Consider the following 57,671-nt stretch of genomic DNA (forward strand, 5'->3'; position numbering starts at 1 on the left):
AAACGATAGAAGCCGTAGGCGAATCCGCCAAGAAAATGATAGGTCGCACACCGGGGAATATTCGGGCTATTCGTCCGATGAAAGACGGGGTTATTGCCGATTTTGATACAACGGCTACTATGATTAAATATTTTATCCGTCAAGCACAGAAGCAGCGTTCAATGTTCCAACGCCATCCGAACGTAATGGTCTGTGTTCCTTCCGGCATTACTGCTGTTGAGCAGCGGGCCGTTGAGGATGCAACCAAGCAAGCCGGAGCACGTGAAGCTTACATTATCGAGGAACCTTTTGCCGCAGCTATTGGTGCTGACCTGCCAGTATGGGAGCCAACCGGAAGTATGGTTGTTGACATCGGCGGAGGTACGACTGAAGTAGCCGTAATTTCACTCGGAGGTATTGTGACTAGCCGTTCTGTACGTGTGGCGGGTGACGAGGCAGATGAAGCCATCATCCAGTACATCAAGCGCCAATATAACCTGATGATCGGTGAACGGACCTCAGAGCAGTTGAAGATGGACGTGGGTTCTGCCCTACCACTTGAGAAGGCTGAAACGATGGAAATTCGTGGTCGCGATCTCGTGACAGGTCTCCCAAAGACACTAACCATTACTTCTGATGAGATTTGTGAAGCGTTGGGGGATACGGTGAATGCTATTGTTGAAGCCGTCAAAGTAACGCTGGAGAAATGCCCGCCGGAACTGGCCGCTGATATTATGGACCGTGGTATTGTATTGACCGGTGGAGGTGCGCTGTTGCGCAACCTGGATAAACTGCTTGCACGAGAAACCGGTATGCCGGTAATTGTCGCCGAGAATCCGCTTGACTGCGTAGCTATTGGCACAGGCAAGGCACTTGAGAACATTCACTTGTTCAAGAGCCGCAGTAGCTCAAGTCTTCGCTCCAAGCGATATTAAGCCTGAACCACTTGTGAATGTCAACCCCTGTTATGGGAGAAATACGTTGTTAGAGGGTGTTGAAACTGTTTAAACTCTTAAGCAATAAACGTTTGTTTATATTATTGTTTACATTGGTACTGTTTATTGTGGTGATGGGCTTTAGCTTGGGAACAAGAAAAGCTTTGTCCTGGCCGGAGAATTTTCTCAGAGATACGACTGGTTTCGTGCAAAGTGTATTCTACAAGCCCGCTGGATATGTAGCGGGCTTGTTTGAAGATATCGGAAATCTTCACGATCTCGCCAAAGAGAATGAGAGTCTCAAAATAACGGTCGCCCAATATACACGTGATAAAGCTACGTATAACTTTATTCAAGCGGAGAATGAACAACTAAAGAAACAGCTCGAATTCACCAAAGCACAGAAGGAAAAATATGATTATGAGTATCATATCGCCCAAGTAGTCAGTCTGACTACTGAGCCAAGCAACAGTTCGCTGGTAATCGATCTCGGTTCCAAAGATGGCGTTAAGACTAATATGTCCGTGATATCTGTAGAGGGTCTGGTTGGTGTTATTAGTGAGGTCAGCAATTTCACCTCGACGGTTAAGCTGATGACCATGATGGATAGTAATGATCCGAACTCTCAGCCGGCAATAGCTGCTACGGCTATAGGAAAAGAGAATTCCACCTTCGGTATGATTCAAAGCTATAATCAGGAAACCAAACGACTTCAGATGGATAAAATCCCTCCAGGTGATCCCATTGCTGTGGGGGACACCATTGTTTCCTCCGGTATCGGTGGCTTGTATCCACGCGGTCTGATTATCGGTACTGTAGATAGCGTTGCAGTGGGAGAGTTCGGATTAACCTCTACCGCAATCATTAAGCCTAAAGCCGAATTTGAGGACTGGAAGCAGCTGATTGTTGTATATACAGAGGAGCGTACAGAATAGTGAATATGCGGAGAAGACCCTTTCTTATTCTACTGTTGTTCCTCCTGTTTATTCTGCAGGGGACGATTCTTCCTTGGCTGTTACCGAATGTCTGGGAGATGCGGATCATTCCGAATCTGTTCTTTATTGTTATACTATTCGTAACCGTTTATCATCATCGCCATACTGCCCTGCTATTGGGCTTATCCTTTGGGATGCTGCATGATGTCATTTTTTACGGCAGAATTATTGGAGCTCATTCTTTTGCAATGGGCTTATCTGCTTATTTGATTGGCCTGATCTTTCAAATTCCACGCGCACCACTTCCGCTTATGATGACTGTGGTTCTACTAGGGAGCCTGCTGGAAGACAGTATGCTATTTGCAATCTATAGTGTATTTAATCTCAACAATGAACCATACAGCTGGGCGTTATTAAATCATATGTTGCCTACGATGTTGTTTCATTTCGCGTTTGCCTTGCTCCTCTATATTCCGCTCCGGCGCCAGCTTGAGCTACTGAAGAAAGAGACGCGCAAAGAAGAAACCCTATGAAGCGACTTGTATTTTCTTATGGAGTAAAGCAGGAACTTGAGGGGCTCGGCACGAATGAATGAGGATAGGGGGACTAAGCAGATGACAGTGAAATCCAAGCATGTAAGGATTAAAGGCATCAAGGACGGCCTGGTATTCCTGCTAGACGACAAATGTCCCTTTGAAGATCTTCTGAGCGAGCTTCGTTTCAAGTTGGAACACAGCCATCAAAATATTTTGACAGGACCGATTATACATGTGGACATTAAGCTGGGTAACCGTTCCGTAACTGAGCAAGAGAAGGAAGCAGTGCTGGAGATTCTGAAGGGGCAAGGCAATTTGTTGATCCGCTCCGTCGAGGCGCTAGAGGAACCTGGCAGCACCGACGATTCTGAAGCGCTGTTTCTGATGAGTGGTATGTTGCGTTCCGGTCAGGTGCTGCATCATCAAGGTAATCTATTATTTCTTGGCGATGTAAACCCAGGAGGTACGATTACCTGTTCAGGTGATATTTATATTCTAGGTGCACTTAGAGGTATGGCTCATGCGGGTGTGGACGGTAATGTAGAGGCTATTATTGCCGCTTCACATCTGTCCCCGACCCAACTGCGGATTGCAGATATTATCAGCAGACCTCCAGACGAATGGGGTACCCGAGAGAGCACCATGGAATTTGCATATTTATCGAAGGGTGCTATGCAGATCGACAAGATTCATAATATAGTCAAGTTACGTCAGGGTTTAAATGTGTTTAAAGGGGTGTAGCCTCCATGGGAGAAGCGATTGTCGTTACCTCAGGTAAAGGCGGAGTTGGCAAAACAACCACAACGGCCAATATTGGAACCGCGCTTGCACTGCAGGGTAAAAAAGTCTGTCTCGTCGATACCGATATTGGACTGCGTAATCTGGATGTAGTTATGGGACTTGAGAATCGTATTATTTATGATATTGTGGATGTGGCCGAGGGTAGATGCCGCCTTAATCAGGCATTGGTTAAGGACAAACGTTTTGATGAATTGTACATGCTGCCCGCAGCACAGACGAAGGACAAAACGGCTGTTACTCCTGAACAGGTGAAGGATATCATCCTTGAATTAAAGAAGGAATATGAGTATATTCTGATTGATTGTCCCGCAGGAATTGAGCACGGCTTCCGTAATGCGATAGCTGGTGCGGATAAGGCTATCGTTGTTACCACACCGGAGCATGCCGCTGTGCGGGATGCAGATCGTGTAATCGGCCTGTTGGAGCAATCACATGTAGAGTCACCCAAGCTGGTCATTAACCGTATTCGTCCAGGACTTGTGAAGTCCGGCGATATGCTTGATATTGAGGATGTATTGCAAGTGCTTAATATTGATCTGATTGGAATTGTCCCAGATGACGAAATGGTCATTAAAGCCGCTAATAGCGGGGAGCCAACCGTAATGAATCCGGATTCTCCTGCCGCTATTGCTTACCGCAACATAGCTCGTCGTATTCTGGGTGATGCTGTACCGTTGATGCAGCTTGACCGAAAGCCGAATGCCTTTAAGAAATTCAAGAAATTTTTTGGTATGGGCTGAACTAGGTATGCCTACATATCGAAGCATAAAGGGTCACGCTCGTAGATAAATCTATGAGTGTGACCCTTTTTTTATGCAACATCAAAGGACCTTGCGAGGGGCTTGTTCTAAAGACACTTCTATTCTTCATAAAATGGAAGTAAAACAAGCCCGCCGGAGGGATAACTATGGATCAGAAATTAGATATCAAGGGTCGCCGCAAGGAGCGTATCCGCAACTTACTGGAGGATCTCCCGGAAGTTGCGGTTTCAGCAGTACCGCCATTGTTCACAATACCAGATAAGAAGATAAACTTTAAGGATACAGAGCCAGATCCCGAGGTCATGTGGAAAGAACGCCGTGGGAGCTGGGAGAATCATGGGAACGGGGAGAAGCCACGTTTTGTCAGCGGTTTTATACGGCGGACTGTTGCCAGTGTGCTAGTGTTTGGTGCCGTGTGGGGGATATTTGCTATTCAGCAGCCATGGTCGCAACAAGCACAGGCTTTTATTAACGACGCTTTGAGCAAGGATATGGACTTTGCAGCAGCCAGGGTCTGGTATGAGGAGCATTTTAACGGGGCTCCGGCGTTTATTCCAATTTTTGGTGATAAAGAAGAGCCAGCTCAAAAGGCAGCAGCCGTACATGAACTGAATCCTCCGATAGTCGGGAGTATCATAAAGCCTTTTGTGTCCTCACTTAAAGGTGTGGAAATTATGCCTGAAACCGATTCAAGCGGCAGTGTGATGGTGAAGAGTGTAGATATAGGGCGCGTACTGTCCGTATCCAAAGAGCTGCTGGGTGGAATTCGGATCACTATCCAGCATTCAGGCGGTATTATTGCTGAGTATGGCCATTTAAGTGGGACAAAGCTAAAGGTTGATGATTGGCTGCAGAGTGGTGAGAATATTGGGTGGATAGTAGAACCGGAGACAGCTTCTGAGACTACACTCTTTTTTGCAGTGATGAAGGATAAAGCCTATATTGATCCTGCTGAAGTGGTCTCATTTGATTAGAATCTGGGGGATCGAGTTTACGCTGCATCCGCTATTTGTGATTGTGATGTTCTTTTCTGTTCTCACAGGACAGTTTCTGGAGCTGCTCACTTTATTTATGATCGTGCTAGTTCATGAAATGGGACATGTCTGCGCTGCCCTTCTCACCGGTGTTTCGGTCAAATCTGTACAGCTTCTCCCATTCGGGGGGGTTGCTATTATCGAGGATCATGGCCAGCTTACAGCTAGCCGCGAGATCGGAATTGCTCTGGCCGGACCGCTGCAAAATGGGATTATGATTGTGATTGCCTATGGTATTCTGCAAGCAGGTGTTGGCAACGGAGCATTTCTGAACTATTTTATCCAGGCGAATACCATTATTGCGCTTTTTAATCTTTTGCCAATTCTGCCGCTTGACGGAGGGAAGGTCCTTCAGGCTGCTATAAGTTTGCTGCTTCCCTATTATTTCACTTTATTATGGAGCGGAAGAGTGAGTGTGACTGCTAGTATACTGGTTGTTGCTTATGCGCTGCTGCCTCTTGGAGCGGGTGGGGGACTTAGACTGAACTTGCTGATGATCGGAGCTTTTTTACTATATTCCAATATTACAGACCATCGTAACTTTCCCTACCGGTTCGTTTCTTTTCTGATGCACAGGGAAGCTGTATATGAGCGACATCTGCGGACCGGGAGTGTGGCCCGTCCGATTGTTGCTTTAGCTGCGAAACCTTTGGATGATATATTGCGTCTATTTAAACGTAACCAGTATCATTTTATCTACGTGTTGAACGACAGCGGAGATGTGCTGGCTGTTGTGCCGGAACAGCGGCTGATATCCTCTTACTTTAGAAGTTAGTATACAGAGTGCAGCGAATGAGAATGATTTAAACCAGAGGTGAAGCCATGAAACAAATGATCGTTCATTGCACGCAGCATATTACCCGGATGGCTCTTCTGGAGGACGGGAGATTGGTAGAATACGCGGCTGAACGCGATCAGCAGCAAGGGCTGGTTGGCAGTTATTATAAAGGTCGGGTTATGAATGTTCTTCCAGGTATGCAAGCGGCTTTTGTTGATATTGGACAGAAAAAGAATGCCTTTTTATATGTCGATGACGTATTACATCCCCATTTGGAGAAACAGCCAGAAATAAGACCCTCGATAGAGACGCTGCTGCAGCCTGGTCAAGAAATTATTGTACAGGTTAGAAAAGAGCCGCGTGGCAGCAAGGGTGCACGTGTAACCACCCATTATACGCTGCCAGGGCGCTGGATGGTGTACATGCCTTATGCAGAATATGTTGGAGTCTCCAAGAAAATCAGCCGCGAATCAGAACGAACCCGGCTTAAAGGTATTGGAGAACGGCTACGCAATAAAGAAGAGGGAGTGATCATGCGTACGGTTTCGGAGGATGAGCCTCCTGAAGCGGTAGAAGGTGATCTCTCTTTCCTGCGTGCCCAGTGGGATATTATTACCCGACGGGCGTCAGAAGCAGAAGCCCCTGCTCTCCTGCATAGTGATCTTAGTATTGTGCAACGCTTTATACGGGATACATTTAATCCGCGGCTTGATGAGCTGATGATAGATTCTCCCAAAGTCGTTAGAGAAGCAGAGGCTTTCCTGGAGGAGATGGCTCCTGAAGGGTATAAACCAGTGGGGTTGTATGATGCTAAGGAATCCATTTTTAATTCCTACGGAGTTCAGGAACAATTATACAGGAGCTTCAATCGCAAAATTATCCTTGAGGGTGGGGCAACACTCATCTGGGATGAGGCAGAGGCGTTAACGGTGATCGATGTAAATACTGCTCACTATACGGGTGGAGCTACGTTAGAAGAGACGGTAACCTCTACTAATTTACTAGCGGCTGAGGAGATTGGAAGGCTTATTCGTTTGCGTGATACAGGTGGCATTATTATCGTCGACTTTATTGATATGGAGCTGGAAGAACACCGGAAGATGGTTATTGATCGATTGGAAAGCGTAATAAGCAGTGATCGTACCAAGACACATATCCTCGGCTGGACAAGGCTTGGATTACTGGAGATGACACGCAAGAAGGCTAGGCATGACTCCGCTGGTTTCGCACCTGTTACATGTCAATGCTGCGGAGGAACCGGGAAAGTTGGAGCCTGGCTGGAATGAATGTCACCGCTGCATAGCTATTGAAAAGGTGTTTGTACTTGAAAAGATTGACTATGGATAATATGTATGATAATATCTTCAAGTATGTGTTTGGTTGATTTTTTTCCTGCACATGCTGTAACCGCTCCGATCGGGTACATAAGCGCTATTCTCTTTGGGGAATATGCCACCTAGACTAGGCGAGTCTGAGACATGAGGAGGTGCAAGTACAATGTATGCAATTATCGAAACTGGTGGCAAACAATACAAAGTCCAAGAGGGCGACGTATTATTCATTGAGAAACTAGATGCTGTAGACGGCGAAAGCGTAACTTTTAACCGTATATTGGCTGTTTCCAACGAAGGCGGTTTGACTGCAGGAACTCCGTTTTTGAGCGGCGCTACTGTAACAGCTAAAGTTGAGAAACATGGTAAAGGCCATAAGGTTGTAGTTTACAAATACAAACCTAAGAAGAATTACCACAAGAAACAAGGTCATCGTCAACCGTACACAAAAGTAACTATCGAGAAGATTCAAGCGTAAGAAGGTGCGTGAATGATTAACGTATTGATTACAAGATCTTCCGGGTTGGGTACTATCGTTGGCTTTGAGGTTAAAGGGCATGCGGGTTATGCGAAGCGTGGCGAAGATATCGTATGTGCCGGAGTATCCACTGTAACATTTGGAACCGTCAATTCGATTGAGTTCTTGACCGGAATCTCCATAGATACGTCTGTGAAGAACGGGTTCTTGAGTGGAACAATAAGTTCCATAGAAGATACCGAAAAGTCCGCGAAGGTACAATTGTTGCTCGAATCCATGGTCGTGATGTTGAATGATATCGCAGAATCATACGGGAAGTATATTAAGATACAGCAAGACATTATTTGAAGAAGGAGGTAGACAACATGTTTAAATTGAATCTTCAATTCTTCGCATCCAAAAAAGGTGTAGGTTCCACAAGAAACGGTCGTGATAGCCAATCGAAACGTCTTGGTGTGAAACGTGCTGACGGTCAAACAGTTACCGGCGGCAGCATCTTGGTTCGTCAACGTGGAACTAAGATTCACCCAGGCACAAACGTAGGCATCGGCAGTGACGATACCTTGTTCGCCAAAGTGGACGGCGTAGTGAAATTCGAACGTTGGGGCCGCGATCGCAAGAAAGTGAGCGTCTACCCTGTTGACGTTGCTCCGGTAGCAGCGGCATTGGAAGCGTAAGTTTACGGACTATAATTTGCAGTGAAGCCTCCGGCATGAGTGCCGGAGGCTTTTTTTGAAAATATAATTTATCCTTCTATGTTTATAAGTTTCGCGATATCTCTTATAATGTTTTATGTATTCTAACGAAGACTTGAATTTTGCGAACTGAGGGACGGGGAGAAAGAATGAAATCCTGGAAAAGTGTAATCTGGGCAGTCATGTTATCCGTAGCGCTTCCTTTAGGTCTCGTGTATTGGCACACCTCCCTTTTGACATGTCTGTTGCTCGGTGTTTGGGTAGCAGCGGTACTTGCTTTCAGTTTTATTGGCAACAGGCGTCACTTTGAAAGGGAACTGCGTATACAGGAGAACACTCTGCAGCAGGCAGCGATTCGGACACTAAATCATCATCGTCATGATTGGATGAACGATTTGCAGATTCTTTACGGATATATCCAGCTAGGCAAGCCTGATAAATCTGTACAGTGTGTGGAAAGAATAAAGGAACGTATTGCACTTGATAGCCGCATCGCCAAGCTTGGCATTCCTTCGCTGGTATTCTATATCCAATCTTTTCGTACCTATAGGTCCAGTTTGGAACTTGAAGTTCAAGTGGAGGAAGGACTGCAACTGAATAATACGCTCAGTCCCGAAGCTGGGGACGAGCTAACTTCCGTGATTATGCAGACGGTGCGGGCTTACCAGTACAGCGGACTTGCTCCTCAGGGCGAAACGCGCAAGCTTAGCCTCGACTTTACACAGGATGCAGGAGACATTCTTATCTCTTTTCAAGGCGAAGGGAATCATTCCAATCCCGAGCTGCTTCAAGGGCAAATTTATAATATTGTACAAGGAAAAATCATGAGAGCGGAGCAATTTAAGTCTAATGGGGCTTATATACAATTGCGTCTACCGCTTGAAATGTGAGGAAGGTGAACATCGATGTTCGTAGATAAAGCTAAGATTTTTGTTAAAGGTGGTAACGGTGGGGATGGACTAGTAGCGTTCCGCCGTGCGAAATTTGTACCAGAGGGTGGTCCTGCTGGTGGTGACGGAGGCCGTGGCGGCGACGTCATCTTCAAAGTAGATGAAGGACTGCGCACGCTGATGGATTTTCGTTATCAGCGCCACTTCAAAGCTGAACGTGGAGTCAAGGGTCGCAACAAAAGTATGCATGGAGCCAATGCCGAGCACATGATCGTGCGCATCCCGCCGGGAACTGTACTGATCGATGATGATACCGGAGAAATTATTGCTGACATGACCCGTCATGGCCAATATGTAGTTGTCGCTCGTGGAGGCCGTGGTGGCCGGGGGAACACTCGCTTTGCCACAGCGTCCAATACAGCGCCTGAACTGGCTGAGAATGGTGAAGAAGGCCAAGAACGTTATATTGTTATGGAACTGAAGGTAATGGCTGATGTGGGGCTTGTAGGGTTCCCTAGTGTAGGTAAATCCACACTGCTCTCCGTTGTATCAGCAGCCACTCCTAAAATCGGAGCTTATCACTTCACAACGATTACTCCGAATCTAGGAGTAGTGGATGTAGGAGATGGTCGGAGCTTTGTGATGGCCGATCTGCCAGGCTTGATCGAGGGTGCTTCTGAAGGTGTTGGCCTCGGCCATGAATTCCTGCGTCATGTTGAGCGCACGCGTATTATTATCCATGTCGTAGATATGTCTGGCTCCGAGGGACGCGATCCCTTCGAGGATTGGGTAATGATCAATGAAGAGCTGAAACAATATAACGCCAATCTGATCAACCGCCCGCAGATTGTGGCGGCGAATAAGATGGATATGCAGGAAGCAGAGGACAATCTAGCTTCTTTCCGTGAACGTGTCGCTGAACTGCGGCCGGATATTGAAGTTCTGCCTATTTCTTCGCTTACCCGCCAGGGCATACAAGAGCTGTTATACCGTGCAACGGATATCCTTGACAACATTCCAGTTGCTCCAATCGTTGAAGACGTTGCAGAAACCTCTGAGCGGAAGGTATACAAGCTGGAAGCGGAAGAGGATGACTCCTTTACGATTACGCGTGATAACGATGCATTCGTTGTCAGCAGCCCTCGCATTGAGCGGATGCTGAAGCGGATGCAACTGCACACACATGATGCGATTCTGAAGCTGGCCCGCACATTGCGCCATATGGGTGTAGATGCAGAGCTGCGTAAACGTGGTGCTGTGGAAGGCACTATTGTCCGCATTGCTGACTTTGAGTTTGAATTTGTAGAAAACAGCAGCTACTATTAATAATTAATTTTAAATACAAAGCGTCGACTGTGTTTTCCTGATGAAGGATAGCATAGTGGCGCTTTTTTTTGTTTCTAAAGCCTGCAAATCTAAAAAATTCGCGGAAAGAACCAAAACAGGAGCTGAATCGTATACAATAAATAACGAAAAAGTACTTATTCCCCATAAATAAACCGATATATTCTACATACCTATGATCACGAAAGAAGGAATAGGCAGATGGCAATAATTGAAGTAGTGAAATATGATGGTCCTCCAGGTGTTTTCGCATGGAAATATCCTAATCAGGAGCTTGGGACTTGGACCCAACTTATAGTTAATGAATCTCAAGAAGCAATTCTATTCAAGGGCGGACAAGCACTTGATTCTTTTGCCGCTGGACGGCACACGCTTAGCACAGCAAATATACCGATATTATCCAATATTATTAATTTGCCCTTTGGGGGGAAATCGCCGTTTACAGCAGAAGTATGGTATGTGAACAAAATGAACTCCATGAATGTCAAATGGGGAACAAGCACACCGCTGCAGCTGCAAGACCCCAAATATAATATGATGATTGCTGTCCGCTCCTTTGGACAATTTGGAGTTCGGGTTGAGGATCCCCGTAAATTTTTACTACAGCTAGTGGGAACCCTCCCTCTGTTTGATCAGGATACACTTGTTAATTATTTCCGTGGGCTGTTGATGTCTAATATTAATGAGCTAATATCCTCTTACCTTGTGCACAAAAAAATCAGCATTTTGGAGATCAACGCCTATGTAGCGGAAATATCGAAGCATATTCAAGGGCGGCTTGCTCAGACCTTTCTAGACAATGGCCTTGAACTGAATAATTTCTATATCGATTCAATTAATATTCCGGATAATGATCCAGCAACGATCCGATTGAAGGAAGCACTGGCCAAAAAAGCAGAGATGGACATCATTGGCTTCACCTACCAGCAGGAACGCAGCTTCGATACCATGGAAGAAGCCGCAGGCAATCCAGGAAATCTCGGAGTAGGCATGATGAACACCGGTATGGGGCTTGGAATGGGACTTGGATTCGCTGGACCGGCGGTGGACATGGTAAATCGAATGACAAGAGGATCAACGTTTGATACAGGTTCTTCACCGGTAGCCAAAGAGACCAAAGTGTGCTCCAAATGTGGTGTTCTTAATGCAGTTGACGCACGGTTTTGCAACGGCTGCGGTCACACTCTCCAATCTGTACAACCGGAAGAACCTGCTGTGGACAAAACGAATTGCCACGCATGTGGATTTGTACTTGTTTCCGAAGCCAAGTTCTGTCCTAACTGCGGAACAAGTTTGATACTAAAGTGTGGAGGCTGCGGGCATGAGCTGAAACCTGGACAGAAATTTTGTGCCGAATGCGGAACGAAGGCAGGCTGAAGGAGGGCTTCATGAACAAGAGAAAAACATATGTTAGTTCCATCACCGTTATTTATGCTGCAGTAATAATCGTGACCGTATTCTCTTTTTTTGGATTAGGATTCTCTGAATCCCTCTTACGCTTCGTAATTTCTTTGACGGCAGTTTTGCTTGCGGAGAGCGTAGTATATCTCTATAGTATCTTCTGGCTACGAGTCACTGTCCGAATAAGCCAAACTCCTCCGGTTATGATCAGTGGAGTTTTCATAACGATTATGTACATGGCTGCAGTTCTTATATCCGCAATTGTTTTCGATGGGCTGCTGGAAGTGCCGCCATTGTGGTATGCTGCGCTGCAGTTGCTGATTGTGGTCGTCGGGGCAGTTAGTCTTGCAGCAACAGGTTTATATGGCTGGAATGCAGGAGCGCAGGAGAAGAAGGCAAGAGAGTCTACACGGAATCTTCGCCAGCATCGGCAGGCGCTCGCAGAGATCAGCATGTTGGCCAGCACTTGGAAACATTCGGAGTGTGAGCAGCTTATAGAGCTAATAGACACATTGGAAGAAAAATTCAAGTACAGTGATCCGGTTTCGAACCCTTCCTTATTCGCTACTGAGGACATGTTAAATCAGCAAATTTCTTTGCTGCATGATCATGTGGAACTGCTGCTTGCTCTGGATGAGCCTCGGGCAGATTGGGAAGTTGAAACCAAAGAATTAGTAGAGATTATCGCTGCTACACTTCAGCGACGGAACAGAGAGCTGTCGGCACTAAAATAGGGGGAACTAAATAGAATGAATAGATTGAATGCACAAGAGCCACCGCCGTGGCAGGAGGGCCATCCAGCAGCTTATATGCCCAAATATGACAGGACAGCTTTTGACTATATTATAATCGTAGCAGCGTATTTGTTAATGCCTGTAGGGCTTGTGCTTGCTCTGGTCCGTTTGTTGAGCACTCATTATAAGAACTATCGTAAAGCCTCGAACTTTAACCTTATACTCCATGTGTTTATAGGTGCTTTTTTTGAACTAAGTGTCATATTTTTGGGGTCTTGGATAGCAGATCAGAATAACTTTGGAATAACTATATTTATTCTAATCACGTTTGCGATTATACTTCTGCTGCCTGCCTTCTTTTTTGGGTCCTGGGCAACTAAGGAAAGATTTAAGTTCGCGCAGCTTACCAATCTGTATGTTGGGCTTATTATCAATAATGGGGTCACGCACATTGGTAGCTTGTCTGAGCATACAGGTCAAAATGAAAGCGATGTCCGCCGAGATTTACTGTATCTCAAGAGCAGAGGGGTCCTTGCGCCGCAGGTTATTTTTAGTGAGGGCAGGCAAGAGACTGACCAGCTTAGAGGAGTATCCAATCCGGAACATACCGGGAGAACCTCCGGTTTCGAAGGAGCGGAAAGATTGCAACCAAGAGGTAATCAAGCGCAGACCCCACCTCAGTTGCCAAAGTCAATAAACTGCTCAGGCTGCGGCGCTCAGAATACAGTTCAGCCAGGCCAATCCAAGGCTTGTGACTATTGTGGTACGACTATACCTTACAGCTGATTAGGACAGGAGCAGGATTAGTTGTTGCTTTTTACAGCCATAATCCCTTATAATGTCCACTATGAAAACACAAAAGTCTTTGAGGAGAGGACGTTCGTGAAAGAACGCTATTATTTGGTCCGAGAGGACATATTGCCTGATGCTGTGCTCAAGACAATGCAAGTGAAACAATTGCTTGAGGCCGGAGATGCGAAGACGGTACACGAAGGTGTAGAACAGGTGGGGTTAAGCCGCAGTGCTTTTTATAAATATAAGGATGGGATACATCTGATCCATCAGTTGGAACGGGAACGGATTGTTACGATCTCGCTAGATTTGGAGCATGAATCCGGTATGTTATCTAAAGTATTGGGAGTAGTCGCGATTCATGGTGCAAATGTGCTCACTATTAATCAGAGTATTCCGCTGCAAGGACGAGCGAATGTGGTGATCTCCGTGGAAATTTCACATTTGAATGAAGAGCTTGGGGATTTGCTCGACGGTCTGAAAGAGATTTCAGGAGTGAAGCGCGCCCTGATTGTAGGTCAGGGTTAAATAACAAACTTAAGCCTATGCTTTCGAAGTAGTTTTGTACGAAGTAACTCAGTGAAGCGAGAGCTCACAAAACTAAGCCTATGCTTTCGAAGTAGTTTTGTACGAAGTAACTCAGTGAAGCGAGAGCTCACAAAACTTTTAGGAGGATACAGATACAGATGAAGCCGGTCAAAGTTGGATTACTAGGTCTGGGTACAGTGGGTACGGGCGTAGTCCGTATCGTGGAAGGAAATCAGGAGGACCTAAGCAGTCAAGTCGGTTCTCCAATCATTATTGAGCGCATTGCTGTGAAGAATTTGGAGAAGCCTCGTGATATTGAAGTAGATGCCTCCAAAATTACCACTGATCCATGGGAAGTTATCCGGGATCCTGAAATCGATGTAATCGTCGAAGTAATGGGCGGGATTGAGGGGACGAAGGAGTATATTCTTGAGGCTCTGGAGCGCGGCAAACATATCGTAACTGCCAATAAGGACCTGATGGCACTGCATGGTTCGGAGATTTTGGCGAAGGCACAAGAGAAGCAATGTGATGTGTTCTATGAGGCAAGTGTAGCGGGAGGAATACCGATTATCCGCACACTCATCGAAGGTTTTTCATCGGACAAGATCATGAAGATTATGGGGATTGTAAATGGAACGACCAATTACATACTGACAAAAATGAGCCAAGAGGGCGCAACCTATAGCGATGCGTTAAAGGAAGCTCAGGAGCTGGGTTATGCAGAATCTGATCCAACCTCTGATGTTGAGGGATTGGATGCCGCTCGCAAAATGGCGATTCTGGGTACCCTTGGTTTTCGCACCAACGTTGAGTTGCGAGACGTTAGTGTAAGTGGAATCTCTGGAGTCAGCAAAGAGGATATTGCTTTTGCTAAGCGCCTTGGGTATGAAATGAAGTTGCTGGGTATCGCAGAACGCCAGGATGAAGAATTTAGCATCAGCGTTCAGCCAACCATGATCCGGGCGAGTCACCCGATTGCTTCAGTCAACGGAGTATTCAATGCAGTTTATGTGTACGGTGAGGCAGTAGGGGAGACAATGTTCTACGGAGCAGGTGCGGGCGCAATGCCTACTGCAACCTCTATCGTGGCGGATCTGGTAGCAGTCATCAAGAATCTTAAGCTGGGCGTTAACGGATTGAAACACATCGTGCCTTACAAGCAGAAGAAGCTGAAGAGTGACGAAGAAATATTCTTCAAAAACTTTCTGTTGCTATACGTTGATGATAAAGCGGGTGTGCTTGCTAAGATTACACAAGTATTTGCAGAATACGATGTCAGTCTTGACTCTGTCGTTCAGCAAGCCAACAAGAATAATCCTAACGCGGAGATCATTATTGTTACACATGATGCCAGCAAAGCGAGTATGAATAAAGTACTGCGACATTTTGAAGAGCTGAAGGTAATTCACCGTATTAAGAGCCACTATCGCGTAGAAGGATAAATGAGCAAGAGTATTCCGATAAAAAGAATAAGGAGATCGCACCTGTTATGAGTAATTATGGAAGGTCAAGGGTTAAAGTGCCTGCCAGTACAGCTAATCTCGGCCCGGGTTTCGATACACTCGGCATGGCTTTATCCATTTATGCCTGGATCGAGATGGAGGAGGCACCAGAGACCGTATTTCATTTATACGGCGACGAGATGAAGGGGTTGGCTCAGGATAAAAGCAACCTGATCTATCAGGTAGCCCAAATGGTATTTGCTGAAGCAGGTGTTTCGGTGCCGGAATTGTCCATCTCGATGTATTCGGATATTCCGCTTACGCGTGGTCTGGGTAGTAGTGCTACAGCAATTGTCGGAGGTATGGCAGCGGCAAATGCAATGATCGGCTCACCTCTAGATAACGCCAAACTGTTCGATATGGCTACTGCTCTGGAGAAACATCCTGATAATGTGGGTGCTTCTTTGTTCGGGGGAATCATCACCGCTGTATGGGATGGTGAGCATGCTGATTATATCCGGCTTGAGCCGCCGGACGCGTTGGAAGTTCTCGTGGTTATTCCCGAGTTTGAACTTTCAACGACTAAAGCGCGAGAAGCCCTTCCTACAGAAGTTACGGTAAGTGATGCTGTTTATAATATCAGCCGTACGTCTTTGCTGACTGCAGCATTGGCCTCCGGCCGTCTTGATCTCATTGGTAGGGCAATGCAGGATCGCCTGCATCAGCCATATCGTGCACCTCTTGTGCCTGGAATGGAAAAGCTGCTGGTTGAGGCTCCAAAGCGTGGAGCTCTAGGTATTGCGCTTAGCGGTGCAGGTCCTACACTGTTATGCTTGGTTGACCGGAATGAGGTTCGGAAGCTGGAGCTTGAGGCCTTCTTGAAGGAAACTATGCAAGAACAGGGTATTTCAGCTCGTACTTGCTGGCTGCCACCTAGTACCTCAGGTGTTACTACAGAACTACTTGAAAGAAACGGGATGCAAAATGAATCATTTTTGGATATGATAAAAGGAGAATTACGGTTATGAAATCAATAGCGGTATTGCCGCAGGGTTCGGTTTCCCACGAAGCACTGCTGCATTTGTTTGGCGGTGAGCCTGTGAAGATCGTGCATCATAAGCTTATTTCTGACGTTTTTCTCTCCACGGCGAATGGTATCACTGATTACAGTGTGATTCCGATCGAGAATACAATAGAAGGCTCTGTTAGCCTGCATATTGATTGGCTCATCAATGAAGTGAATCTGCCGATGCAGACAGAGTGGATTTTTCCATCGATCCAGAATCTGATCAGTAATCCCTTGGAATTCACGGATGCAGAGGGTAACAAGGATTTCACTGCTATGGTGAAGATTCTCTCTCATCCTGTTGCAATGGCCCAATGCGGGCAATATATCCGTGAACACGCACCTTGGGCCGACCTGGAATCTGCCGGGAGTACTTCTGAAGCTGCGGAAATTGTTAAGAATAATCCTGGCAAAGGGTGGGCCGCAATCGGCACAACACTTGGAGCCGCTACACATGGCCTGGAAATTGTTGATCGGCAAATTACGGATCATAACAACAATTACACGCGATTTGTACTTGTGGGGCCACAGAAGCTGGAGCTTGCCAGAGTAAGTAGTGGGGATAAGACAAGCATCCTTGTAACATTGCCGGAGGATTTTCCAGGTGCGCTGCATCAGGTGCTTGCGGCGTTTGCTTGGCGGAGGCTGAATTTATCGCGTATTGAGTCACGGCCTACGAAGAAAAAACTGGGTACTTATTATTTTTATATTGATGTGGTGGAACCGATAGAATCTATTCTGCTGCCGGGAGCTATTGAAGAGATCAAAGCTTTAGGCTGTCAGGTACGGATTCTGGGCTCGTATCCAACATACACCTATGAGGAAGAGAAAGCGGAGGTGCAGTAAGTTCATGGCTGAACAATGGATCTATCTAGATGGAGAACACGTAACTAAGGAAAATGCAAAGGTATCCGTTTTTGATCATGGTTTTTTGTATGGTGACGGCATTTTTGAAGGCATTCGTATCTATAATGGCAACATTTTTAAATGCGACGAACATTTGGACCGGCTATATGATTCAGCAAAGTCAATTCAATTGGAAATCCCGCTGTCTTACGAAGAAATGCGAGAAGCTATGGCAGAAACCATTCGCCTTAATGATATGCGAAACGGGTATATTAGACTGATCGTATCTCGTGGACCTGGTAATTTGGGGCTTGATCCGCGCCGTTGTCCTAAGGCTAGTGTGATCATTATTGTGGAGCAATTAGCTATCTATCCGGAAGAAGCTTATATGAATGGTCTGAAGGCAGTTTCCGTATCTCAACGCCGCAATCTTCCGGATGCACTGAATCCGAAGATCAAATCACTTAACTATCTTAATAATATTCTAGTCAAGATTCAGTCCAATCTGGCAGAAGCGGACGAAGCAATCATGATGAATGCTCAGGGATACGTTACCGAAGGATCTGGCGACAATATCTTTATCGTTAAAAAGGGTGTTGTGTTTACACCTCCTTGCTATCTTGGAGCACTTGAAGGAATTACACGGATGGCCATTATGGAATTGTGTGAGAAGCTAGGTCTTAAACTCAAAGAAGAACCATTCACAATGCATGATGTATATATTGCTGATGAAGTATTCTTTACCGGTACGGCAGCTGAAGTTATTGCGGCCCGAGAAATTGACGGACGGATTATCGGTGAAGGCCATGCCGGCCCGATCACCCTAAGACTGCTCGAAGAGTTCCGCAACGTTGTTGATAAAGATGGCTATAAGGTTTGGGGCTAATTAGCATAAGGCTTCGATGGCGAACATTGAATAGCACCGAATACAGAAATCCTTTCATGCATTCATGAAAGGATTTTTTTTGTTCCGAGGATGTCAATCGCCCATGGGCTGCATAAGATGTAGTAACGAAGGAGGCGGCTCTATCGCATATAACTATGCAAGAAGCAATACTCCACAAAATAAGGGAGATGCTTTCGAAGCCAGTTTTGTTGCGTAGCTGTTAAGAAAGTAATACTCCACAAAACTTATAGGAGGTTAATGCTGCGTGAAAATACACATTGTTAAAACAGGCGATACATTATATCTACTATCGCAAAAGTATGGGGTGCCGCTGGAAAAAATAATTGAGGCTAACCCACAAATCAGTAATCCGAATGTGCTGGCTATTGGTGACAAGGTCAAAATACCCTCGGCGCCCGTACCAGTGCCTGACAACAGTGAAGTCTACTACAAGCACACAGTCAAACAAGGAGATACCTTGTGGAAATTATCCAAAGCATGGGGGATTCCTCTGAAGGAAATGATAGAAGCCAATCCACAACTGAAGAATCCAAATGCTTTAATGACAGGGGAAGTAGTCAATATTCCTAAAAAGGCAACATCCTTGCCGGTTCAGTCGAGTGACCTACCACCTAATGCTTCTAACGCTGCTAATAATGTCGACAAAACACAGATTGGGGGTAAGACTTATACTGGGCCAATAGAGGAACCTGTAGAAACGGCTACGCCAGCACCAATTCCGGCACCTGTTAATATACCTAAACCTACACCAAATGTAGCAGCAGAGGTTACCCCTGCTCCTGTACCCGTTCCTCTTCCGAATAAGCCAGCGGAAGTGTCTCCGATTCATGAGAAGATGGTTACGGAGACACAGAGCTTATACGTACAAATCTCAGTACCTGCACAAGAAGCAGTTTCCTACCATACAATGCCGAAAGCTGAGGTCCAACCAGTATCATTTGAGCCCAAGGTAACCCCATGCAACAAAACTGCAGGATATCCGGGGCTGATGGAAAATCCCAATTTTTACGATTGCCCGCCCGCTTATCCGTTTTATGAACCTCTTTCTAATATGAATATCAATACTGCCCCTAACTTTATGCAGCCGGCATTTTATGTACCGGATTGCATGTCACCATACTACTATCCGGAAAATATCCATCCGCTAAATAATATTCCCGAGTCGTGGCATTCTAACGCTTCTCCCAACGTATCGGGCATGAATCCTAACACCGAGTATCCTGCTTATGTGAGCCCGCAGTACACAGGACAGTCGCCTAACCTGCCTTGGCCATCTTGTGGATGTGGGGGAAACACACAACTCCAACCATATTCATATGAGATGCCTATGTATAATAATTTCCCTGGATATGTGCAGCCTAATGCATATTCTCCTTATGGAATAGGGATGCCTCAGATGCCTAATCAGGGATTAGTTCCTACAGCTCCTCTAGGTGCATTCGGGGGGGCCGCAATTTCAAATATTCCTTCATATCCTCAGTATCCTGGTATAGATAATTACGGTCAGCATAATCGTGTACCTGAAATCCAAGAACCGGAACCTATCGTGCAGGAAATTCAGCAGGCCGCTGGGGTGGTTAGTTCCGAGGCAACTGTATTAGAAGGTAACGTTAAGGGGAAGAGTAGTGGACCAAACAATAAAGGACCTAAAGCGAAAACCTCAAGTCAGAAAAGCAAACCAAACAAAACCACATCCAAATCTCAACACTCTAACCAAAGTAAGCAAACCAATGCTGCCAAAAGAAGCCGTAATCCATGGATATCTAATTAAGAATTTATAAGACCAGGCTAAGTATACGCCCTGTGTACAGGGATTGTATCTACCGATACAATCCCTGTACACTTTTTCATGTACTGTAAGTACTCGGCGGATACAAAGTGATTTTCAGGTATAAAGAACTATATTACAAAATGGTAAATTTTGAGGTTGTTTTATAATAGCTAATTATGTTATATTATAAATCCAGTCGCGAATGGAACTATTGACTCGCTGGCAGGAATTAATAATCCGATAAGTATTGCAATAAACGCGAAAAAATAGTTGTTGCATTACACCGGAAGATATGATATATTATAAGAGTTGCTGGTGAGACATTAAACGCCGACAACGAGAACTTGATCTTTGAAAACTGAACAACGAGTGAGTGGGATTTTACGAAAGTAAAATCCAAAAGAAGATGAGTTTCACGGCATTTATGCTGGAGTAAACTTGTCGGTTGAGAATGTGAATTCTCGTCAGAGGTTTCAAAATGAGCAATCGCTCTTTTCAATACAAATTGGAGAGTTTGATCCTGGCTCAGGACGAACGCTGGCGGCATGCCTAATACATGCAAGTCGAGCGGAGTTTTGTTGAAAGCTTGCTTTCAACAGGATTTAGCGGCGGACGGGTGAGTAACACGTAGGCAACCTGCCCCATAGTCTGGGATAACTACCGGAAACGGTAGCTAATACCGGATAATTCCTTTTCCCACCTGGGAAGAGGATGAAAGACGGAGTAATCTGTCGCTGAGGGATGGGCCTGCGGCGCATTAGCTAGTTGGTGGGGTAACGGCTCACCAAGGCGACGATGCGTAGCCGACCTGAGAGGGTGAACGGCCACACTGGGACTGAGACACGGCCCAGACTCCTACGGGAGGCAGCAGTAGGGAATCTTCCGCAATGGGCGCAAGCCTGACGGAGCAATGCCGCGTGAGTGATGAAGGTTTTCGGATCGTAAAGCTCTGTTGCCAGGGAAGAACGTCTTATAGAGTAACTGCTATAAGAGTGACGGTACCTGAGAAGAAAGCCCCGGCTAACTACGTGCCAGCAGCCGCGGTAATACGTAGGGGGCAAGCGTTGTCCGGAATTATTGGGCGTAAAGCGCGCGCAGGCGGCTATTTAAGTCTGGTGTTTAAACCTTGGGCTCAACCTGAGGTCGCACTGGAAACTGGGTGGCTTGAGTACAGAAGAGGAAAGTGGAATTCCACGTGTAGCGGTGAAATGCGTAGATATGTGGAGGAACACCAGTGGCGAAGGCGACTTTCTGGGCTGTAACTGACGCTGAGGCGCGAAAGCGTGGGGAGCAAACAGGATTAGATACCCTGGTAGTCCACGCCGTAAACGATGAGTGCTAGGTGTTAGGGGTTTCGATACCCTTGGTGCCGAAGTTAACACAGTAAGCACTCCGCCTGGGGAGTACGGTCGCAAGACTGAAACTCAAAGGAATTGACGGGGACCCGCACAAGCAGTGGAGTATGTGGTTTAATTCGAAGCAACGCGAAGAACCTTACCAGGTCTTGACATCCCTCTGAATCCGCTAGAGATAGCGGCGGCCTTCGGGACAGAGGAGACAGGTGGTGCATGGTTGTCGTCAGCTCGTGTCGTGAGATGTTGGGTTAAGTCCCGCAACGAGCGCAACCCTTATGTTTAGTTGCCAGCACATTATGGTGGGCACTCTAGACAGACTGCCGGTGACAAACCGGAGGAAGGTGGGGATGACGTCAAATCATCATGCCCCTTATGACCTGGGCTACACACGTACTACAATGGCCGGTACAAAGGGCTGCGAAACCGCGAGGTGGAGCGAATCCCAACAAAGCCGGTCTCAGTTCGGATTGCAGGCTGCAACTCGCCTGCATGAAGTCGGAATTGCTAGTAATCGCGGATCAGCATGCCGCGGTGAATACGTTCCCGGGTCTTGTACACACCGCCCGTCACACCACGAGAGTTTACAACACCCGAAGTCGGTGGGGTAACCCGCAAGGGAGCCAGCCGCCGAAGGTGGGGTAGATAATTGGGGTGAAGTCGTAACAAGGTAGCCGTATCGGAAGGTGCGGCTGGATCACCTCCTTTCTATGGAGAATCGTTTCCTGTAACGGAAACATTCGAACAGAAGCCGCAAGGCTTCTAGTGAACCCTTAGGGTTTGCACACACTCACTCGTTGCTCAGTTTTGAGAGTTGAAGCTCTCAATTTTGTTTTGTCTGTAAGGACGAACAAAAACTTTTGCCAGAATATTTCCCCCTCACAACCGTGATGTGGTTAAATAATCTGGACCTTGATCCTTGAAAACTGGATACCGAAACGAATTTGCGTTTTAGAACATTTTATCTGTCGCTTGTGTAAACGAGCGAAAGTGTATTATGGCTTAGCGAAGGTTTTCGATGGTGAAGCGACTTTTGGCTTTGAATGACCTGCGAACGGAGTGATCCGGTAGCAACATTCAAAACAAGATGAGTGAACAAGCGAAACACTGGAGCATTGGTTAAGCTAATAAGAGCACACGGAGGATGCCTAGGCGCCAGGAGCCGACGAAGGACGTGGCGAACAACGAAACTGCCTCGGGGAGCTGTAAGCAAGCTTTGATCCGGGGGTGTCCGAATGGGGAAACCCAGCTGTGGTAATGCACAGTTACTCATACCTGAATACATAGGGTATGTAGAGGCAGACCAGGGGAACTGAAACATCTAAGTACCCTGAGGAAGAGAAAACAATAGTGATTCCGTCAGTAGCGGCGAGCGAACGCGGAACAGCCTAAACCTAAGAGCTTGCTCTTAGGGGTTGTGGGACGTCTCACATGGAGTTACAAAGGAATATGGTAGGCGAAGAGGTCTGGAAAGGCCCGCGATAGAGGTAAAAGCCCTGTAGCCTAAACTGTGTTCTCTCCGAGACGGATCCCGAGTAGTGCGGGGCACGTGAAACCCCGTATGAATCCAGCAGGACCATCTGCTAAGGCTAAATACTACCTGGCGACCGATAGTGAAACAGTACCGTGAGGGAAAGGTGAAAAGCACCCCGGAAGGGGAGTGAAATAGAACCTGAAACCGTGTGCTTACAAAAAGTCAGAGCCCAATCTATGGGTGATGGCGTGCCTTTTGTAGAATGAACCGGCGAGTTACGTTTACCATGCAAGGTTAAGGTGAGAAGCCGGAGCCGCAGCGAAAGCGAGTCTGAATAGGGCGACTTGAGTATGGGGGCGTAGACCCGAAACCGTGTGATCTACCCCTGTCCAGGGTGAAGGTGCGGTAACACGCACTGGAGGCCCGAACCCACGCATGTTGAAAAATGCGGGGATGAGGTGGGGGTAGCGGAGAAATTCCAATCGAACTCGGAGATAGCTGGTTCTCCCCGAAATAGCTTTAGGGCTAGCCTCGGTATAAGAGTAGTGGAGGTAGAGCACTGATTGGGTGCGGGGCCCGCAAGGGTTACCAAGCTCAGTCAAACTCCGAATGCCATATACTTATTACCGGGAGTCAGACAGTGAGTGCTAAGATCCATTGTCGAAAGGGAAACAGCCCAGACCATCAGCTAAGGTCCCCAAGTGTGTGTTAAGTGGGAAAGGATGTGGAGTTGCACAGACAACCAGGATGTTGGCTTAGAAGCAGCCACCATTGAAAGAGTGCGTAATAGCTCACTGGTCGAGTGACTCTGCGCCGAAAATGTAACGGGGCTAAACACACCACCGAAGCTATGGCTAGATACATTGTATCTGGGGTAGGGGAGCGTTGTATATACGTTGAAGGTATACCGTGAGGAGTGCTGGAGCGTATACAAGTGAGAATGCCGGTATGAGTAACGAAAAGATCAGTGAGAATCTGATCCGCCGAAAGCCCAAGGTTTCCTGAGGAAGGCTCGTCCGCTCAGGGTAAGTCGGGACCTAAGGCGAGGCCGAAAGGCGTAGTCGAAGGACAACAGTTTGAAATTACTGTACCACCGTAATCCGCTATGAGCGATGGGGTGACGCAGGAGGGTAGTGACGCGGACTGATGGAAGTGTCCGTCTAAGCAGTGAGGCTGATGTGTAGGCAAATCCGCACATCGTTAAGGCTGGGCTGTGATGGGGAGCGAAAATTGTAGTAGCGAAGGTCATGATCTCACACTGCCAAGAAAAGCCTCTAGCCAGGAGAAGGTGCCCGTACCGCAAACCGACACAGGTAGGCGAGAAGAGAATTCTAAGGCGCGCGGAAGAACTCTCGTTAAGGAACTCGGCAAAATGACCTCGTAACTTCGGGAGAAGAGGTGCCTCGGTAGGGTGAATAGCCCGAGGGGGCCGCAGTGAAAAGGCCCAAGCGACTGTTTAGCAAAAACACAGGTCTGTGCGAAGCCGTAAGGCGAAGTATACGGGCTGACGCCTGCCCGGTGCTGGAAGGTTAAGGGGAGCGGTTAGGGGTTAAACCCGAAGCTGTGAACCGAAGCCCCAGTAAACGGCGGCCGTAACTATAACGGTCCTAAGGTAGCGAAATTCCTTGTCAGGTAAATTCTGACCCGCACGAATGGCGTAACGACTTGGGCGCTGTCTCAACGAGAGATCCGGTGAAATTTTAATACCTGTGAAGATGCAGGTTACCCGCGACAAGACGGAAAGACCCCATGGAGCTTTACTGCAGCTTGATATTGAATTTGGGTACGATCTGTACAGGATAGGTGGGAGCCTGAGAAGCAGGAGCGCAAGCTTCTGCAGAGGCGACGTTGGGATACCACCCTGATCGTATCTAGGTTCTAACCTAGTGCCCTTATCGGGTACGGGGACCGTGTCAGGCGGGCAGTTTGACTGGGGCGGTCGCCTCCTAAAGAGTAACGGAGGCGTTCCAAGGTTCCCTCAGAATGGTTGGAAATCATTCGCAGAGTGCAAAGGCATAAGGGAGCTTGACTGCGAGACCTACAAGTCGAGCAGGGACGAAAGTCGGACTTAGTGATCCGGTGGTACCGCATGGAAGGGCCATCGCTCAACGGATAAAAGCTACCCTGGGGATAACAGGCTTATCTCCCCCAAGAGTCCACATCGACGGGGAGGTTTGGCACCTCGATGTCGGCTCATCGCATCCTGGGGCTGAAGTAGGTCCCAAGGGTTGGGCTGTTCGCCCATTAAAGCGGTACGCGAGCTGGGTTCAGAACGTCGTGAGACAGTTCGGTCCCTATCTGTCGTGGGCGCAGGAAATTTGAGAGGAGCTGTCCTTAGTACGAGAGGACCGGGATGGACGTACCGCTGGTGCATCAGTTGTTCCGCCAGGAGCATGGCTGAGTAGCTACGTACGGACGGGATAAGCGCTGAAAGCATCTAAGCGTGAAGCCCCCCTCGAGATGAGATTTCCCAATTAGTAAGACCCCTTGAAGACGACGAGGTAGATAGGTTGGAGGTGGAAGTGCAGCAATGCATGGAGCTGACCAATACTAATCGGTCGAGGGCTTATCCACAAACAAGCAAGAAACGCAGATTCGATTCGGATTCAGTTTTCAGGCGATTCAAGCCTGTATGAATTTTCTAGTGTTGGTTATTTTCCTGAAGAAATTCGGGGAGCTAAGCGAACGGAAAAAACCAATTGTTTTGAAATTCATTCACACAGTTGTGATGAACCAAATTTCAAAACGCCAGCGCTTGTTACACAAGCGCATGTTTGGTGGCGATAGCGGAGGGGTTCCACGCGTACCCATCCCGAACACGACCGTTAAGCCCTCCAGCGCCGATGGTACTTGGACCGAAGGGTCCTGGGAGAGTAGGACGTTGCCAAGCAAAATGAGATCACTGTCGAATTATCGATAGTGATCTTTATTTTTTTGCCGTCAACTACGTTTTCTCATTATTTGAATGGTTTAACTATCGAAAGAGAAAATATTAAGGGAAAATAATTGCTATTTTTATTGGATTTTGGTATGATAATTTTTGTGTCAAAAGATTTATTTGTCCAATGGCCCGTTGGTCAAGGGGTTAAGACACCTCCCTTTCACGGAGGTAACATGGGTTCGAATCCCATACGGGTCACCATTATTCGTAGTCTATAGTTGATTTTGAATAATAGTAATTGCAACGTCCAGTAATTTGTGTTATAATCATTTAGTTGCTTCTTTTATGGAAACCTTAAATATCAAAGTAACTGAATTATTTATTAATGACGCGGGGTGGAGCAGCCCGGTAGCTCGTCGGGCTCATAACCCGAAGGCCGCAGGTTCAAATCCTGCCCCCGCAACCAATGTGGAACCGTGGTGTAGTTGGCCTAACATGCCTGCCTGTCACGCAGGAGATCGCGGGTTCGAATCCCGTCGGTTCCGCCATTATTGTTATCTATGGTCTTTTAACTTAGTAATTCAATGTATCGTTACATACCGTATGCGGACGTGGCTCAGCGGTAGAGCATCGCCTTGCCAAGGCGAGGGTCGCGGGTTCGATTCCCGTCGTCCGCTCCATTATATGCGCCCTTAGCTCAGCTGGATAGAGCGTTTGACTACGAATCAAAAGGCCGGGGATTCGAATTCCTCAGGGCGCACCATTTTAAGAATTGGATTTTTCTTGTTTTGCCGGCGTGGCGGAATGGCAGACGCGCTCGACTCAAAATCGAGTGGGAGACCGTGGAGGTTCGAGTCCTCTCGCCGGTATAATTAAAAGGTAGATATGGATTGCTTAAGCAATCTATATCTACCTTTTTTCATTGTATTACGAAGGGTAATATTGAAGATCGAAGTGATCCTTTTAAACTAAGGATAGTATTTCTTACAGTTAAACAATACATAAAGAATCCACCCGCAATCTTGGGGTGGATTCTTGGATAATATTGTCTACAGGAGAAAAGTTCGTTTAAACCAAATTTAAAATGTCTACCGCAGGTTCAGCGTCTGCTTCATAATCTACGCCGTCCGCATGGAAGCCGAATAGTTGGAAGAAGTCCTGCCGATAGCCTATGAGATCCGATAGAGTAGAGGCGTTGTCAGTATTCAGTTCATCCCAACGCTGCATGACTTCAGTCTGAACATCCTCGCGCATTTCCCAATCATCAATACGGATCAGGCAGCTTCCGTCAACTCCAGCTCCGTCTTCACTATATAAATGTTCGGAGAATAGACGGTACATTTGTTCAATACAGTTCTCATGTAATCCTTTTTCCTTCATGACTTTATAAAGTGCGGAAATATAAAGCGGCACCACAGGGATAGCTGAGCTTGATTGTGTTACAAGGGCCTTATTAACGGATACAAAAGCGCGTCCACCTGTGGGCTGAAGCAGGTTATTTAGCTTGATCGCTGTCTGTTCAAGATCATTTTTCGCTTGGCCAATGGTTCCATCCCGATAGATTGGGTGAGTAATCTCTGGTCCTATGTAAGAATAGGCTACTGTTGTAGCATCTTTGGCAAGGGCACCCGCTGCTGAAAGCTCCTGCATCCACATGCCCCAGTCTTCTCCACCCATAACGGCAATCGTCTGGCGTACTTCTTCATCCGTTGCAGGCTCAATACTAGTGAGGGATACTTCTCCACTATGGAAATTCAATGTTTTATTCGTATAGGCAGCCCCAACGGGCTTGATCACCGAAGAAAAAGTTTCGCCTGTAACAGGGTGAGTGCGTCGTGGGGAGGCTACACTATAAATAACTAAATCAACTGTACCCAATTCCGCCTTTATTAAATCTATGGTTTTGGATTTGATATCAGCTGAGAAAGCATCGCCGACAATGCTAAATGATTTCAGTCCCTGTTGCGCAGCTTGCTGTTCAAATGCTGCTGAATTGTACCAGCCGGCAGTTGCTGTGCGTTGACCTTCTGCTGCTCGATCAAAGAAAACTCCGATGGTATTCGCGCCTGCACCAAAAGCAGCGGCAATCCGCGAGGCGAGTCCGTATCCGGTAGAAGCGCCGATCACGAGTACATTGGTTGGACCCTTGAATTTTTTTTGAGCTTTTACAAATTCTATTTGCTTCTCTATTTGCTTGGCGCATCCCGCAGGGTGGGCTGTTGTGCAAATAAATCCACGTGTTTTTGGCTGGATAATCATCAAGGAAATCCCCTTTATTATATATTAAGCAAATTTTTCGCTACTACAAAGTATAGCAAACATTAGCACAGAAAAGTAATAGAGAAGATCTTATAATATGCTGGAATGTAAAACTTGCGTTATGATAAAAGAAAGGGGGTTATCTGATGCTAGTGATCGGTCAAAGCGAAGTGGTAGAGTTGTTATCTATGAAATCCTGTATAGATGTTATGGAATCCGTATTGACTGATCTTTCTGCGGGACAGGCTGTGCAGAGTTTGAGACAGGTTCTCCCCTTGCAAGAAGGGAATCTCTTGGGTCTAATGCCGGGTTATTTGCCGCGGGAAGCAGTCGCTGGAGCGAAGATTATCAGTATTTTTCCGCACAATCATCGTGCTGGTCTACCCTCACATCAAGGTGCAGTGGCCTTATTCGATTCGGTGACAGGTGTTCTCAAGGCGTTGGTGGATGGACAAAAAATTACAGCGATCCGCACGGCGGCAGTGAGTGCAGCTGCAACCCGGGCTCTCGCAAGAGAAGACGCGTCTACTTTAGCCATTCTGGGTACCGGTGAACAAGCAAAAAGCCATCTGAAGGCAATGCTTCTGGTTCGGCCCATTCGGCGCGTAGAGGTCTGGGGTCCAACAGTAGCTAAGACACAGCAGTTTCAGGCGGAGATGAGCCAAAAAAATGATGTGGAAATTGTCGTTGCTGAATCGGCTCAAGAGGCTGTGAAGGATGCGGATATTATCTGTACGGTCACGGCTTCAGCCAAGCCTGTTCTGAGTGGAGCATGGGTTAAGCCGGGCGTACACATCAATGCAGTAGGCGCCTGCAGGCCAGATGACCGAGAACTGGATAGCGCTTTAGTTAAACAGTCCAGGCTGTATGTGGACCGACTGGAGTCCGCTCATCATGAATCCGGAGATTATCTCATCCCGCTGCGGGAAGGCACTATAGAGCCAAGTCATATTATTGGAGAGATCGGTGAATGCTTCAGCGGTAAGATTAATGGCAGGGGAACACTTACGGAAATTACGCTATTTAAAGCGTTGGGCTTGGCAATTGAAGATTTGGCTGCTGCCCAGTTCATATATAATGAAGCTATCCGGTTACATAAAGGTATTGAAATTGCATTCTAAGGAGCGACGACTTCATGAGCGTACAAGCAGGGTTATATGATTTCAATTTAACATTGGCAGAAGAAGAACGGGCTGTGCGCCTGCATGACACAAATATCAACATTGATCTGTTGTTCCAAGGACCATTATCGCCTACTGCTATTCCGGACTCTGTCTCCGCCAAGATTAAGGAGTTGTGTGAGCCTTATAAGGACGACCCGATGTTGTATAACAGCCTTCCCAGTCAATGGGTAACCAAGCTGTCAGCCAGCGGAGATATTCCACAGTATAAAGAGGAGTGGTATAAGTCGGGAATTACGGCAGGCAACCGGGAGTTGAATCTAAGTGATCCGAATAGCATGATTTCCAGTATGGGGGAAGTACAGCTGCAGTTCGACTCGGCGGATTGGTTAGTTAAAGCTTTAACGGCAGAGGATATCCGGGCGGCCAAACGGGATGGTAAAAAGGCGGGTATTGTTACGGCCCAAGAAACAGATGGTCTAGGCAGAAACCTGGAGCAGCTGGATGGTTTGTACCATTTTGGACTGCGAATTCTGCAGTTAACGTATAACAATCAGAATCTGATTGGGTCTGGTTGTGCGGAGCCAGCGAACGGCGGTCTTTCGAAATACGGAATTAAGTTTATTGAACGTTTAAATAAGCTGGGCATTATTGTGGATACGGGACATTGTGGCAAACAGACGACCTTGGATGCTTGTAAATATTCGCAAACTCCAGTGATTGCTTCACACACAGGGGTGGAGGCCATTTTTCCACATATGCGCTGTAAAAGTGATGAGGAAATGATCGCTATTGCTAATACGGGTGGGGTGATCGGGATTTTTGCCATGCCGTGGTTTGTGCATGAAGACCCTAATCACACGACAATCGATCATGTGCTGGACCATATGGAATATGTAATCCGGCTTGTAGGTGTTGAGCATGTCGGAATCGGTACGGATTGGCCGATGAGTGATGTGATGTGGGCCTTGGTGTATTTTAAAGAGCATATCGCGCCGAAGCTGGGCTTTGCCAAAGGAGACGGACCTTCCACGGAAACAGTCGCGGGTCTGGAGAAATATAGTTATTTTATTAACTTCACCAGAGGGTTAGTTGCGCGGGGTTATTGTGATGAGGATATAGCGAAGATCATGGGCGGCAACTGGCTGCGTGTATTTGCACAAATTTGCGGATAGGGGATTAACAGATGACAGCATATTTATATACAACTACTTTTAACTTCTATTGCTCGGGTGTGTACAGCGGGAAGATATATTTTGCGGAAAAAGAGATCAAACTTGCGAAGGTGGATCTTCGCAGACGTACCCAAATGCAGGAAAATGTGTTGGACAAGCAGGGTAAATACGTACTTCCTTTGCAAAAAATTCACGAACAAATGGAGATCTATGCACAGGCTGATTGGACACCAGATGAGGTCGTGTTGAACAACGGTGATGTCTATCAAAAGCATATCCAATATACTGCTGTCATTGCCGGTGTAGAAAGGACTTCGCAGGTATGGGCGCTGCGGAAGGGGACTGCGTTGGATATTGTGACGCTGGATGGAGAAATCATCGCTTTTCTGACCCCGAACCGGTATGGTATTGAACTGATTGTTAAAGAAGGCTATGAGCAGTTAACTCCGCTCGTTGTCTATGATGAACCCTTATTGTCCAAGGCCGAATATGGTGTGAATGATCTGGGCACCTTTATAATTCCAATGCGGGACGGGGTTAAGCTGGCTACGGATGTCTTTCTTCCCGAGGGCATTCAGCCCGGAAGCAAGCTGCCCACGATTCTCGTAAGAACTTGTTATGACCGGAACGGTAAAAAAGAGATTTTTATGCGCTGGGCGAACAAAGGGTATGCGGTGGTGTCGCAGGATGTCCGAGGCCGAGCGGATTCGGAAGGGGAGCTGGTCCCTTTTTACAATGAACGGGATGATGGCTATGATTCTATTGATTGGATTATTGCTCAGGAATGGTCTGATGGCAATGTTGGTATGTGGGGAGCATCCTATCTGGGGTATGTCGTAGTCGCGGCTGCAACCAGTGGCCATCCCAATCTCAAAGCAGTTGTGGATGAAGTGAATGTCGGCTCTCCGTTTGTGGATACTGTGCGCAAAGGCGGGACGCTGTGCTCCTGGCCGCTGTTAAGCTGGACACTCGCGCAGTCTGTGGGAACACGGACGGATTTTGATATTTTTGCGGGGATAACGGTGAGCCCAGAAGAAGCTGTGGATGCAAGACCTATTAAAGAGATTCCTCAGCAAATGATCGGCAAGGCATCAGGTCCGTGGGATCTGTGGAGTCAGCATCCGGAGTATGATGATTTCTGGCGGAATTGTACCTTCACGGAGCGCGGAGATCAGGTGCAGGTTCCGATGTATGTAATTTCTGGCTGGTATGACGGGGATAGCGCCGGTGTATCGGAGACTTGGAGGATGCTGACGGAGCATGATGTCCCTAATCGAAAAATCCGCCTAGGTGCCTGGGAACACGGACCGAACCGGTCCAGAGAGCTTAATGGGGTGAACTTCGGCAATGATGCAGTCGTTTATGATTATGATGTATCTGTACTCCGCTGGTTTGACCACTTCCTCAAAGGTATTCCAAATGGGATCGATCAGGAGCCGAGAGCTTCTTACTATGTCGTTGGCGAGAACAAATGGAGAACATCGGACGATTGGACGCCAGCTGAAGCGAAAATAACTTCCTTCTACTTGTCTAGCGGGGGGCGGGCGAATTCCAGCCAAGGAGACGGGCAATTGCTGTCAGCACCAGCGGAGGTTTCTCCTGAGGATATGTTTATGTATGATCCGCATGAGCCTATGGATGACAGTGGGGAACGGGAACCGGAGAATCTGCGGAAATATGAGCTGCGGAATGACATTCTGGTCTATACCAGTGAGGTCTTGGTGGATGATTTAACGGTAGCCGGTGAGTTGTCTGCAGTAATCTATGCCGCGAGTACGGGCTTGGATACGGACTGGGTGGTGTCACTTAGTGATGTGAATGAGCAAGGCGATTCCATACGGCTGTCTAATTATATAGTTCGAGCCAAATATAGACATGGCTTGGATCATCCAGAATTGCTGACCCCGGGCCAAGTGGAGAAATATGATATTTTTATGCCAAATATTGCTCATAGATTTGTGGCAGGACACCGGATTCGCTTCTCGGTAACCTCTTCCAGCAAATTTGTGGCCTTCCCGAATACGAATACTGGTGAGAATCCTTACGAAGATTCAGCGGCGATCACGGTTCAGCAGACACTGTATCATAATAGCGAATATCCGAGTCATGTGTTGCTGCCGGTAATTCCTCATTTTTTTCATGCTGAATCTGTCTTTTAATAAATTAAACGCATAAATGATCCCTTCACAGGTCACAATAGGAAAAAAGCAGAATGAAGGGATCAACGTGAATGCATTTCGCTTAAAAAAACAACTGTGGCGGCGCTGGAGACGTTGGAAAAAGGCGCTTTGGGTGGGGGCTGCCTGTATCGCTTTGACTTTGCTGGCTTGGCGCAGCATGCAGTTGCCCGTGGAAATCAGTGAATTGCTGACGGATTCAACCGCAACAGTGGAGGATACCTTTAATAGCTTGCGTACCTCAACGCAGAATACAGATAAGAATGGGAATGAACCGGCAGCGGCCGTTTTTAAAGTGGGAGAGAATACTGAGGATGAAGAAACTGCCACTTTAACGCATGAACAATTGCTGCAAGAAATCACTACAAGCGAAATAAGCAGAACAGTCCATTTGAAAACGACCTTTGTATCTGGCGAGGAGATTCAGACCTTAGCGGGGGAGAAGAATCCGGTTCAGCTTGAGAAGCTGATCAATGAGCGTCCTGATTGGAACGGCTGGATTAGTGCTGAGGGAGATTTGTGGCTGGAGCAAAGAGTAAATGATCTGTCGCCCTTAATGAAACGGGAAGCCTATATTGGTGTGGATGAGTATGGAAATCTGACCTTGTTCAAGGGGCCACCGGTGCAAGAGAAGGTGCTGAAGACCTTTTTTCAAATGGATATGGGTTCGATGAAATCCGCCCTGCCTGAGAACATCTGGAAGCAGCTTCACGAGGGTATCCGTGTACAGGATATCGAGGAGTACAACAGTGTATTGTCCACTTTCAGCGATTATGCGCGGGATACGGCGGAGCAGGTTATGCAGAGTAAGGAATGAGACTGTAGGTCTGATCCGCTGTTGTAAGTGAGAAGGGGGTGTCCCAGCTTGGGACACCCCTTGTTTTTGGAGGCGTGCCCAGAGGCACGCATTATCTAGTTGGTGCAAATCCAACCAAGAGAGGGGCCAAGCCACTCTTGTAGCTAGGATGCTTGCGCATGGCGAAATCTGTGTGTAAAAGCGCATCGACAAAAGTACCGGTCAGAGACCGGGCAAGCAACAATCCAGGCCGCAACATGAAGTGAATCCTGCCGCGTCGTCAAAAAGGCCCTGCGAAGGGGAACAGAGGGTGCCGAGTCTCGCTTCAATGGACGAAGGCCAAGGAAACTGTACAGAACTTGGAGCAGCAGTGAAGAATCCTCCGGCGTAAAGGGAACGGCATGGCTTGAAAGATAATGCAGTGAACTGGGGAGACCCTCCCCCACACGGGATTTTTTTTTTTTTAGGAACCCGTAAAGAGGCGCTCTATAAGTCCAGAAGACGAAATGAACCGTCTGTGGGAAGGGAGTCCGAGGGGCTCATAGTACCAAGGAACCTAAGGACAACATAACCTTAGGGAGGGAAGGAGCCCTGCTTTGTTTATGCTTTTGGAGGAGGTACGAGTGAGTGAATGCCAAGAGGCTAACGACACCCAAGGAAAAAGTTCAAGAACTCCAAGAAAAGCTAGGTCATGCGGCCAAGGCGAACAAAAAGCGTAAATTCCATGCATTGTATGACAAGATCTATCGGTGGGATGTATTGTGCGAAGCGTGGAAACGAGTGAAAGCCAACAAGGGAGCTGCGGGAGTAGATGCCGTGACGCTAGCAGACATTGAGGAACAAGGAGAAATATGGTTTCTCAAGACATGTGAGCGAGAACTTAAAGAAGGTAACTACCATCCGCAACCCGTAAGGCGACACTATATCCCGAAGAAAGACGGAAAGCAAAGGCCATTAGGCATACCCACCGTACGGGATCGAGTCATACAGATGGCAACCAAACTAGTGATTGAACCCATCTTTGAAGCAGACTTTGGGGAAGTATCCTTCGGTTTTCGTCCGAAACGAAGTGCTAAAGGGGCGTTGGAACGTATTCGTAAAGCCTGCAACCGCAAAGGAAATTGGGTAGTCGACGTCGATATCCAAGGTTACTTCGACAACATTAATCAAGAGAAGCTTATGAAATTGGTGCAGATGCGTATCAATGACAGGAGGATACTGAAATTAATGAGGAAGTGGCTACAAGCGGGAGTTATGGAAGAAGGAACGGTAAGACGCTCGGATTTAGGGACTCCGCAAGGAGGCGTGATTTCACCGCTCCTTGCGAATATCTATCTAAATTACTTCGACCAATTATGGGAGAAACACGGAAAAGGAGTAGGTGAACTCACGAGGTATGCAGACGATTTTGTCGTGGTCTGTAAAACCAAAAAGGACGCGGAACATGCGTATGAACTCATATGCAGGATTATGGAACGTCTGGAGTTAACCCTACACCCAACCAAAACTCGCATTGTAGGCTTATGGACAGGGGACGAAGGATTCGACTTCTTAGGGATGCATCACCGAAAAACCAAAGCAGAAACTTCTCAAGGGAAGGTGTACTATACCACACAGCAGTGGCTAACGAAGAAGGCAGAGGAACGTATTCGAGGCGTGGTCAAAGAAAGATTGGCCTCCCCAAGCATGCGCTCGAAATCGTTCGTGGAACAGGTAGAATGGCTCAATCCAAAGATTCAAGGGTGGAGAAATTATTACTACACGAACTACAGCCAAAAGAGATTAGCCAAGTTGGATTGGTATATTTTGCAGCGATTAACCCGTTGGTACGCCAAGAAAAGACAACGTAGAAGATGGATGGGGTCACTGAAAGAGGTTAAGTACATTGCCATCCAGTATGGACTTAAAACGCTATTGTAAACTGCATGCCCATGAATGACGAACATCGGAAAGCCGTATGAGGGAAAACCTCACGTACGGTTTGATGAGGAGGGGCTGAATTTGTTCAGCCCTTTACTCTAGTCGGATAAACGATTGTGCTTGTGAGGACGCTTTGCAAACGGACCGTTGCTCCAATAACTGTTGTGTCCAGATTTTTTTTAATTCCCCTTAGAGGTGAAAATCGGTACATAGTACATGCTTTCGAAGCGAGCTTTCCTTCGGAAAGCTTTCGGGCGACCGTTACCGCTTTTCCGCAATCAGTCCGTCCTCTCCGCTAGTTTCAGCGGATAAATCATACTCGAAATCTCCATTGATTCTGGTGCTTCCTGCTTCGAGGGTTGCCAAAAGTGACGCTCGAAGTTGGCAGCTTTCATTTGCCAATAACCTGCTAAAGCAAGCTACTACGGATCAAAAACGAAAACGAGTCAGTCTCCATAAGCGGAGACTGGCTCGTTTTTTTTAGAAAGATAAGAATGTATAGGTATCACACGATAACTCATGCTTATATTTTTCGAAGAAAGGTGGGAAGCCTGAATAGTTGCAGTTCAACTTGGCGGACTGTAGATCCGCTATTTCCTTTTCGAGGGGGTGTGCGGAACAGGAAGCGGACTCAGAAGACGCTATTGTATCAAAAACAGGATCTTTTGGGAAGAAATTTAATCAATAGCGTCCCTAGAGTCCGCCAAACTCCTAAATCGCCTGATTTCGAGCAAATAGGGCTTTTCAGTCCGGACAGAAAAAATATCTTCGTTTGGATAGTTCTTTCTTTGTCTTTTATGGTTCTGAAAAGTGATCACGCTGACAGCAGCGGAAGGAACGGAACGATTGTGTAAAAGCGTAAGCGTTCGCCCGAGAGCAGCGATTGGAACATCGGTCCGTGCATGCAGCGATCACCCGGAGCATCAGCTAAGAATAATTGCTTATGGGGAATTCCAAGTGCACTCATTACTGTGTTGTTATGCAGTTATTACCTAAATTCCACCTGTTACGACATAAAAGGATATGCCTTTTTAGCGATGCTACACTGTGAAAGTAAGAAACATTATTTAGGAGGTTCAGCAATGCGAACAATATTCTCGGGAGAGGCTATTAATTTCAGCTATAACAAAAAGACCCCAGTTCTGGATGGGTTAACGATCTCCATCACAGACAAGCAGATTTATGGATTGCTCGGCCCGAACGGTGCAGGGAAGTCGACTTTAACCAAAGTCATGCTGGGCCTGGAGAGTCCGCAAAGCGGTAAGTTGCAATGGTTCAATGAATTCCCGAATCACAGCACCAAAAGCCGAATTGGCTATGTGCCTCAGGATCTGGCTCTGATCTATGATTTATCTGCTTATGAGAATGTCCAATTCTTCGGCAAGCTGTACAATCTGAAGGGCGAACGCTTGGTTAAGCAGGTCCGTTATGCTCTGGAGTTCGTTGGCCTATGGGAGGAAAGGAAGCAGAAGCCCAAGAAATTCTCGGGCGGCATGAAACGGCGCTTGAATATCGCCTGTGGTATCGTGCATAACCCGGATGTCATTATTCTGGATGAGCCGACGGTTGGGGTTGATCCTCAGTCGCGCAATCGGATATTGGATGCTATTCAGGAATTGAACCAGCTTGGTACAACGGTTGTCTACATCTCGCACTATATGGAGGAAGTGGAAAAGATCTGTACCCATGTCGGCATTATTGATGAAGGGAAGCTGCTGTGTGAGGGGAAGCTGAGCGATATTCTGGAGGAATATACGGATAAGGCCATTCTTAAATTGGATCTGCAACGAAAAAGTACGGCATATAGCAGTCATCTGGAGAATTATACCGTACTGTCGACAGACGAGAACAAGGTGGAGCTGGCGGTACCCAAAAATAATATGGACATTATCAGCGAGATTAAAGAAAGCTTTGGAGATGAAGTGAAGAGCTTTCAGTACGTCTCACCGAATCTGGAGCAAGTTTTTTTCAAATTAACCAAGAAGAATTTGAGGGATTAATGCCATGTGGACTATATATTTGACAAGTATGAAGCGAAAGCTTCAGAGTCCGGTCGTATTCGTCAATTACATTCTGCTGCCGCTGCTGCTGATTGTCATCCTCGGCAACGCCTTATCCACGATGTTCCAAGCGGATAATGGGCCTGCTACTCCGGCAAGCCTGACACAGACTCAAACGATTGTGGTCAATGACGACAGTGGTCAGCTCGGCAAGGACATTGTTTCTTTTCTAACCAGTAAGGACAATATGGCCATGTTTAAGGTAACCGTCGGAAAGGATGCGGAGCAAGCCAAACAAGCACTTGAGGCCGAAAAATACGATCAATTCATCTACCTCCCGAAGGGTTTGACAGACAGTGTCAAGCAGCATCAGGAGAGTCTGGTAACCATTTACGGCAAGGACAGCAATATTGATAAGGTCAATATTACAGCTTTGACACTCTCAGCCTATGGTGACGGGTATCAGGCGATGGAGGTATCGAGTGGAGATAAACAGCCGATTGTTTACAATCATGCCTACGCTAATCTGTTAACTGCGGCAAGCTCAGCAGATTCGCAAGGGGAAGCGAGCAATATCTCAGGTCTGAGTTATTACGGGGTCACTATGCTAGTCCTGATTCTGTTCTATGGCTTGGCGAATACGATGAACTTTATTCAGGAGGAGTACAACGAAGCGCTCGGTGACCGTTACCTGATCTCTCCTGTCTCCAAAATGTCACTCGTATTAAGCCAGTGGCTGACCGGATGCACAATCTCGATCATTCAGGGACTGGTCATCATCTTCTGCGCAAAGATATTTTTCAATGTATCCTACGGAGCCAGTAATCTGGTCGTTCTGTTCATCCTCATCGTCGGTGCGCTGTTCTTCAATGCGCTGGGATTGATTCTTGGAGTGATCGGCCGGAGCTTTAAACCGCTAGACAGTATTGTTTCGCTGCTGATTCCGGTCATGACCTTTGTCGGTGGTGGGTTCATTAAACTGAATTTTGGACCATTAACTAAAATCAGTGTGAATGAAGTGTTCCAGCGTCCGTTATTTGATTATATTCAGCAAGGCGTGATCCATTTGGCACCTATCTATAACGCGCTAATATTGTCCTTCGGCTTTGTGTTGATCTCCATCTTTTCGTTGACGCGAAAGGGGGCTAGGTAAATGAGGATTTTCGAATTATATCTCCGGCGTATTTTTAAAAGAAAGCTGACCTTCATCTTTATCCTGCTGCTGCCCATCCTATTTACTTTTATGGTGGTTTCGCAATATAACGATGCGACTAAGGTAACCCTGGCGCTGTATGTAGAAGACAAAGCTGTGGATACGTTCGTAACCTCCAATCTGGAGCAGCAGGGTGTCACGCTCATTCATGAGGGGAAAGCAGAGGATGTTGTCCATAACGATGCTAATCTTGGGATTGTCCTGACTGCAAGCGCTGAGGAGTTGTATGCCAATCCGGACGGATTTAAGGTTGACAGCTATGTCCAGGAGAGCAATTACAATTCACGAACGCTTGAGGTGAAGCTGAACAGCATCTTCTCGGCATTGAAGACACTGGCCAAGAATGCGCCTAATGCAGAGGTGTTTAAGACGAATATGCAGCATATGGTAGATTCCCCAGCACCGTTTAAGGTGCAGCAGAGCATTCTGGGAAACCCGAATGCGGTGGTGTTGACCAGTACATTTAATATGATCGTCTTCATCATGTTATTCCTCACGATGACGAATACGCTACTCTTTCTGGGTGACAAGGTGCATATGACAACAGCGCGTGTGCTGTTATCTGCCCGAAGCAAGCTGAGCTACTACCTGCAGACGGTAGGTGTATTCGCGGCCATTGGTGTCGGCCAGTTCCTGCTGATGATCTTACTTATGACGGCGATCTTCCAGATCGACCTGGAAATCTCGGCTGCCAAGCTGCTGCTGCTGGTGTTGGCGTATGGGCTGCTGAATATCATTGCAGCGGGAATTGGTCTGCTGCTGGTCAGCCGTACGACTAAGCAATCAACGGGTCGTCTGTTGGTAACTGTTGTCTCCTTGCCGCTTGCCATGCTGGGAGGTACCTTATGGCCCAGTTCGATTATGCCCGAAGGCATGCAGAAATTCGCGAGGATTCTGCCTACGCAATGGATAACAGAGCTGAATAATGAGATGTTCAGCGGATTTAGCGGCAGCAATGGGGCTATCACAACACACTTCATTAGTCTGCTAGCCGGTGCGGCGGTGATCTTCCTGCTGCTGACACGAGTAAAAACCGAGGATATCTAAACTCCAGGTGAATCTTCTGAAGGAGCTGCTCTGGAATGGCTTCTTCAGGGAGGCGATAGAAGGGTGGATTATGAAGGCGAAGGGAGGGTATTAGCCCATGGGAGAGCCTGAAAGTGGAATACGTTATTATGAGCTAACCCCTTTGCAGCAGAAAATTCTGTATGCAGAGAAGCATAAGAAAGATTACGGGATTTATTTCTCCGTCCACTACGCTGACAAATGGAACGCTGAGGAGGTCATGCGGAGCATTGCTCTAGTGATGAATGCGACCGAAGCTTTTCATAGCAGAATTGTCCGACAGGGAGCAAAGTACGTCTTCGCCGTAGACAGACAGCAACAAGAGTATAGAAGTCCTATACCACTTCGTGAGAAAAGGCTCCAGATTTTTGACGGAGGGTTGCTGGCTGGCTATTACGTTCATGAGGAAGAACAGCGGATCGAGTTTCTGATGCATCATCTTATTTTGGACGGTGATTCGCTGTATCTGTTTCTGGAGTATTTGGAAAAAGCATTGATTCACGCTGGACCGCTTACGCTAGTGGAGGAAAGCTATTTTCAGGAGAGAAGGTCTCCTGTGTTGCCCACCCGCAGTTCAACTGGCTATCTGGAGGAGATTAAACAATGGGTACGACCTGTCACAGCGACCCTTCAACTGGATAAACCTGTGTACGGTGCTGGCAGCCTGTCCGTTCAAGCCTATGACGCTGTTCAGTCTTTAGCCAGAAAGCTGAAGGTCACAAGGTTCGGAGTAGTCTTGCTAGCAGCGGCACTGCTGTCACACCAACAAGAATGCCTGATCGGAGTCGTTGTCTCTCGCAAGAATCATCGGGATCAAGCCGGGGTGATTGGGAATTTCACCGATCTCGTACCCTTACTTCTAAGGATAGATGAAAGTAAAAGCTACATGGATAACGCCATTATTGTCTTCAAAGCGCTCTTCGCAGCTATTGAACATTCGGCCAGTCTAACCTATGAGGAATATATGGATCTGCTCGGGGTGCAGGGATATGATTTCGTATTGTCCTATACCAAGATGATCGATATAGAGCGTAGATCGGCCGTATTCTCCCGCTTGGAGCTAGGTGAGTATTTGTACAAGTATAACAATCATCTCCAGTTCAATGAACATGAGGAGCAGATTGCTTGGGAGAGTTGCCATGACCAGCCTGCGATGCAGCAAATAATAGGCGAAAGCCTGGAAGAAAAGCTGCTGGAGCTGGATCACAGTGATCTGTTTAGGATAGTCGGCGCAGGCTTGAGAGATACGGAGCTCCGAAATGAATGTGCGGTGGCGGCGGTAATTGAACCACAAGCCAGAGAGAATAGGCCAGCGGGGAACTGGTTCCCTAATCTGGATGAGGATGAGAATTTATTCGATTCCTCCATCTCTTCGATGGAGATCGCTCACATGATTACGGATGTATACGAGAACCTTGGCGTACAGCTCAGTTATCAGGATATTTATGGTTCCGGTACCCTTCGTGAATTGAAGCAGTTGATTCTAGCCAAGGGGGGTTACGAGGCACCAGTCGAATCTATAAGAGAGCAGCAGCTTCAATACCAATGTCCTAATTTCATGAAAGTGATTTTTATTGATAGCTTCCGCTTTGTAGATTCCAATATGTACGATGTGAAATATGCCTACAGATTAACCGGTATAGCTAAGGAACGGCTGGAGTGGCTGAAGGAGTCCATTGAAGAGGTTATCCAGAATAACGATGCCTTCTGCACTGAATTTGTATATAAGAGCGGTGAAGTCACCGGAACCATCCAGCGGGGCAGACGAGCCACAATCGAAAGTATCACTGTGCATGATCTGGACTATCTGTATCAGTTAAAAGGAGAATTTTGTTTTCTGGGTGAACAGAAGCTGTGGGATATCCGCCTGATCCGCGTCCAGTCTACGGGTGAGACCTATCTCTATATGAATATGCATCATTTGCTGATTGATCATGTAGGAATTGGCATTTTGCTCAGCCAGATTGAAGACAGCTTCCATAAGCGGACAATAAGTTATGCGCAGTATGTGCAAATTGCCAGCAGCTATGAAACAGCCAAAATCGAAGCCCAGCAAGGTTGGCAGCAGCTTCTTCCTTACAATGTTTATCCGAATCAGGGTAGGCCTTGCCTAAGCAAGGGGTGCTATCATCTTCATGAGATTTCTTTTGCAGCAGTAGATGCGCCTTACCATGAAACGGAAAACTGGCTGCTCGCAGCGATTACGAACAGCCTGGCTCAGGTCTTCGGTGAGACACAGGGGTATATAGGCGCCGTATATCACGGCAGAGTTGTACCTAACGCCAGCAAAGTAATCCATTCATTGGCCAGAGTGCTGCCTATCTTCTTCGATACGTTGAATGAACAGGTTCTGGAGGAGAGTCTGCATACGGCACACAGGCATCAGGCAGTGTCGATTTATGATTTGAACGAGAAGGGATTTTCCTTGGAGTTTCCTAAAGTGGTCTTTCAGACACTGGCTGCCAGCAACAATGAAGGGACGTTGTTTGACCGGACAATAGAGTTCGAAGGAGTATCCAAATTTCAAATCATGTTTAATTTGCAAATGGACACTGATGGATGCCTTCTGAGTATGTACATCGACCATCAGATTTACAGCCAGTGTGAGGAAGAAGGGTTGGTTGAAGGGGTGAGAACGGCTGTGCACAAGCGCCAATACATAGGGGGTGAACCCTCGTATGCCTGAGCAAGTGCGGAAAGAATATCAGAAGGAAGTATGGGAGGACAGCAGCGAGCTGACACAGCTACAGCGTAAAATGTTCATCTGCAACAAGCTGCCGATTTACCGGCTGCCTTTATTGTATCCCTTAGAGCCTGCCATCAGCTATACAGCGCTAGAGACAGCACTTTTCGAGACGATCAAGGAACAAGCAGCGCTGCAGGTCAAATACTCTTACGAGCCTACACAGCGCAGATTCTATCAACAGTATGTTCCGCTGCAGCGGGAAGAGTTCAAGGTTGGACGTGAATATACGGATGAAGAACCCAGGCACTATATCGAGCGCAAGCAGGCGGGAATTGACCTGAGCAAGGATTATCCTTGGCGGCTGTGGTTTCTTGAAAGGTTGGACAGGCGATATCTCTATATAGAGTTCCATCATATTGCGATTGACGGGTTAGGTATCCGCTGCTTTGAGGAGGCACTCTTTAATCGGTTGTTAAACGGCATAAGCGGTCCGCCTGCAGATAAACCGTCCTTAACCACCTATCGGAAAATAAACGAATTGCAGCAGAGGGTGAACATCCCTAGTGGTTCTTCGCCGGAGCTGTTGAGGCTGCCAATGCTGCAGACCGAACCCGCTCCGGGCGTCGGGAGGCTGACGAAGCCACTGGATCAGCGAAGCCAAGCGGCTGTCGAGCGCACAGCGAAGAAGCTGGGCGTGACCAAAAATGCAGTTTACCAAGGAATTCTGGAAGAAGTGCTGAGCCACAGCTGTACTGGACAGGCTTATGGGACGATCGGAAATTGGCGGCTGAAATTAGGTAATTTTGACGAAGTAGGCTGCTATGTCCAAATCAATCCGAAGCTGTTAAGAGTGGAAAGCAATGTTGAAGAGCGAATCAGGCATATTTTTATGGATAATTTAAAAAGTCTGTTGAACCGCGAAGTCGTACCGGTCGTTCACGCTGAATATCCACTTATGTATTCCTATGAGGAGGATATGTTCCGGCACTTCCAGTACATTCCAGCAGACCGTTTATGCAAGTTCGAGCTTTATTTTAGAGTCTATTGTCATGATCATGAAACAGGGTTTGAAGTGGAATATAGCAGGGCTAAATACACGGATGAGCAAATGATCGAGATGACCAGGGAATTCCGGTTATTGATCGACAGCTTGGTCGAATAGGGGGGTTCTATGTGGACTTGATAGAATTATTTGACAAAAATATTAATATTTACAATACTAAAGCAGCTATTATCGACGCTTCTCAAACATTGACTTACCAGCAGTTAGGCGATCTCACTTTAAGAATTGCTGGCAGTCTGGTAGAACAGGGCGTTGGCGAAGGGGATGTTGTGACGATTGAAGCACAGAGCAGGCTGGAATCCATAGCGCTTATCATCGGTACGGTGCGGGCAGGTGCGGCTTATTGTGTCATTCCGCAATCTTATCCCGATTACCGGAAGGAGCAGATGCGAGCGCAGATTCAGGCCAAATGCTGCTTGCGGAACACCGACTTCGCCAATGCTGACCATATGCTGCCGCTGCTTCCCGCTTCAAGGAAGCCGGATAGTCTACTGTATATTATCTTCACTTCAGGCTCGACCGGCGAGCCTAAGGCAGTCGCTATCGAAGACAAGGCCGTCGCCAAAATTGTGCAGCACAAAGGCTTCTACAGTGGGGAAGTGATCGGTCAGCTGGCTCCGCTTGAATTCGATGCTTCCATCTACGAAATATTTGGCGGGCTGCTAAATGGCCTGACGCTAAGGTTGATCAGCAAGGATGACAGCTTGGATTTTGAAGTAATGCCGCTAGTGTTTGAAGAGATCGATACTCTATTCCTAACGACGCGATTATTTAACCTGTATGTGGATGAATTTCCGGAGCAATTCAGCAAGCTGTCCCTGGTGCTGACCGGAGGTGAGCGCTGCTCCATATACCATCTGCAGACGGCAGCTAAATACTGCAAGGTTCAACATGTATATGGCCCTACGGAGACTACCGTTTTTGCTACAGCCTATGAGGTGAAAGGGAATGAGCAGGAGATTCCTATCGGCCGGTTGTTTGATGAAGGAGCTTATATCATCGTTGACGAGAACAATCGGCAGGTAGCCCCTGGATCACAAGGGGAACTCTACCTCTCCGATTCCGGTCTGATGCGGGGATATGTAGGCGATGAGGAGGCGAGCCGGAAAGTATTCTTTTACGAGGATCACAAACGGTTCTATCGTACAGGCGATATCGTTCAGGTGAATGCTGCTGGAGAGATTGTTTACATCGAACGCAAGGACCGGCAGGTCAAAATTTCCGGCTATCGCATCGAACTGGGAGAAGTGGAGAAATGCGCGTATGACTATGGTCTGCAAAAGGATTGTCTGGCGCATTATGACGGGAAACGGCTGTATCTTTTTGTGAAGGATCAGATTGAGCTTGAGCCATTCCGGCAGCACTTAAGAAGCAGATTGCCTGAATATATGATTCCTACAGTGAAGGTGGTGGATATTATTCCAATGAATACGAACGGCAAGACTGACGTCAAGGTGATTAATAATGGCAATTGGAATGCCAAAGATGATCAGAACGAAATCATTGAGGTTGTCGCAACTGTACTTAAGACCGGTATTTCTAGGGAACAGAGGTTTTTGGATTTAGGTGGGGATTCCATTAAAGCTATGGAAATCATTTGGCAGCTGGGAAGCAAAGGTTATCAATTAGACCTGGATATGCTCTTCAGCAGAACCATAGGAGAGATCGCGGACCATGTCAGCAACGGTTAGTAATACGGAGAAAAGGATCATAAGCAGTTGCCTGCTGAATCCGACGGCCTATAATATCCCGCTATTTGTCCGCTTTGAAGAAGGACTGGATATTCCTAAAATGTATAATCTGCTCACCCGCTACCTGGAGCAATTTGAGTTGTTCAGAACCTTTTACAGTATAGACGATAAGGGTATCCGCTCCAGGATAAGCGAAACCTTGCCCACTATTGAGGTTAGGACATTCAAGCAATTGGATCAAGATCTGCTAATGAACGAACAAATGATTACGATAAAAGATCATGAGCTGGTGCGTTTCGTATTATGCCGGGTCCAAGAGCAGACGCATGACTATCTGTTTATCAATATCCATCATGTGCTCATGGATGGTTTCAGTATGAATCTTTTCTTGCAGGAGCTGATGGAAACTTATCTATCCGCAGAACCGGTGATGTCCAAGCTATCATCCCAGCTGCCCGAGATTGGGGCACAAAGGGTGAATACAGAGACGCAGAGCATCATTAGCTTTGAGAACTACAGTCCATTTAAGACAAAGCTGCTGCGCAAACAGGTTGATGAAGTTCACTACGTGAACGACCTGTTAATGCTGAGTGGGAGCGCGGTGAAACGCCATTCCGATTTTGCCGTCGCACTCACAGCCTTCTCCATTAGTGTAGCCCAATGGCTGGGCAGTGGTTCCGCTTATCTGGCTTATCCGTATCTAGGCAGAGATCCGCAGAACTATAGAGCGCTCGGTAATTTCGTGCAGCTGGTTCCCTTTTATCGCCAACTTGAGAATGACCTGGAGCTAGGTACCGATGAGCTGATCTCCCAAATCCAAAAATGTATTTTCGCAAGCTTTGCTGGCCGTGACTTCTTTGACGAACTTATTCATACCGAAAAAATGAACAGTATGAATATTTTCAGAGACCTTATTTTCGACTATAAATCTGGCAGCCTTATTGCCAAAACATTAAGTGAAACGCAGGAGATTATGCTGGAGGAGGCGACTGGCTACCGCGACGAGAAGTACGGCCTGCACTTTTCTGTTTACCGAAATGGAGAGGCGTTGGAACTCTGTGTCATATCCAGCGAATACAGTCTTGATGAACTGCAAGTGCTGCTGGCCTTGTTCCAAAGTAATATTAGAGCGCTCTATGATAATGAACAGAGTGGGCTGCGTTTAGGTGATCTATTGAAGCTGGGTGCAGTGGAAGATGTGCCGCAAGTCAGCGAGAGCTCAGAAGAGCAAGCGGGAAAGGTGTATACCGAAGTAGCCAATATGGTCTATTCCCTGCTTGAGGGAGAAGCGGATGTTGGGGCGAATGTGAGCTTTTTTGATCTCGGCATGGACTCGCTCCTGCTGGTGAAGTTTAAGAGGAGGATTAGAGAAACCTTTAACATTAATCTAAAAATATCGGATTTCTTCAACTTTCATACGGCTGAGCTATTAAGTGTTAAAATCATGGACCATTTGAAGGAGGCTAATTAAATGAATATCGCATTACTGTTCGTTGGGCAAGGAACGAAAATAACACAGCAGGTAAAGGAGCTATGGCTGAATAATGCGGAGGCTAAAGAACTGATCGAGACTGCAGAGCGGCAGTTGGATTACCCGATTGGCGAATGGCTGACTTCAGATCTTAGTACAGATACACATAAAGCGCAGCTCGCGGCATACGTTGGCTCGATGTGCATGTATCAGCTGTATAAGCAAACGATCGGATTGTACCCGAGTTACGTGCTCGGACATAGCCTGGGTGAGCTGACGGCTTTGACCATAGCTGGCGCTGTTACCTATGAAGACGGCTTAAAGCTGGTCGATATCCGGGGCCGAGCCATGAAAGAGGCTATCGCAGGGCAGGATAGTTTGGGAATGATGGCAGTATTCGCAGCGCCAGAAGTGGTTGAAGCCTTAGTGACGAATCAGGAAGGAGTGTACGCGGCCAATTTCAATTCACTCCATCAGACCGTGATCTCAGGCACTAGACAGGGTATTCAGGACTTTATGGAAAGTAATCAGCTGGAAGGTGTGAAGCTCGCAGTGAACGGAGCTTTTCATACTCCGTACATGAAAGAGGCAGCCGATCAAGTCTACGAACAGCTGGGCCATATCTCCTTCAACACCGATTTGCAGACACAGGTCATCAGCAACAAGAGCGCCGGCTTGTATGATATGTCAAACATTCGTGCAGAAATCGCCAGCCAGATCGTGAGTCCTGTCCGTTGGAAGCAGTCGATTGATTATGCGATTGGGCAAGGAATTCAGCTCTTTGTTGATTTATCTCCGAACGGGATGTTCGTCAATATGCTCAAGAACCTGGAGGGTGTGTTTGCCTTCAATACCACAGAAAGTATAGAGGTGCTGCGCAGTGAGCTGAAGGATGATATTGAGGTGAACCGGCATTATGATGTATTCTCGCGGGCCTTGGGTATTATTGTCTCCACCAAGAATAACAGCACAGACGCCGAGGCTTATGAGAATATCGTGATGAGCGGCTATAACCGTATCAAGTCACAGATTGGCAAAGAAGCCAGTGGCGAGGATATTAAGCAGACTTTATCCCTGCTGGATTTAATTCTGAGTACTAAAGAAGTGCCCGTAGCTGAAATTACCGAATATCGCAATATGCTAGCCTGGAAGATAGGGTGAATCCTGTGCTAGTGGCAAAAAGGTCAGAAGGAGATGAGCGTGCTTGAACACGGGAGATATAGCAATTATAGGTTTGGACATTTCCATGCCAGGTTGCCGGGATCAGGATGAGGTTTGGAATTTTCTCAGCCATAAGCGGGTTTCCAAAGGGAAATTCCCTGCACGGCGGCTGAACCAAATCGGCTTGCCTGACGATGAGAACCGTTACATGGAAGGCTCCTTTTTTGAAGCCATCGATGAGTTTGATCATAGGTTCTATCATATATCTCAGAAGAGTGCCGATTATATGGACCCGAACCAGCGACTTACACTATTGTCGGCAACTCGGGCCTTGCATGATAGCGGCTATCTGGATCGTATTCGCGGAGCCAAAGCCAGTGTTTATGCCAGCGTGAATACAACTCAGCAGTATCAGTACCAGTTACAGCTGCAGCAGCTGGGACTGAAACCGGACTTGCTCGGGATGTTGAATTCGACCATCTCCAGCCGGATCAATTATCTTTATGATCTGCGGGGGCCTGCAGTTATGACAGATACGGCCTGCTCCTCTTCACTAGTTTCTATTATTCAGGCGTGTAATGATCTGAGCCGCGGCGATGCTGATTATGCGGTCGTCGTGAGCACGAATCTCTATATTAAGCCGGGAGATAAGGCAGACAAGCTGGTGGATATATTGGCGGCTGACGCTACGACGAAGGCCTTTGATGAACGCAGCACCGGTACCTCAATAGGCGAGGGTGTAGGCGCTGTTATTTTAAAAAGGCGTGAAGATGCCGAACGGGACGGCGATTCTATCTATGGCCTGATCAAAGGTTATGCGGTGAACAACGATGGGCAGACGGTTAATATGTCTTCACCTAATCCACTAGCCCAAGAGAATCTGATCGAAGCCGCATGGACTCCACTTGCCGATCAGCTGGACCGGTTGGCCTTTATCGAGGCACATGGAACAGGAACTGCAGTTGGAGACAGCATTGAATTCGAAAGTCTTACTCCTTTTTTCTTGAACCGTGGACTGAATAAACAGTCTGTTGCCTTGACGGCCTGCAAATCTAACTTTGGTCATTTGGATGTCGCTTCAGGCTTATTCTCGCTCATTAAGAGCGTGCTCAGCTTGAAGCACAAGATTCTGCTGCCGCATCCTGATTTTAGAATTCCGAACGGTGAGATAGAATTCGAACATTCGGTATTCTATATCCCGGATAAATGCCGGACGCTGGAGAGCCGGGCTTTGGCAGGTATCAGTTCCTTTGGGATGACGGGAACGAATGCGCATGTGATTCTGGAAGCTTATGAAGGCAATGTAGTACGTCAAGATAAGGAGTTAGAGCTTCACTTACGTCCATACTGGTTTCCGCTGGAGCGAAATTCCTTTGCCGTGAACCAGGAGCTGCAGCGGGTGGAGACGGAACGTATGCTGATCGTACAATTTCCACAAAGTCTGCAAAAATGCTGGGAGATTAGGGAACATAAATTCGGCGGCAAGCATCTGCTGGTCGGTACCAGTGCTTTTGAGATCATCGCCCAAGGTTTATGCTCTACACCCTATGATTTGGAGCGATACAATATCCAGAACCTGCACATCCAGATCCCGCTTATGGTTCAGAAGGAAGACTTGGATTTCTCTATCGTACTTGCCTTGGACAAAGAAACCCTGAAAGCAACGATCTCGTTCACCAAGCAGGGTGTGGCACGCAATTGGTTGCAGTTCGAACTGCTGTTGAAGGAAGCACGTCAATGGCCCCGGGCGGACCTGTTCAATGATCCTGGACTGCAGGAAGTTCACGTTACCAGCCAGGTTGGAGAAGGTGAGGAAGGCGGGGTGGCGGTCTCCGGCAGATGGGAAGTCGTAGACAAGCTGTGGATTAATGAGGACAACACACGGGCAGTAGTGAAGTTGAAAGCACCACTGGGATATGAACGGGAGTTTGGATTGTACAGCTTCTATCCTGCACTGCTCGATCCCGCGTTTAACGCGCTTAACCGCAGCGCGGAACCGGATGATATTTTATTTCCGTGGCATTGGGGTCAAATCGAGTTTAGAAGTAGTAAACTTACGGGGCGCAATTTCTATTCGGAGATCCATATCCGGGAGAAAACTTCGGATAACATCGGTAATATTATAGTTTCTTTGGATGTTTGGTTGTACGACAGTGAAGGAAATTCAGTATTGGCCGCTAGTAACTACAAGGTCAAGAATGCCGTGGTGGGCAGCGGTGAGACACGGGGCGATTATTTCAAACAAGAGCAATATATAGCGGCGGCATTCAATGAATGGGAGACAGGAGAACGTTCTCTTACTGTAATGCATGAATCGCTACGCGGACTAATGCAGCCTAAAGAGCCAGTTCTCTATTTCGGGGATGTCTCCGAGCTACTGAAGCTGCTGCCCAGTATGGTGGAGGCGGAACGTCTTTATTTCTGGGATAAGAGCTACAGGGATGAAGCAGGAGTGGCGGGAGATACCTATGAGCTGGGGCAATGGCTGGTAGGTCTGAACCGTGAGACTGCGCTGAAGCAATTCCATTACATTAACACAGAGCTGTTCGGCTATGCGGGAATGAATGCCTTGAATCGCAGCGTCGGGATGGGTTTATATTCGCTACGGTTGGAATTGAACTTCAAGATTAAGGTTGTGGATACCAGCTATGAAAGGGAAGCAGCCGGACTGAGCCGTTATTGCTTTAAGGACGAGGATTTTATTATTCACCGGAATCAGCAATTCCATATTATACGCTTCACAGGCCTGAAGCCGGAGGTGAAGGAAGCCGGTAAATTGGATGGGCGCATCGTACTGGTCATCGGCGGAAGCTCAGGAATTGGCCGACAGTATGCCAAATACTTGGCTGCACAATATACCCAGGCCAAAGTCATCGTCGCAGGACGAAAGGCAGAGTGGGAAGGGGAACCGCTGCAGGGGAACATCTGTTACAGGACACTTGATATTACGAATGAAGAGCAAGTAGAGCAATTTGCTGCCGCTGAAGGACGGTTCGTGGATTATGTGCTTAACTTTGCGGGAGAACCGGCGAAGGGCTTATTCGCAAATAAGACGAAGGACGATTTCTGCGCACGGACGCGCAGTAAGATCAATGGCTCCTTCCACATGGGGAAATGGTTTAGTCATGTTCAGGAAATTATTCATTTCTCTTCTCTGGCGGGGCTGATCGGAGCTATGGGACAAACCGAATATTGTGCAGCCAATGCCTATCAATCCGGGCTCGCACAGACGGGTAGCAACATACGGACCTTAAATCTGACAGGCTGGGCGGATGTCGGCATGTCTGCTGGCAAAAAAGACTTTTACTTTGAGAAGCTGCACAGCAGCGATGGAGTGAAGCTGATCGATCTATTTGTCCATTCCGGTATCCAGCAAGCCTCTATGTTCAAGCTGAAGACTGCAGCTGAGGAGTACTCCTCATTGTTCGGCAGGGCGGCAACGGTGAGAAACACTCCAATTGCAAACCTTACAGCAGCAGCAACCGGTTCAGTCAACGAAACGGTTATGGAGGCCTGGAAAAGAACGCTCGGAGAGGATCATTACGATCCAGCACTTAGTTTCTTCGAGCAGGGAGGCGACTCCATCACCATTGTGCATTTGTGCGAGGAGCTGAATCGTTCCTTTCCCGGCAGCTTTGACGTCACAACGTTATTCTCTATCCCGACGATTGACGGGCAGGCTGAATGGATAGAGCGAGCCAAGGAGCCGCTTAAGCAGCAAGACGTGCCCTTAATAACCATTGATGCAGCTGAAATGCTTAATTTCTTATACAAATAAGAGTGAAAGAGGCGAAAAGGATGAAAGCAGGCGAGTATATTTTTGAACAGATCAAGAAGGGGAATCTGGATTCGGTGACAGGAAAAGCGCTGCTGGAGGAGATCGTTCCCGATGATATCGCTATTGTAGGCATATCTTGCGAATACAGCAATGTGAAGGATACCGCAGAGTTCTACCAAGCCGTCAAGCACGGGATGCAGGGCTTTAAGGAATTTCCCGAGAGCAGAGTTCAGTATATCCCGAAGGATCACGAGTATCTGAAAAAAGGGGCCGAACATTTAAAAACAACGTCTGAAGAGTTCCTGGAGCGGCTGTGCAAAGAGAAGGGTGCCTATCTTGAGGATATCGATACGTTCGATCCAGAGTTCTTCGGCATCTCTCCAGAGGAGGCCAAATATATTGACCCCACCCATCGGCTGGTAATGAAACATTCTTATCTGGCACTGGAGGATGCGGGTATCCGCTTGCACGAAATCAGGGACAGTAAAACAGCCATCTATATTGGAAAAGACAAATCCATTACGGCCAACTACCGTTCAGAAATCGAGGAGGATTCCAACTACGTGAATTCGGGCTGCTGGGAAGGGATATTAGCCAGCCGCTTAAACTATATTTACAACCTGTCGGGCGGTTCTTTTGTAATTGATACTGCCTGCTCTTCTTCACTGGTCGCCGCCCACTTGGCGGTAAAGACACTGCGCGACAAAGAGATCGATACGGCAATCGTCGGCGGAATCGCGCTTGGTTTGTTCCCACGGCAGGGCAGTGTCATTGACCAATATAGCAATGTGGAAACTCCCCGCTCCTTCATGAAGGTATTCGATGCGGAATCTCAAGGGACGATCTTCGGCGAAGGTGTCGGGATTGTAATCCTCAAACGGCTGAAGAATGCCATCGCCGACAATGACAATATTTATTCAATCATTCGTGGCAGCATGATCAACAGCGACGGTAAATCGAACGGGCTTACGGCTCCCAATCCACATGCGCAGAAGGATCTCCTGCTGGAAACCTATGAACGCAGCCGGATTTCGCCAGAAACGGTTGAATATATTGACGCACATGGTACAGGCACGAAATTAGGTGATCCCATTGAAGTGCGGGGATTGACGGATGCTTATAAGAAATATGTTGATAAGAAGAGCTTCTGCGCCCTGACGAGTCTCAAGGAAAATATTGGGCATACGGTTGGCGCAGCCGGGGTAGGCGGATTGATCAAAATGTCGCTGGCCCTCAGAAACCAGGAGATCTTCCCGAACCAATCATTTGAAGCACCAAATGAATATATCAAATTCGTGGACAGTCCGTTTTATATTCCAACCAAAGTGCGGAAATGGGAAAGAGGAAAATACCCGCGCCGCGGTGGCATCAGCTCCTTCGGATTCAGCGGCACGAATGCCCACTTTATTCTGGAAGAATACGAAGGGCGTCAGGAGCTTGAGGGCGAGGCTGTAGTTTATCCTTTTGTATTCTCTGCTCAATCTACGGGACAACTGCTGGCGGTACTGAATAAGTTTGTACGGCATGCTCAAGAGCTGAAGTCACATAATCTCAAGAATATCGCGTACACCCTGATTCACAAACGGAACCATTTTAAGACAGGAATTGGCTTTCAAGCCCGGACATTCCAGGAATTCATGAATAATATTCAACTCGCGATCGGTGTTCTGGCCAGCGGACAAAGCGTGGAGGGCATCTACCATTCGGACGTCAAGGATATTACCGGTGATATGAAAAAGCTGATGCAGCATCGACTAAAAACCGGCTATGACCAGTATACGGGGGACGAATTAATCCAACTGTATCTGGACGGCTATGATCTGGCGCTGGAGGCGCACCCTTTTGAAGATACGGTTACCCTGTCCTTGCCGACGTATGAGTTCAAACAAGAAGTACTGTGGGCCAATGTGAAAAAACATAATACGTACGAGAACTCCGGTCCGAGTCTGCCAGTGAAGTCTATGCTGATCAGACAGCAGACCTTGAAGACAGCTCATTCCGACGTCTATGTGGTAACTCTTATACCCGACGACTGGTTTGTCGACGATCACCGAATTGGGGGTCAACGCACCTTCTCGGGGACGACTTATACGGAATTAGCTGCTGAACTGGCTACCCTTTACTTCGGGACTTCAGCGTTTGTGCTGGAGAAGCTGTATTTCAAAAGCCTGATCCAACTAGAGGATAAACGCAAAGCCTTTCAGATTCATGTGAACAAAACATCCTCCAAGCAGCTGGAGATCGAAGTATTCTCCTACGAGAATGAAGACATGAATAATTACGTGACACACGCAACCTTTACGATCAGACAAGCAGAGCTGGATGCTGCGGAGAGGCTGAATGTGGACGCCCAATTCGAGCAGCATTTGCTGAATGCCAATTTCGGCTCGGAGGAGAATAATTTCTTCAAGGGCCGCTGGGATTTCGCGAAACAAAACTTCCGGTTAGCCCGCCCAACTCCTGCAGAGATTCTGCTGTCGCTGACTTTAAATGAGCAATATTCTGAGGATTTACAGGACTTTTATTTACATCCTTCCATTCTGGACGGCATTCTTGGGGCTATGGTCTATGAACGCGCACAAGCTCGCGGCAAGAGCTATCTTCCCTTATCCTATGGCAAATTCACTTTTACCGGAAAAAGATTCACCAGTACGGTCTATTCACACACGGAGCTTCTCTACGATACGGACGCCGATCATGACGTGATCTCAGCGAATATTACCGTCTACAACGAGCTTGGCGAACGAATTGCCTTTCTGGACAAGTACATGATGAAGGCTTTTGCCAATGCTTACTTCAAGCCTTACCTGCACAAGGTAATCTGGGAGCCGTCTACAGTCCAGATTACACAAGAAGCTGATTTAGTGGCTACTGCTTCTGCTGGCAAGACCGTGCTGGTCATCGGCAATGAGAAGGCGGTAGAACAAGCGGCGGCAAAACGGCGTACAGGTGTGGAAACCGTAGATTACAGGACGCTGAAAGAATTCAAATCATCGGAAAAATATGATTTTATCATCTATGCGCCTTGGCTTGGCGAGTCCTTGCCACAGAGCAGCGTCGTCGAAGGGGAGCTGCTGAATTATTTTGACTTTGCCAAAATAGCCCATTCCCTCGTCAAACGTAAAGGCAAAGTGCTGATCGTTGCTGATAACGGCTTTGCTTTGCAGCCGCAACAGACAGACATCAATCCACTTCACTATTCACTGCTCAGCTCAGGTCGAATTCTGGGCTTGGAGAACACCGGCTTCAAGACGCAAATGATCAATCTGCCAATCTTTGATCTTGACTTGATCCTGGCTATGGCTGGGGAAGATGAGCTCGACGGCAAACAGCTGCTGTATGACAATCATCAGTTGTATGAAGAGACACTCACTGAGGTCAAGGAGCTTGTGGATGCGCCGCCGCTTCAGCTTACGGAAGAGGATTGTGTCATTGTGACTGGTGGCTACGGAGGAATCGGGCTTGAATATATTGACCTGCTGCTGGACCTGCAGCCGCAGCTGCATATCGCCATATTAGGCCGTACAGATACAGGCTTAGTTCTAAGCGCTAAAGAACAACTGACCCCGGAAGAAAACGTCAAGCTAAATAAGATTAACAAAATAAAGCTTAAAGGTCCTAACGTTCATTTCTATAGCTGTGATGTAGCGCGCGAAGAGGATGTAAAGAGGGTAGTAGGTGGTTTGGCAGAGACGAGAACCGTCGCTGGTGTTGTCCATCTGGCAGGGGTTCCTGAAGAAGGCATGCTCTTTACGAAGTCGGCAGAGGAATTTATGGGCATTGTCGCCCCTAAAGTGATCGGGACGATGCTGCTCCGCAAATATTTGGCGACTCAGGCTTTACGTTTCTTCATCGCCAGCTCCTCGATGACCACGATCACCGGTTCGGCCGGCCAGTTCTCTTATACGCTCGGCAATGCCTTTCTTGAAGGTTATACCGATGAAGCGACTTCGACCGTATTATGGCCGGGCTGGAAGGAAACCGGGATGGCACTGCAATTCGGCGATTTGGCAACAGCGGATGAGCATTTGTTAATGAAGTCACTTACTACGGCTATAGGCCGGGAATATATCAAGTTGTCGCTGGAAAAGAAAGTGGGCAAAATTATTGCTGGCGAGTTTAACAAGGCCAAGATAGCGGAATATTTGGGCGATTATATCCGGCTGCCACAGCAGTTTACGGGTGCTACTGCTCCCTTAGTTCCAGGATCAATCGCTGACGAAGCAGCTAAAGTCCAGATTAAGGATTACTCTACCTTAACGATCAGTGGCACAGAACGGCAAGACGATGTAGAGAAATTCGTTACAGTTGTGTTTGCTTCAGTCCTCGACCGCAATGACATTGATGTGAACAAGAGCTTTACAGATTTGGGTGGAGATTCGCTGAAGGCTTTTGGAATATATGGTCCGATCGCAGAGCAGTTCAAGGTTGATATTGAAGTGGCGGATGTGTTTATCTACCCAACCGTTACGCAATTGAGCCAATATGTCAGGGAACTGCTGGAGGAAGAAGCTAATGAATGACCGCAGAGTTGTCATTGTCGATTTCATCTATGATTTTCCTAATAAAGAGCAGCTTGACGCTGAAGAGCTGCTGGAGCGGAAAGAGCTGATCTGGGAAAGTCGGCTGCGTGAATTGGAGCGGAATTACAATCAGAAATTCACCGAAGTTGCTTGCTTTGCTGGTCTATTCTATCCCTCTGTCGAAGAGCATTTTCCTTTACGCCATATCCAGGCTGCGCAGAGTAAATTCCTACTGTCAAGTGAAAGAATCTCGTTAAATTTGTTCCAGACTTTGGCCGACCGGAATATTGTGAGCCCCAAAAGCAATCTGCTTGTCTCGGTAGGAAGCTCGCAAACGGACAATCTGTCCAAATTCGCCTTGATGGGATTGGAAGGTGACGATTTGGAAAAAGCGGTGGATCTGATTGATCCACTTGGCTATCTTAAGCTGCTGCAGTGGGTGCGCCCTCCGGCCCTTGAAACGATCAGCGAAGCTTCCACTTCGGGAATCGGTGCTATGTATAGTGCCTATTCCAAGATTAAGAAGGGTGAGTTCGATGTCGCCATTACTGGGGGAGCGAGCGCCGTAACCTTTCCGAGCCCATACGAGCTATCTCATTTCGGTACGGGAGATACCCGCGCTATGCAGCCTTTTGAGGAGGGGGCCTCCGGACATTATTTTTCAGAAGGAGGGGTTGCTGTTCTGCTGAAGGAGCGGGAGCAGGCCCTGGCCGATGGAGATACCATTCTGGCGGAAATTAAAGATATTTCAGCAGGGACGATGGGGAATCCTGTTGTGAACCGCATGGCTATTAAGAAGCTGGTGAGCCGATCTCTGGCGAATGCGGGGATCGAACAGGAAGCAGAGATATTTCTGGAGCTGTACGGACGAGGCAATGAGATTGATGATACGGCAGAGTTCTCCTGTCTGAGAAACCTGCAGAAGGTCTACACGAACCTGAGAGGTGGTTTCCTGAAGGAAGATGTGCATTATATAGTCGGCTACTATGGCCAGATCGGAATGTGCCGGCTGCTGGATTCCAAGCGGGAACACATCCCATTGCAAGGCAGAGAAGTCAAGCAGCCTAATTCGTTTATCGGCCGGATCACAGATGAGCAGTGGAGCCAGAATGTCGGTGAATATGATCTGGTTTCGATACTCTCCTATTCCATGCATGGCAATAGCTACAATCTGCTGCTTGGTATGAATGAAGGTGACGGCGATGTTCAAATTGAAGGGAGGGATTATCAATGAAAATGATTTGCTTGCCGTATGCTGGAGCCCATGTCAACGTGTTCTCAGAGCTGCAAAAGCAATTGAACCGCAGCTACCCAAGTCTCGGAATCATTCCCCTGGAATATCCCGGACATGGCCGCAGATTCTCCGAGAAACCAGCAGGCTCCATCCAGGAGATTACCGCTGATCTGTTTACATCGCTGCACAAGACTCTGGATCAGTCGGAAGAGCTGATTCTTCTGGGCTACAGCATGGGTTCGATTATCGCTTATGAGCTGGCATCCTTGCTAATAGATGCGGGATATACCGTTTCTAAGTTGCTATTCCTGGCTGCGACACCTCCGCATCGGATTGAAGTCGTAGATGAAGCGGAGCCAGATGATGATACGCTGCTGGAAAGATGCCAGATTTATGGACTCATCAAGGAGGGGCAGTTCGCCTCGGCCCAAATGCGGCAATTATTTCTGCCCGCGCTGCGCAGTGATATCACTGCGGTTAACCGCTATAATCTGGGCAACCAATACCACTGTCATTTCTTCAGTCCCGAAGTTGAAATTGCCGTATTTCAAGGCTTGTTGGACAAATCCGTTACTGCGGTCGAGGATTGGCGGGATATTGCAGCAAGTCCCATTTATTACTACAGTTATCAATCGGGACACTTT

41 protein-coding genes, 6 tRNA genes, 3 rRNA genes and 1 other annotated feature (2 of these 51 only partly in view) are annotated in these 57,671 nt (G+C 47.3%); of the genes, 48 read left to right on the plus strand and 2 right to left on the minus strand.

All coding sequences use genetic code 11. From position 1 onward, the window contains the following. The 31 genes from H1230_RS07835 to H1230_RS07985 form a co-directional block, all read left to right on the plus strand. A protein-coding gene (locus H1230_RS07835) for a rod shape-determining protein (protein WP_154121715.1) crosses the window boundary here: on the plus strand, nucleotides 1-914 show its 3' portion. Its footprint begins 124 nt before the window's first position; only the last 914 of its 1,038 coding nucleotides appear in the window; its start codon lies off the left edge, out of view; the stop codon is at nucleotides 912-914. A gap of 56 nt (nucleotides 915-970) precedes the next feature. Continuing rightward, nucleotides 971-1,849 carry a rod shape-determining protein MreC gene (gene mreC / locus H1230_RS07840; protein ID WP_239714955.1) on the plus strand — a complete coding sequence of 293 codons (879 nt, stop codon included), beginning with the start codon at nucleotides 971-973 and terminating at the stop codon, nucleotides 1,847-1,849. Nucleotides 1,850-1,854: 5 nt separating this feature from the next. Beyond that, complete coding sequence (gene mreD, locus H1230_RS07845; protein ID WP_239717184.1) at nucleotides 1,855-2,382, plus strand: rod shape-determining protein MreD; 528 nt, start codon at nucleotides 1,855-1,857, stop codon at nucleotides 2,380-2,382. An 81-nt stretch (nucleotides 2,383-2,463) separates the two neighbouring features. Beyond that, on the plus strand, nucleotides 2,464-3,126 hold the full coding sequence (gene minC / locus H1230_RS07850) for a septum site-determining protein MinC (protein WP_239714956.1): 663 nt from the start codon (nucleotides 2,464-2,466) through the stop codon (nucleotides 3,124-3,126). Between the two features lie 5 nt (nucleotides 3,127-3,131). Continuing rightward, a complete protein-coding gene (gene minD / locus H1230_RS07855; protein ID WP_239714957.1) occupies nucleotides 3,132-3,926 on the plus strand; it encodes a septum site-determining protein MinD in 795 nt (264 codons plus the stop codon). A gap of 167 nt (nucleotides 3,927-4,093) precedes the next feature. Next, nucleotides 4,094-4,921 (plus strand): M23 family metallopeptidase, encoded by an 828-nt coding sequence (locus H1230_RS07860; protein WP_239714958.1) that lies wholly within the window; start codon nucleotides 4,094-4,096, stop codon nucleotides 4,919-4,921. Further along, nucleotides 4,914-5,756 carry a M50 family metallopeptidase gene (locus tag H1230_RS07865; protein WP_239714959.1) on the plus strand — a complete coding sequence of 281 codons (843 nt, stop codon included), beginning with the start codon at nucleotides 4,914-4,916 and terminating at the stop codon, nucleotides 5,754-5,756. Before H1230_RS07860 ends, H1230_RS07865 begins: the two co-directional genes overlap by 8 nt. A 47-nt stretch (nucleotides 5,757-5,803) precedes the next feature. Beyond that, nucleotides 5,804-7,045 (plus strand): Rne/Rng family ribonuclease, encoded by a 1,242-nt coding sequence (locus H1230_RS07870; RefSeq protein ID WP_239714960.1) that lies wholly within the window; start codon nucleotides 5,804-5,806, stop codon nucleotides 7,043-7,045. A 109-nt stretch (nucleotides 7,046-7,154) separates the two neighbouring features. Continuing rightward, nucleotides 7,155-7,242: a sequence feature (ribosomal protein L21 leader region), on the plus strand. 14 nt (nucleotides 7,243-7,256) lie between these two features. Continuing rightward, nucleotides 7,257-7,568 carry a 50S ribosomal protein L21 gene (gene rplU, locus H1230_RS07875; protein ID WP_239714961.1) on the plus strand — a complete coding sequence of 104 codons (312 nt, stop codon included), beginning with the start codon at nucleotides 7,257-7,259 and terminating at the stop codon, nucleotides 7,566-7,568. Nucleotides 7,569-7,580: 12 nt separating this feature from the next. Then, on the plus strand, nucleotides 7,581-7,916 hold the full coding sequence (locus tag H1230_RS07880; RefSeq protein ID WP_239714962.1) for a ribosomal-processing cysteine protease Prp: 336 nt from the start codon (nucleotides 7,581-7,583) through the stop codon (nucleotides 7,914-7,916). 17 nt (nucleotides 7,917-7,933) lie between these two features. Then, on the plus strand, nucleotides 7,934-8,245 hold the full coding sequence (gene rpmA, locus H1230_RS07885) for a 50S ribosomal protein L27 (RefSeq protein WP_239714963.1): 312 nt from the start codon (nucleotides 7,934-7,936) through the stop codon (nucleotides 8,243-8,245). A gap of 167 nt (nucleotides 8,246-8,412) precedes the next feature. Continuing rightward, a complete protein-coding gene (locus tag H1230_RS07890; protein ID WP_239714964.1) occupies nucleotides 8,413-9,153 on the plus strand; it encodes a Spo0B domain-containing protein in 741 nt (246 codons plus the stop codon). A gap of 15 nt (nucleotides 9,154-9,168) precedes the next feature. Further along, complete coding sequence (obgE, locus tag H1230_RS07895; protein ID WP_239714965.1) at nucleotides 9,169-10,479, plus strand: GTPase ObgE; 1,311 nt, start codon at nucleotides 9,169-9,171, stop codon at nucleotides 10,477-10,479. Between the two features lie 219 nt (nucleotides 10,480-10,698). Further along, nucleotides 10,699-11,874: an SPFH domain-containing protein gene (locus H1230_RS07900; protein WP_239714966.1), complete on the plus strand. Its 1,176-nt coding sequence runs from the start codon at nucleotides 10,699-10,701 to the stop codon at nucleotides 11,872-11,874. Between the two features lie 11 nt (nucleotides 11,875-11,885). Continuing rightward, the gene (locus tag H1230_RS07905; protein ID WP_239714967.1) at nucleotides 11,886-12,632 is read left to right on the plus strand and encodes a hypothetical protein; all 747 of its coding nucleotides are present in this window, start codon (nucleotides 11,886-11,888) and stop codon (nucleotides 12,630-12,632) included. A gap of 15 nt (nucleotides 12,633-12,647) precedes the next feature. After that, nucleotides 12,648-13,418 (plus strand): hypothetical protein, encoded by a 771-nt coding sequence (locus H1230_RS07910; RefSeq protein WP_239714968.1) that lies wholly within the window; start codon nucleotides 12,648-12,650, stop codon nucleotides 13,416-13,418. Between the two features lie 96 nt (nucleotides 13,419-13,514). Then, nucleotides 13,515-13,952 (plus strand): ACT domain-containing protein, encoded by a 438-nt coding sequence (locus tag H1230_RS07915; RefSeq protein ID WP_239714969.1) that lies wholly within the window; start codon nucleotides 13,515-13,517, stop codon nucleotides 13,950-13,952. A gap of 158 nt (nucleotides 13,953-14,110) precedes the next feature. Further along, nucleotides 14,111-15,397 (plus strand): homoserine dehydrogenase, encoded by a 1,287-nt coding sequence (locus H1230_RS07920; protein ID WP_239714970.1) that lies wholly within the window; start codon nucleotides 14,111-14,113, stop codon nucleotides 15,395-15,397. 47 nt (nucleotides 15,398-15,444) lie between these two features. Next, nucleotides 15,445-16,425: a homoserine kinase gene (gene thrB / locus H1230_RS07925; RefSeq protein WP_239714971.1), complete on the plus strand. Its 981-nt coding sequence runs from the start codon at nucleotides 15,445-15,447 to the stop codon at nucleotides 16,423-16,425. Then, nucleotides 16,422-17,309, plus strand: coding sequence for a prephenate dehydratase (gene pheA / locus H1230_RS07930; RefSeq protein WP_239714972.1), 888 nt, complete (start codon nucleotides 16,422-16,424; stop codon nucleotides 17,307-17,309). Before thrB ends, pheA begins: the two co-directional genes overlap by 4 nt. A 4-nt stretch (nucleotides 17,310-17,313) precedes the next feature. Continuing rightward, nucleotides 17,314-18,195 carry a branched-chain-amino-acid transaminase gene (gene ilvE / locus H1230_RS07935; RefSeq protein ID WP_239714973.1) on the plus strand — a complete coding sequence of 294 codons (882 nt, stop codon included), beginning with the start codon at nucleotides 17,314-17,316 and terminating at the stop codon, nucleotides 18,193-18,195. 265 nt (nucleotides 18,196-18,460) lie between these two features. Next, complete coding sequence (locus tag H1230_RS07940) at nucleotides 18,461-19,987, plus strand: LysM peptidoglycan-binding domain-containing protein (RefSeq protein WP_239714974.1); 1,527 nt, start codon at nucleotides 18,461-18,463, stop codon at nucleotides 19,985-19,987. A 502-nt stretch (nucleotides 19,988-20,489) separates the two neighbouring features. Further along, nucleotides 20,490-22,047: ribosomal RNA gene (locus H1230_RS07945) — 16S ribosomal RNA — on the plus strand. Between the two features lie 409 nt (nucleotides 22,048-22,456). Next, nucleotides 22,457-25,387: ribosomal RNA gene (locus tag H1230_RS07950) — 23S ribosomal RNA — on the plus strand. A gap of 199 nt (nucleotides 25,388-25,586) precedes the next feature. Then, nucleotides 25,587-25,703, plus strand: a 5S ribosomal RNA gene (rrf, locus tag H1230_RS07955). Together the 16S, 23S and 5S rRNA genes with 6 tRNA genes alongside form the textbook arrangement of a ribosomal RNA operon. A 177-nt stretch (nucleotides 25,704-25,880) precedes the next feature. After that, nucleotides 25,881-25,955 (plus strand) — tRNA-Glu (locus tag H1230_RS07960). Nucleotides 25,956-26,083: 128 nt separating this feature from the next. After that, nucleotides 26,084-26,160, plus strand: a tRNA-Met gene (locus H1230_RS07965). Between the two features lie 4 nt (nucleotides 26,161-26,164). Next, a tRNA-Asp gene (locus tag H1230_RS07970) sits at nucleotides 26,165-26,242 on the plus strand. Nucleotides 26,243-26,299: 57 nt separating this feature from the next. Next, nucleotides 26,300-26,374 (plus strand) — tRNA-Gly (locus H1230_RS07975). Between the two features lie 6 nt (nucleotides 26,375-26,380). Beyond that, a tRNA-Arg gene (locus H1230_RS07980) sits at nucleotides 26,381-26,457 on the plus strand. 27 nt (nucleotides 26,458-26,484) lie between these two features. Beyond that, nucleotides 26,485-26,563, plus strand: a tRNA-Leu gene (locus H1230_RS07985). Between the two features lie 199 nt (nucleotides 26,564-26,762). Here H1230_RS07985 and fabV read toward each other — a convergent pair. Further along, nucleotides 26,763-27,953, minus strand: coding sequence for an enoyl-ACP reductase FabV (gene fabV / locus H1230_RS07990; RefSeq protein ID WP_239714975.1), 1,191 nt, complete (start codon nucleotides 27,951-27,953; stop codon nucleotides 26,763-26,765). A gap of 146 nt (nucleotides 27,954-28,099) precedes the next feature. Here fabV and H1230_RS07995 point away from each other — a divergent pair, with 146 nt between their 5' ends. From H1230_RS07995 to H1230_RS08010, 4 genes are all read left to right on the plus strand, one after another. Then, the gene (locus H1230_RS07995) at nucleotides 28,100-29,074 is read left to right on the plus strand and encodes an ornithine cyclodeaminase family protein (protein WP_239714976.1); all 975 of its coding nucleotides are present in this window, start codon (nucleotides 28,100-28,102) and stop codon (nucleotides 29,072-29,074) included. A gap of 14 nt (nucleotides 29,075-29,088) precedes the next feature. Next, nucleotides 29,089-30,249 carry a dipeptidase gene (locus H1230_RS08000; RefSeq protein ID WP_239714977.1) on the plus strand — a complete coding sequence of 387 codons (1,161 nt, stop codon included), beginning with the start codon at nucleotides 29,089-29,091 and terminating at the stop codon, nucleotides 30,247-30,249. 11 nt (nucleotides 30,250-30,260) lie between these two features. Then, entirely contained in the window at nucleotides 30,261-32,408 is a 2,148-nt protein-coding gene (locus H1230_RS08005; RefSeq protein ID WP_239714978.1) for a CocE/NonD family hydrolase, read from the plus strand. A 67-nt stretch (nucleotides 32,409-32,475) separates the two neighbouring features. Then, nucleotides 32,476-33,243 carry a BofC C-terminal domain-containing protein gene (locus tag H1230_RS08010; RefSeq protein ID WP_239714979.1) on the plus strand — a complete coding sequence of 256 codons (768 nt, stop codon included), beginning with the start codon at nucleotides 32,476-32,478 and terminating at the stop codon, nucleotides 33,241-33,243. Nucleotides 33,244-33,334: 91 nt separating this feature from the next. Here H1230_RS08010 and H1230_RS08015 read toward each other — a convergent pair whose 3' ends face one another. After that, on the minus strand, nucleotides 33,335-33,481 hold the full coding sequence (locus tag H1230_RS08015; protein ID WP_239714980.1) for a hypothetical protein: 147 nt from the start codon (nucleotides 33,479-33,481) through the stop codon (nucleotides 33,335-33,337). A 368-nt stretch (nucleotides 33,482-33,849) separates the two neighbouring features. Here H1230_RS08015 and ltrA point away from each other — a divergent pair, with 368 nt between their 5' ends. The 13 genes from ltrA to H1230_RS08080 all read left to right on the plus strand — a co-directional run. Continuing rightward, the gene (gene ltrA / locus H1230_RS08020) at nucleotides 33,850-35,142 is read left to right on the plus strand and encodes a group II intron reverse transcriptase/maturase (RefSeq protein WP_239714981.1); all 1,293 of its coding nucleotides are present in this window, start codon (nucleotides 33,850-33,852) and stop codon (nucleotides 35,140-35,142) included. A 1,082-nt stretch (nucleotides 35,143-36,224) separates the two neighbouring features. Continuing rightward, nucleotides 36,225-37,142, plus strand: a complete 918-nt coding sequence (locus H1230_RS08025; protein WP_239714982.1) for an ABC transporter ATP-binding protein — start codon at nucleotides 36,225-36,227, stop codon at nucleotides 37,140-37,142. A 4-nt stretch (nucleotides 37,143-37,146) separates the two neighbouring features. Beyond that, a complete protein-coding gene (locus H1230_RS08030) occupies nucleotides 37,147-38,295 on the plus strand; it encodes an ABC transporter permease (protein ID WP_239714983.1) in 1,149 nt (382 codons plus the stop codon). Further along, the gene (locus H1230_RS08035; protein ID WP_239714984.1) at nucleotides 38,296-39,402 is read left to right on the plus strand and encodes an ABC transporter permease; all 1,107 of its coding nucleotides are present in this window, start codon (nucleotides 38,296-38,298) and stop codon (nucleotides 39,400-39,402) included. Between the two features lie 97 nt (nucleotides 39,403-39,499). Then, nucleotides 39,500-42,106: a condensation domain-containing protein gene (locus tag H1230_RS08040; protein ID WP_239714985.1), complete on the plus strand. Its 2,607-nt coding sequence runs from the start codon at nucleotides 39,500-39,502 to the stop codon at nucleotides 42,104-42,106. Continuing rightward, nucleotides 42,099-43,268, plus strand: coding sequence for a condensation domain-containing protein (locus tag H1230_RS08045; protein WP_239714986.1), 1,170 nt, complete (start codon nucleotides 42,099-42,101; stop codon nucleotides 43,266-43,268). Before H1230_RS08040 ends, H1230_RS08045 begins: the two co-directional genes overlap by 8 nt. Nucleotides 43,269-43,279: 11 nt before the next feature. After that, entirely contained in the window at nucleotides 43,280-44,860 is a 1,581-nt protein-coding gene (locus H1230_RS08050; protein ID WP_239714987.1) for a non-ribosomal peptide synthetase, read from the plus strand. Continuing rightward, nucleotides 44,844-46,331 carry a condensation domain-containing protein gene (locus H1230_RS08055; RefSeq protein WP_239714988.1) on the plus strand — a complete coding sequence of 496 codons (1,488 nt, stop codon included), beginning with the start codon at nucleotides 44,844-44,846 and terminating at the stop codon, nucleotides 46,329-46,331. Before H1230_RS08050 ends, H1230_RS08055 begins: the two co-directional genes overlap by 17 nt. After that, complete coding sequence (locus tag H1230_RS08060; RefSeq protein ID WP_239714989.1) at nucleotides 46,332-47,492, plus strand: ACP S-malonyltransferase; 1,161 nt, start codon at nucleotides 46,332-46,334, stop codon at nucleotides 47,490-47,492. A gap of 43 nt (nucleotides 47,493-47,535) precedes the next feature. Beyond that, entirely contained in the window at nucleotides 47,536-51,270 is a 3,735-nt protein-coding gene (locus H1230_RS08065) for an SDR family NAD(P)-dependent oxidoreductase (protein WP_239714990.1), read from the plus strand. 20 nt (nucleotides 51,271-51,290) lie between these two features. After that, nucleotides 51,291-55,793 (plus strand): beta-ketoacyl synthase N-terminal-like domain-containing protein, encoded by a 4,503-nt coding sequence (locus tag H1230_RS08070; protein WP_239714991.1) that lies wholly within the window; start codon nucleotides 51,291-51,293, stop codon nucleotides 55,791-55,793. Next, entirely contained in the window at nucleotides 55,786-57,027 is a 1,242-nt protein-coding gene (locus H1230_RS08075; RefSeq protein ID WP_239714992.1) for a beta-ketoacyl synthase N-terminal-like domain-containing protein, read from the plus strand. The genes H1230_RS08070 and H1230_RS08075 overlap by 8 nt, the downstream gene beginning before the upstream one ends. Next, on the plus strand, nucleotides 57,024-57,671 hold the 5' portion of the coding sequence (locus H1230_RS08080; protein ID WP_239714993.1) for a thioesterase II family protein. It continues 96 nt past the right edge of the window; only the first 648 of its 744 coding nucleotides appear in the window; its start codon is at nucleotides 57,024-57,026; its stop codon lies off the right edge, out of view. Before H1230_RS08075 ends, H1230_RS08080 begins: the two co-directional genes overlap by 4 nt.

It is taken from the genome of Paenibacillus sp. 19GGS1-52 (genome assembly GCF_022369515.1).
Classification (GTDB): domain Bacteria; phylum Bacillota; class Bacilli; order Paenibacillales; family Paenibacillaceae; genus Paenibacillus_AQ.

Coding starts and splice junctions, on each gene's coding strand:
- thrB (WP_239714971.1), top strand. CDS start 15,445: ATGAGTAATTATGGAAGGTCAAGGGTTAAAGTGCCTGCCAGTACAGCT.
- H1230_RS08070 (WP_239714991.1), top strand. CDS start 51,291: ATGAAAGCAGGCGAGTATATTTTTGAACAGATCAAGAAGGGGAATCTG.
- H1230_RS07910 (WP_239714968.1), top strand. CDS start 12,648: ATGAATAGATTGAATGCACAAGAGCCACCGCCGTGGCAGGAGGGCCAT.
- minC (WP_239714956.1), top strand. CDS start 2,464: ATGACAGTGAAATCCAAGCATGTAAGGATTAAAGGCATCAAGGACGGC.
- mreD (WP_239717184.1), top strand. CDS start 1,855: ATGCGGAGAAGACCCTTTCTTATTCTACTGTTGTTCCTCCTGTTTATT.
- H1230_RS08015 (WP_239714980.1), bottom strand. CDS start 33,481: ATGTTGCGGCCTGGATTGTTGCTTGCCCGGTCTCTGACCGGTACTTTT.
- obgE (WP_239714965.1), top strand. CDS start 9,169: ATGTTCGTAGATAAAGCTAAGATTTTTGTTAAAGGTGGTAACGGTGGG.
- H1230_RS07880 (WP_239714962.1), top strand. CDS start 7,581: ATGATTAACGTATTGATTACAAGATCTTCCGGGTTGGGTACTATCGTT.
- H1230_RS07860 (WP_239714958.1), top strand. CDS start 4,094: ATGGATCAGAAATTAGATATCAAGGGTCGCCGCAAGGAGCGTATCCGC.
- H1230_RS08060 (WP_239714989.1), top strand. CDS start 46,332: ATGAATATCGCATTACTGTTCGTTGGGCAAGGAACGAAAATAACACAG.
- H1230_RS08055 (WP_239714988.1), top strand. CDS start 44,844: ATGTCAGCAACGGTTAGTAATACGGAGAAAAGGATCATAAGCAGTTGC.
- pheA (WP_239714972.1), top strand. CDS start 16,422: ATGAAATCAATAGCGGTATTGCCGCAGGGTTCGGTTTCCCACGAAGCA.
- H1230_RS07920 (WP_239714970.1), top strand. CDS start 14,111: ATGAAGCCGGTCAAAGTTGGATTACTAGGTCTGGGTACAGTGGGTACG.
- H1230_RS07900 (WP_239714966.1), top strand. CDS start 10,699: ATGGCAATAATTGAAGTAGTGAAATATGATGGTCCTCCAGGTGTTTTC.
- H1230_RS07905 (WP_239714967.1), top strand. CDS start 11,886: ATGAACAAGAGAAAAACATATGTTAGTTCCATCACCGTTATTTATGCT.
- H1230_RS08030 (WP_239714983.1), top strand. CDS start 37,147: ATGTGGACTATATATTTGACAAGTATGAAGCGAAAGCTTCAGAGTCCG.
- H1230_RS08040 (WP_239714985.1), top strand. CDS start 39,500: ATGGGAGAGCCTGAAAGTGGAATACGTTATTATGAGCTAACCCCTTTG.
- H1230_RS07890 (WP_239714964.1), top strand. CDS start 8,413: ATGAAATCCTGGAAAAGTGTAATCTGGGCAGTCATGTTATCCGTAGCG.
- rpmA (WP_239714963.1), top strand. CDS start 7,934: ATGTTTAAATTGAATCTTCAATTCTTCGCATCCAAAAAAGGTGTAGGT.
- H1230_RS08075 (WP_239714992.1), top strand. CDS start 55,786: ATGAATGACCGCAGAGTTGTCATTGTCGATTTCATCTATGATTTTCCT.
- rplU (WP_239714961.1), top strand. CDS start 7,257: ATGTATGCAATTATCGAAACTGGTGGCAAACAATACAAAGTCCAAGAG.
- H1230_RS08025 (WP_239714982.1), top strand. CDS start 36,225: ATGCGAACAATATTCTCGGGAGAGGCTATTAATTTCAGCTATAACAAA.
- ilvE (WP_239714973.1), top strand. CDS start 17,314: ATGGCTGAACAATGGATCTATCTAGATGGAGAACACGTAACTAAGGAA.
- H1230_RS07995 (WP_239714976.1), top strand. CDS start 28,100: ATGCTAGTGATCGGTCAAAGCGAAGTGGTAGAGTTGTTATCTATGAAA.
- H1230_RS08045 (WP_239714986.1), top strand. CDS start 42,099: ATGCCTGAGCAAGTGCGGAAAGAATATCAGAAGGAAGTATGGGAGGAC.
- H1230_RS07870 (WP_239714960.1), top strand. CDS start 5,804: ATGAAACAAATGATCGTTCATTGCACGCAGCATATTACCCGGATGGCT.
- minD (WP_239714957.1), top strand. CDS start 3,132: ATGGGAGAAGCGATTGTCGTTACCTCAGGTAAAGGCGGAGTTGGCAAA.
- H1230_RS08000 (WP_239714977.1), top strand. CDS start 29,089: ATGAGCGTACAAGCAGGGTTATATGATTTCAATTTAACATTGGCAGAA.
- H1230_RS08005 (WP_239714978.1), top strand. CDS start 30,261: ATGACAGCATATTTATATACAACTACTTTTAACTTCTATTGCTCGGGT.
- fabV (WP_239714975.1), bottom strand. CDS start 27,953: ATGATTATCCAGCCAAAAACACGTGGATTTATTTGCACAACAGCCCAC.
- H1230_RS08035 (WP_239714984.1), top strand. CDS start 38,296: ATGAGGATTTTCGAATTATATCTCCGGCGTATTTTTAAAAGAAAGCTG.